This window comes from Paenibacillus sp. SAFN-054, from assembly GCF_051966755.1.
Taxonomy (GTDB): Bacteria; Bacillota; Bacilli; order Paenibacillales; family Paenibacillaceae; genus Paenibacillus_AQ.
Map to the genome: position 1 here is coordinate 2,245,979 of NZ_JBQCKS010000001.1, position 57,671 is coordinate 2,303,649.

Consider the following 57,671-nt stretch of genomic DNA (forward strand, 5'->3'; position numbering starts at 1 on the left):
TTGAACCGGCTTCCATGGCCTCCCTGTATTCCTGCGCCGTGCTTTTGCCGGAGAGGAAGAGCTTAGCAGCCTTGGAGAACCTGTCCCATCTGGACTGAAGCAAGCTGTCCACGGCGTCACCCTCCATGGGCTTCAGCAGCTGGGTAAGGCGGACAGGAGTCCGAAGCAGCGGGTACTGCTCTTCTTCATATATCGTTCGAAGTACAGGCAAGTATCCGGTTGCTTCCGTCCACTGCTTCTGAGATCTCCCTGAGGTCATGTAGGCGATCCATTCCGCCGCCTTCTCAGGAAATTGCGACTGGGCGGATACGGCATAGGATCTCCCCCGGAGCAGGAAGGGATTATCGCCGTAGAGCTGTTCAGGCATCCGAAGTTCCAGCAAACTGTTGTTTTGTTTTTCCTTTACGGCCTCCGACGCGGACACAGCCATGAGGATCAGTTCTCCATTCTTCAGGCTGGTCCAGGCTTCCTTCGTCTTGCCGGGTTCGATGAACTGTATTCCCGGACGAAGTTTGCTTATAGACTCCAGCTCCTCATTCGTGGGATGCACAAGACTCTCTCCCATTCCTCCCATGAACGCCGCAAAAGCATACCCGTCACCCGCCGGAAGGGCCAGCAGCTTTTTATCCTTTCGGGTTTCCTGCTTCACTAGCAGGTCTTTCCACCCTTTCCCTGCATCTTGGGGAATATCGGCAATGCCGAAGGTCTGCAGGGCATGCGCCTGCCAGACAAGCACATAAGGATCCATATCCAGCGGAATCCCCCATTGGTAACCGTTCCATTCGAGCATTTGCAGGATCGGGCTGATCGTATCGCCGCCTGTCGAGCTGTTTTGATACGATTCTGCAGGCAGAATATACCCGCTTGCCGCCATCGACCGGATCCATGGACTGTTTACAAGCATAACATCCGGTCCGTCGCCTACTTCCAACGAGGCCGTCAGCTGGCGATAAGCATCCGTATCCGGTATATTCCTGATTTCGACCTGGATGCCCGTCTCGCTCATAAAGCCTTGATTCATATCGAGCAGTTCCTTGTAATCGGATTCATTTAAATGTGTCACGACCCGGATCGCTTGGTCGTCTGTGTCCTGCGTTGAGGAGGGCTGCGGATTCCATGACATTGTTTTTCGCTCTTCTCCGCTGCTTCTGTCCGGAGTCAGATTCTGGCCCTGGGACAAGCTCGTTAACGAGAGCAGCAGGATCGCGAACAAAAACCAATAATTTTTCCGCTTCAAGTCTTTTAACCTCCTCCGGCGAGTCTTCATACTTACTATTTTAACAAATGGATAGGGCGCTTGTCCTACTTTTTATTGGAAATGTTTGACTTGCCTCCGAACTCACATGGACAAGAGTCCCGGTTCATTCGCTCAGGCTGAGCAGAAATATCCAGGACCCCGATCCGTTCCTCCATCTACAGCAAATCAGCCGCCAGCTGCGCGAGCTTGGAGCGTTCCCCTTTCTCCAGGGTAATATGCCCGCTGATGGCTTCCTGCTTGAATTTCTCCACGATATACGTCAGCCCGTTGCTCGAAGCATCCAGATACGGATGATCGATCTGCTCCGGATCGCCCATCAAAATGATCTTGCTGCCTTCTCCCACGCGGGAGACGATCGTCTTTACCTCATGGCGTGACAGGTTCTGCGCTTCGTCGATGATGATAAACTGGCCCGGAATCGACCTTCCGCGAATGTAAGTCAACGCTTCAACCTGAATGCTACCAAGCCCCATGAGAATTTTATCGATATCACCGGATTTTTTCGTGTCGAACAGAAACTCCAGGTTATCGTATATCGGCTGCATCCACGGTCTTAGCTTCTCTTCCTTTTCCCCCGGCAAATACCCGATGTCCTTGCCCATCGGCACCACGGGCCTCGCGATCAGCAGCTTCTTATACTTATGCTCATCCTCGACCTTCAGCAGCCCGGCCGCCAGCGCCAGCAGCGTTTTGCCTGTGCCGGCCTTGCCGGTGATCGTGACAAGAGGAATGTCATCGTTCAACAATAGCTCGAGTGCCATCCGCTGCTGGGCGTTACGCGCACATATGCCCCAAATGGCGTCATTGCTGAGGTACAGAGGCTCCAGCTTGCTGCCTTCCGCATTCACCTTCAGCAGCGCCGATTTGGTGCTTCCCATCTCATCCTTCAGAATAACGAATTCATGAGGATGCAGAGGATAAGACAGCTGCAGCGGCTTCACCGGCAGAAACCGGTAAGAATAAAACTCATCGATAATGGCTGGATGAACCTTGAGCTTCAAATTCCCCGTATATTGATCTTCCGGGCCTGCCGTGCGGTCAGACAAATAATCCTGCGTGTTCAGACCGAGCACATCGGATTTAATCCGCACGAGCACATCCTTGCTGACCAGCACGACTTGGGCTGAATCCTCTTTGTCCGCTTCCTCCATATGATAATTCAAGGCGACGGCAAGTATGCGGTTGTCATTGGAAATCTCACCGAACATCTCCTGGACCTTGAGAAAACTTCTATGATTCAGCTCCACCTTCAGGCTCCCGCCGTTATAAAGCGCCACCCCGCTGTGAAGGTGCCCTTGTTCCCTTAGCTGATCCAGCAAACGCGACACGGTGCGGGCGTTGCGCCCGATTTCATCGGCATTGCGTTTTTTCGAATCTATCTCCTCGAGAACCACGGCAGGTATAACGACCTCATGCTCCTCAAAAGCGTATATCGCTCCCGGATCATGAAGAAGCACGTTGGTATCCAGTACAAAAATTTTTCTCATACCTTCTCCCTCCACTAACTCATAATGAACACATAAATTGTTCCGTCATGGACATCCTAAGTTACAATTCTCCATTAGAATCTATGACCTGGAAAGGACGATCACATATGAGAATGCTTATGCTTGTCGTGCTGGCACTGGCTGTCATCAGCGGCTGCAACAAGGCTCAGGACAAAAATGCATCACCCTCTCCTCAAAGTCAACAGGGACCGGCGCAATCTTTAAGCGAACGTGGCCGGGTGTCGCTTCAATCGGCAGGCAATTCTGCTGCCGGCGCGGTAGAAGATACCACCGATATGGCCATCAAAGACCATCTCGAAGCTTTGGCGGAAAGGGTTGCCGGCGTTAAAAAAGCGCATGCAGTCGTATTCGGCAATACAGCCGTCGTCGGCATTGATGTGGACGGGAAGCTGACCCGCTCCCGCGTCGGCAATATCAAATATTCCGTTGCCGAGGCCCTTCGCAAAGATCCGCGGGGTAAAAACGCCCTTGTCACCGCCGATATGGATTTAAATACACGAATCGCCGAAATCGGGCAGCATATCCAAAAAGGCGAGCCGGTATCCGGATTCGCGTCGGAGCTTGCCGACATTGTCGGACGCATTATCCCGCAGCTTCCGAAAGATGTGAAGACCAAAACGCAGGCACCTCCGGCTGCGCCGACTTCCAAACATTGAGCACGGACGCCAAAACTCAACATTTTCTGCATGAAATGAACAAAAAGCCTAGTGAGAAACTCACTAGGCTTTTTGTCATACGGCATCCGGACACAAGTCGATGTGTCCTGTGCAGGAGCAGGCTGGCTAACAGCTGCAGCATTGAATTGGATCCATAATGGCTGAGTGCATGGTGCAACTGCTTCGGACATCTTCCCGACCTCCTGTACAGGTTCCAGTGTACTCTATTATATTAGGGTTGCTGGCAAATATTGCACCCAAGTTTAAGGATTTGTTTGTTCTGCGCCATCCGTTGTTGTCGCAGACAGGCCCTTGCCAGCAAGTTCGTCCTTCAGCGCCTGTTTGGCCTTATCCAGCTCGGCTTCATCCACATAGACGTAAGGGCTCTTCCATGTGCCGGTCACCGGCATGAATTTGACATTTTCCTTCTTAACCTTCCAGTACGTTGCAATCATGTTCTTCAGCTGATCGTTTTCGAAGTCCGTTTCCATGTTTTTATCCATGGCATCCAGAACACCGCCTAGGCTTGTCACGCCTTTGAACGATTGCATCTTGTCGATCAGGGCATGCAGAACTTCATTTTGTCTGCGGTTCCGGTCAAAGTCATCCGAAGCCTTGGTCTTCGGACGGCAGTTGGATTTGCGGTAACGCACATAATCCAAAGCGTCCTTGCCCTCAAGCTTCTGCTCTCCCTTTTTCAGGTTGATATCCGTTCCATCCGCCTTGTCCCTGTAGCACATATCCATGTCCACGTTAATGTCCACGCCGCCAAGGGCGTCAACCGCGTCCCGGAATCCCTGAAAGTTCAGAACCGTTGCATAGTCAATCGGAATGTCCATATACTTGCTGAGCATGGTCTTCATCTCATCCTCAGCCTTAATGCCGCTCTTTTTCTCTTCCGAAAGGAAGATCGGGTAATAAGCATTCGCCTTATTCTCCCTGTAGCCTTTCAGCTCGATCTTCGTATCGCGAGGAAGCGAAACGACCGTTACGGTTTTCGTGTCCGGGTTAAATGCCGTTACCATGATGACATCAGATAAATGCGTGCCGGTTTCAGGTCTGTAATCCGTCCCCAGCAAAAGCATTGTCAGCGGCTTTACCTTGGCTGATTTCTCCGCCGGAACCGGAGTGTTAACTCCCGTGTCCAGAACACCCTTGTCTGCCTTGTAGTACAGATAACCGATGTATCCCGCTACGGCGAGCACAGCCAATATGATAATGACAAGCACGAATTTCATGAACGATTTAAATCCGCTCTTCTTTTTTTTCTTTTTTGGCGGCTGTTTGCTCTGCTTGCTGCCACTTTGAGATCGTGGAGGTAGATTGGTATTGCTGGAACTCATCTCAAACACCTTTTTCATTTATTTTGAGTCATTCTCTCTATAAACGATGCCAATCGTCAAAAAGTTGCCGAAGAGCCGGGTTCAAGCGGCTGATTAACCTCGTTTAGCTGCTGCCTCTGCTTTTTTCTTCTGGCGGGCTTCCACAAAATAGCGGACCCGCACCAGAAGCATTAAAGCGACCGCGACGAGCAGGCACTGGATGATCGGAAGCTTGTCGTGCTGAAACACAAGCAGCATGCCTGAACCGAGGGCCATCAAAATATACAGCAGAATTTCTTTCAATAAAGGAAGCTTCTGTTTGACTCGAAATACCTTGTTATAGACATACGTAATCAGCACAAAAATGATAATGTAAGACACAAGCGGATGCGATGCAAACCAGGCTTGCACGTGCGGTACACTCCTTTCGGTGACAGGTCAATATGCCTGTACGGTTACGTGTTACAGATTGGACTCCGCCATTTTGCGATGTTTCTCTGCGCGTTCACGTTCACTCTTGTTCAGGATCTTCTTGCGAAGACGAATGGACTTCGGCGTAATTTCGCAAAGCTCGTCGTCATTCAAATATTCAAGCGCCTGTTCCATCGAGAAGATGATCGGTGTTTTCATTCTCACCGTTTCTTCCTTGTTCGCAGAGCGGATGTTGTTAACGGCTTTTTCTTTACAGATGTTCACGACGATATCATTGTCGCGCGTATGCTCGCCGACGATCATACCTTCGTAAATTTCAGTTCCCGGTTCCATGAACAGGGTACCGCGGTCTTCAATGCCCATCATACCATAAGTTGTGCTGGTTCCGCCTTCGCTTGCCACAAGCACGCCCTGGTGACGTCCACCGACTTGGCCGCCGATGAGCGGTCCATAGCTGTCGAACGCATGGTTCATGACGCCGTATCCGCGGGTCAGGGTCAGGAAGTACGTACGGTATCCGATCAATCCGCGAGCCGGAATCAGGAACTCAAGACGAACTTGTCCGTTGCCGGAATTCACCATGTTGACCATTTCGGCTTTGCGGGTTCCGAGGCTTTCCATGACAGGTCCCATGCTCTCTTCAGGAATGTCGATCAGAAGGCGTTCAATCGGCTCCATTTTCTTGCCGTCGATTTCGCGCACGATAACCTCAGGCTTCGATACCTGCAGCTCATATCCTTCACGGCGCATGTTCTCGATCAGAATGCCCAAGTGAAGCTCGCCGCGACCGGAAACGATAAATGCATCCGGGCTGTCGGTTTCATCAACACGCAAGCTCACGTCCGTTTCCAGCTCTTTCAGCAAACGCTCGCGCAGCTTGCGGGAAGTCACCCATTTGCCTTCGCGGCCTGCGAAAGGACTGTTGTTGACAAGGAACGTCATTTGGAGCGTCGGCTCATCAATCTTAAGAACAGGCAGTGCTTCAGGATTTTGCGGATCAGCGATGGTTTCACCGATGTTGATGTCCTTGATGCCCGCGATTGCGACGATGTCGCCTGCGCCGGCTTCTTCCATCTCGATGCGCTTCAGGCCTTGGAAACCGAACAGCTTCTCGATGCGTGCCGTCTTGCTCTTGCCGTCGCGCATGATGACCGTTACCGATTGGCCTTGCTTGATCACGCCGCGGTTCACGCGTCCGATCGCAATACGTCCGAGATATTCGTTATAGTCCATCAAAGTAACGAGGAACTGCAGAGGTTGTTCTACATTTTCAGTAGGATGTGGAATATGCTCGGTAATCGTTTCATACAATGCGAGCATGTTGTCATCTTGCTTCTCAGGATCCAGGCTTGATGTTCCGTTCAGTGCAGATGCATATACGACAGGGAAGTTCAGCTGATCGTCATTGGCTTCCAGCTCAATGAACAGATCCAGCACTTCGTCAATGACTTCGGCCGGACGTGCAGCCGGACGGTCGATTTTGTTCACAACGACGATCGGAGTCAAATTTTGCTCGAGGGCTTTGCGGAGTACGAACTTGGTTTGCGGCATGCAGCCTTCATATGCGTCAACGACGAGCAGTACGCCGTCAACCATTTTCATGATCCGTTCCACTTCGCCGCCAAAGTCGGCGTGTCCTGGAGTATCCAAAATGTTGATCAGATAGTCTTTATACGTAATGGCCGTGTTTTTGGCCAAAATGGTAATTCCGCGTTCACGTTCCAGGTCGTTGGAGTCCATCGCCCGCTCCTGCAAATGCTCGTGTTTCCCGAAAATACCTGATTGCTGGAGAAGCTGATCCACCAGTGTTGTTTTGCCGTGGTCTACGTGGGCAATAATCGCAATATTGCGAATTTTATCTCTTGAATGCATGACTTTTATCCATATCCTTTCCCTTTCAAATCAATGCGAATATCTTTCACCAAAAGAAGCGCCGGGCGGTAATGCCGACGACGCTTCAACATATCCCTTATATTATAGTGAATTTTCAGAAAAAAACAAGCATTTTTACAGAAAATAGAATACACGTGTCGAAGTCCCTACCAACCGCCGTATCCTCTTCCCCGCCCGGATCTTCCTCTTCCTGAAATAAACCAAATCCCGACGCCAATCAGCAGAACGGCGAGCACATAAACAGCCCCCGTATGCAGTAAGGTAAAGAAAAGCAGCACAAGGGATACAAGCCCAATAATCCATGCGACGGGCAGCGCTCCGCCCGGCTTCGGAGACTCGAACATATAGTATTCGTAAGCTCCAACCGCGATGCCAAGCAGCAGTATCGGCCACAGAACCGACATCAGGTTCCAGCCCCACAAATTGCATATTTCGAACAGCAAGCCGTATACGACAAGAACGCCTCCGGGGATCAGAACCGCTGCCCGCGCCCGGCCGCTGAAATACAGCAGATGCAGCAGCAGGCCGACGACCACGATGGCAAGCGGCCATAGCGTGCGTCCCAAAAATCCGAATACGCCCAGTTTTCCAAGCAGAATGACAATACCGGCCACGACGATGAACAGTCCCAGCCTTACATCGTTCTTGGAGGACATTTTTCCCCACCCTCTTTTCCTATATACCTTGCACGTCCGCTTCCCGCAGGATATGACATGGTTTCCCCTTTAGTGTATCTGAAACAGAGCGAAAAAACCATATTCGCCCCTTAAAATTTTTGCAGTCTCAAAACGCCAAAAAGCCGGTTCTTCACCGGCACTTCAGACAAGTTTATATACGGCGCAGCGACAGCTTTCTAGCCCCTCCGGCTACCATGACCAGAACCGTTAGCAAAGCGGGAACCAACCCGTGCAGCCCAGGCAAAATGGACGAGAGCATCACGCCCGTGCGGGAATCCTGCAGCAGCATCTCCCCTGCCGTATATCCGAGGATGCCGGCTCCTAAGTAGACGAGAACCGGGTACCGGTGCAGCAGGCCGACAATCAGGTTGCTGCCGAACACGACAATCGGTATGCTGATCGCAATCCCGATGACGATAAGGGCAAGATCTCCATTGGCAATTCCGGCCAAGGCGAGCACATTGTCAAGGCTCATAATGAAGTCCGCCGCCAGTATGCTGCGCACCGCTTTCCAGATGGATGCCGATTCGCCCATCCGCACATCGTCCTTATCGTCCGCGAGCAGCTTGTAGGCAATCCAGAACAGCAAGAGGCCCCCCGCCGCCTGCACAAACGGTATTTTCAACAGCAAAACCGCCGCGAATGTCAATATGCACCGAAGAACCACCGCGCCAAGCGCCCCCCACCAGACAGCCTGCTGACGCTGCTTCGGCGGCAGGTCTTTGCTGGCCAGCGCGATAACCACGGCGTTGTCCCCGCTAAGAACCAGGTTGATCATCAGGATCTGTACAAGCAGCCATATCGATTCCAACAGTCAACACCCCCACTACTACTCCTATGCGCCTGTTGGCCAGGCTATGCTTGACTCTCATTGAAAAATTATCCTATAATGAATCCGATTTGCTATGTGATTGGGATCGATCTAGTCGCGATGTTATTCTAGGCTTTTCTGGGGATGATAATCGGGACGATGTGACGTTCATTCAATCGCTTGTGCTCCGTTTACAGTCATGATGAGGAGTGACCTGATGTGGAAACATCAATACTTGGTTTTTTGGCTAAACTGCTTAATATCGTGTTTCTTGATCTTATCTTAGCTGGCGATAACGCCATCGTCATTGGCCTTGCTGCGAGGAATCTGCCATCCTCGACTCAGAAAAAGGCCATTTTTTATGGGACGGGCGGTGCCGTTCTGCTGAGGATCGCGGCCACCATTGTCGTGGTCTGGCTGCTGAAGATTCCTTGGCTGCTGCTTGTTGGAGGCATTCTGCTCGTGGGGATTGCCTACAAGCTGCTTGCCGACGATGACGATCATACGGACGTAAAGGCCGGCAAGACGCTGTGGGGGGCTGTCCGGACGATTATCATCGCCGATGCCGCCATGGGTCTGGATAACGTGATTGCCGTTGCCGGCGCAGCCCAGCAAAATATTATTTTGGTCGTTTTGGGACTCTTGATCAGTGTTCCCATTGTCGTCTGGGGCAGTACGCTGTTCATCAAGCTCATCGACCGTTTTCCCTGGATTATCTATCTGGGCTCTGCCGTTCTCGGATATACCGCATCGAACATGATTACAGAAGAGAAAAAGCTCCATCCATTCTTTGAGGATCATCCTGTCATTCGCATCCTTTTCATCGCTGTCGTTATTGTGGCCATTTTGGCCGCCGGTTTCCTGAAAAAACGCTCGGCAGCGCGGAAGAGAGGGAACCAGGGCTCCTACAGTCACACCAAATGAATAGAGCAGAAATGGTACTTTCCGAAGATAATAAAAAGGACCTCCAACGCTGATGTTGGGGGTCCTTTTTATTATGAATTCAGCTTAAGCTTAAAACCAATTTTCGTCGATACCGTCTTCCCGGTCCGCTTCAATGACGGAATTTGGTGTAAGCACCACAGTTTCCGTCTTGTCCACCGCCTCGGTAAGCAGGTTAGGCAGATTGGCGAGGGACGACTCGATTCTCTCCACGATACGGAGGTTCGGATTGGTAGCCGGCGATTTCGGGACGAATAAGGTACAGCAGTCTTCATACGGCAGGATGGACAGCTCGTATGTTCCGATCTGCTTGGAAATATCAATGATTTCACTTTTATCCATCATAATGAGGGGGCGCAGCAGCGGCAGCTCCGTGGCTCTCCCGATGACGTTCATGCTCGGCAGCGTCTGGCTCGCCACCTGACCCAGGCTGTCGCCCGTCACGATGGCCAGGGCACCCTCCCGCTCCGCCAGCATCGCGGCGATACGCAGCATCGATCGGCGCATCAAGGTAATAATCAGGTTGTCCTGACCAAGACCCGTAAAGGAGGTTTGAATCTCCGTAAAGGGTACCAGGTGCAGCTTGACTTCCCCGGCGTAACCGGACAGCACCTTGGCAAGCTCCATCACCTTCTCCTTCGCTTTTCGGCTCGTGAACGGGTAGCTGTAAAAGTGGACGCATTCCACTTCCAGTCCCCGACGCATGCTGGTGAAGCCTGCAACGGGGCTGTCGATGCCTCCGGAGAGCAAAAGCATAGCCTTGCCATTGCTCCCGCGCGGGAAGCCTCCGACCGCAGGAATGACCTCACAATAGATGTAGGTGCCCTGCTCCCGGATTTCAACGCGCAGCTGCAGTTCGGGGTCCTTCATGCTCACTTTCAGCAAGGCAAACTTTTTGAGCAGCGGAGACCCGACGAGATGGTTCATTTCCTGGGAGGGATGCGGAAATGCTTTCCACACCCTTCTTGCGGTAACCTTAAAGGTCGTCTCCTTGTACAGCTCCATCTGGTCCAGAAACGCTGCGCTTGTCTCAACAATTTTATCCAGCTGCGATGGGCACACGACGACCGGACTGATCGAGACGATACCGAATATTTTTTTGAGATCGTCCGTCAAACTGCTGGCATCTTCGCCATTCAGGGCGATATATAGTCTGCCATATTCCTTTTGGATCTCTGCAGCCGGGTATGAGGCAAGCACGGACCGGACATGCGTCAACACGGATTTTTCAAAACGGTTGCGGTTTTTCCCTTTTAACGTAAACTCTCCGAAGCGGAGAAGCAGCATATCATATTTCAAGCTCATTTCATTCCTTCCTGTCTAAGCGGCTGCAGCCGGTTTACGGCAGCTTCCAGCGCCTGCTGCAGCTTGTTTACATCCTGTGCCGTGTTGGTCAGGCCCATGCTGATTCGGATCGCGCTGGATGCGGCATCTTCGCTCCGCCCCATCGCGAGCAGTACCCGGCTTGGCTCGGCTGTCTTGGAAGAGCATGCAGACTTCGTGGAGACGAGCATGCCATGCTCCTCCAGCGTATGCAGCAGGACCTCCGCCTTCATGCCGGGAAACGACACGTTAACGATATGCGGTGCGCCTTCCTCGAAGCTGTTCAGCTCGAGGCTTGGCATGCTGCGAATCCAGTCAATCAAAGACGCTTTTAACGCGCCCACTTCTTTCATGAAAGCTTCAGTTTGTTCGCCAGCCATGCGCATGGCCTTCGACATCGCCACAAAGCCGGGAATATTCTCCGTTCCCGCGCGCAGTCCCGATTCCTGTTTCCCGCCGGACAGCAGCGGATGAAGCGTGATGCCTTCCCGTCTGTAGAGCACCCCGGTCCCTTTCGGGCCGCGGATTTTATGCGCCGACAAGGTATACAGGTCCGCTTGCCAGGCTTCAAGATCCACGGGCAGCTTCCCGAAGCCCTGCACACCGTCAATATGGAATGCCGTCAACGGGTTGGCCGTTTTCACGGCATGCCCAATGTCCGCAAGCGGCTGCACCGCTCCCGTCTCATTGTTGACATGCATGACGCTGACCAGAATGGTGTCCTTCCGCATGGCGGATGTAACCGCGGCAGGGTCAATCATGCCTTTTCCGTCCACAGGCAACAAGGTGATATCATATCCCTGCTTCTTCAGTTCCAGGCAGCTGTCATACACGGACGGATGCTCGATCTGTGTCGTAATGATGTGCTTTCCCCGGCTGCTGTACTGCATGGCGATGCCTTTGATGGCCATGTTGTTGCCTTCCGTCGCACCGGAAGTCAGAATGATCTCAGAGGGCTTGACCCGCAAGGAAGCAGCACATACCTCCCTAGCCTTGCTGATCAATCGGGCGGCGTCCTCGCCCATTCTGTGAATGGACGATGGGTTGCCGTAATGCTTCCTCATCACTTCGGCCATCGTTTGAATGACTTCATCATATGGCGGCGTGCTCGCCGCGTGATCCCAATATATCATGGTATCCAACCTTTCAAATTATCATTTCCGGGCAATATAAAGAGATCAAACAAGGAGGTCTTTACCTGTCAAGCTTTCCTTCATCCGTCGCATTCTCCCCGTTTGATCCCATATACGATTGTTTATATCCGCCTTGTTTCAGGCTTCATATTTAGAGCGTGCTTCCGCAATTTTGCCGATGTACTTTCTCGTCTCCTGCGGCAGCATGGCCAGCTTGTCCATCAGCTGCGCGTCAGTGGATACCCCAAGCTTGGCGAGACGGTTCGGTCCAGCATTATATGCGGCTAACGCCATATTCTCCTGGCCGTTAAAACGTTTGATCTGGTAGGACAAATAACGTGTCCCGGCATCGATGTTCTGCACAGGATCAAACGGGTCGCTAACGCCCAGTCCCGCTGCCGTTCCATCCATCAACTGCATCAGCCCCTTGGCCCCGGCCGAAGAAACGGAATTCGGGTTGAAGGAGGACTCGGTATCAATGACGGCCTTGATCAAAGCTTCGTCGATTCCGTACTTCCGGCTCGCCTGCTGAATGAGATCGTCATAAGCAGTCGGTCCGGACTTGTCCGTGGAGCGGTGGCTGCTGCTGACAAATTGAAGCTCGGCCTCTTCGGCTTCTGCCGCCGCACCAAGCTGCTGCCATAACAAGCCATCGTTGTACGAGACGCCGGGAACAGTAGGCTCTGCACCCGGGGAATCAGCGGAGGACGTGCTCACAAGCTGCTGAAGAATGACGCCAAAGTCAGAGCTGCTTCCATTCGTTAGAATGTCCTGCAGCAGCTCGTCTCTATTTTGAATACGGCTGTTGTCCTGAAGAGTAGCCCATTGCTTCGCGGTTGCCGAATCGATTTGCATGCTGAAAACCTCTTTTTCTTCTAGATGATAAGTTCCATTTCAGTCATTTTACCACGGCATTGTTCGTTCGCGCCATATATCCGTGAAATATCTTATACAATATTCGAATGATGGACCTATCAAAAAGCGTCCGCGTTCGCTCATGCTGCAGCGAACGGGACGCTTTATGTTTCCTTGAATGGAGTTTTATCGGGCAAAAGGAATAAGAACGAAATAACTGATTGTAGCTAGAATCCCCAGACCCATTCCCCAGGCTCCCCAGACCCTGCTGCCTTGACTGTAGGCATAGTAGCCGGTAACCGCTGCGATCGGGCCCAAGACGATGGACCACATGAACAGGGAAGCGATACCGAAGGCCAGGCCGACATAGCCGGCAGTTCTGCCGTTCGATTTTGTCGTCTCCCTCTCCTCATCTTCTTCCTGATTGATTTCGTACCGGCCGGCTCTTGGAGGAGCTACCTCGGCAGCATATTCCTCTTCATGGTTGTCCCGGCGCGGATAATCCCGGCGGATGCGTCTTGGGGCATGCTGTCTTTCTTTTTCGGGCTGCTCGCGCTCATCATGTTCTTGAAAATCGTCCATCAGAAAACCTCCCTTGAGTGGATGGTTTGCAAAAAATCTTGATTACACTAAGAAGACTTGGGCTTGAACGTCAGGCAGCAGGTGGCAGAGGATGTGCTTGCAACATCTTTGTGCTCGGCAAAATGCTCGCTCCCGAATTCTTCGCTGTATTTGGCGGAAGCATGCTTGTCGATCTCAATCAGGATCTGCTCGGCTTTGCACACGTTTTGCTCTCCCCAATAGCTGCAATTGCTGACGCTGCATTTGACAATGGTTCTTGGATCATTCATTTTAAGATCACCTCAGATACCATTGTCTCCTTGCCCGCGTGCCGCTATACAGCCAGCCGTTGTCAGTTGCTGGCCGATGTTCATAATCCAAGAAAAGGCACTGCAACCCGCCAAATAAGGAAATACACCGCAATAAAAAAGACGCCCGGAATAGGCGTCTTCATAGTTTCGTTTCCCGAATCTATATTTAGGCGTGAGTGCGTTGGTTTTGCATTCTACGCTCTGTCAGGTAGTCGCTTTCGTAATACGTCAGATCATCCCGAAGGTCTTCAAATACTTTCGTAATGTCCAGGATAATGTCCCGCACCGGGCGCACAGGTTTCGCTCTGAAACGGATTGCATCTTGTCCGGTATAAGCGTAACGGCCATCCTCGGAATAGCTTTCGCTTTTTGGATAGAAAAAGTTATTCACGCAGTGGTGATATACATTATAGAGAGCCTTCTCAGCAAATTCGGTATCGAAATTGGCACGGCGCAGCGCGATTCCAAGCTTCTCCGAAGACACTTCGCTAAACACGAGCAGATGGCGCAGATCGGAAAGAAACCCTTTGTAAAAATGCAGTGTTTCTTCATTTGATTCCGGCGCAAGCTGCTGGAGCGAATGCTCGTTCAGAAATCCTTCCAGCTTATCGATCGCATACTTCAGCTTCTCTTTCGTGGTCTCACACAATTTTTGAACATTACCTGCTGACATCGCTAATTTGCTCCCCCTTAATGGTTGCTTCAGTCCATTTGCTGGCATTATACAATAAAACCGCTTTAAAGCATCATTTTTCCATGTATTATCCTAACACAAAACCAAGTGAAGCGGTATCCCTTTCTGCAATACCACAGGACAAATCCTGGGAGCGGCAACGAAGGCGATGATTCAGGGTATAAAATAGCCCTTCTCTCCTCACGATATAGGTAATTTCATTCTCAGGAGGTTTAAGTTATGTCCCGTCGCACATGGGCAGGCCTTGGCATCGCGGCAGCTGCCGCTGCGCTGATCTTCGTGATGCAGGTGCCTCATTCCAACGATACCCATACCCGCAAGCAGGCTTCCGAGCCGGTCATACCGAATCCGAAGCAAGAACACATTTCCAAGCAAAGTATGATGGCACAGGATATCGCCTCTACCGATCATTTGACGCGTCTTGACGCGAAGCAGCATTTGACTTCCATGCTCGATAAGCTTGCTCAAGCCGGACCGGCTCAGATCTCGGATTACGTGCGGAATCTTCAAAAATCACATGACCATTTTACCATGATCATATGGCAGGATGCCAAAAAGGGAAAACGCCAGGAGTATGCCATCTCCAAAAACAACTGGAATGAAAGCGACCGTACAACGTTAAAGGGATACATGCGCAAAGCCGAACAAAGTATTTCCCAGCATCGTTCTTACGAATCCCCTTCCTTCAAATTGGACGGCAAGCAGTACTTCGTAATGGCCGAGCCCGCGAAAACCAGGCCGAAACAAGGCGTCATCGCACTCATGAACCAGAGAATCCTTACGGAAGTGGCCAATCATCAGAAAAAGAACCTGCGCCTCATTCCTTATCCCAAAGAAGGCAAGTATAAAGTGGAATCCGTTCATGCCGATACCTTGCGGGACATTACCGTTCGAACGGGCCATGACAATGAAAAAGCCAGCCATTTTTACGAGAACGAAATTGTCGTCCGTTTCCGGCAGGATCCTACGCGTGAGGACATGAACCGGATCGTGTCGGAGCTCAGGGCGGAATCGTCACGCAAGCTTGGATATGCCTATGTGTTCCATGCGAGCGGAATGGATTACAGCCAGTTGAAATCGTATTTCTTAAAAAAATGGAACCCATTGTACGTCGAGCCCCATTATTTATATATGACCAACGATAAAGTAAAAGAATCCACGAGCAGCTTGCCGAACGTTCCCAATGACCTGCTGTTTGCCAAATATCAGTGGAATTTGCCCGCTATTGAGACGAACCAAGCCTGGGATATTTCCCGCGGCAGCAGCGACGTCATCGTCGGGATCGTGGATACGGGGGTCGATTTGCAGCATCCGGATCTGCAGGGACAGCTGCTGACAGGCTACAATGTCATCAATCCCGATTCGGACCCGCAGGATGATGTCGGGCATGGCACGCATGTGTCCGGCATCATCGGAGCCCTCGTCAACAACAACGAAGGCGTGGCGGGAATCAGCTGGTATAACAAAATGCTTCCCGTCAAAGCGCTTGATAAATCCGGCTCCGGTACGACCTACTCCGTTGCCGAAGGCATCATCTGGGCGGCCGAAAATGGCGCCAAGGTCATTAACATGAGCCTCGGCAACTATGCCGATTCCGAGTTTCTCCATGATGCCGTAAAGTACGCTTACGACAGGGACATCGTCCTTGTGGCCGCTTCCGGGAATGACAATACGGAGCGCCCGGGTTATCCAGCCGCCTATCCGGAAGTGCTCGCGGTTGCTGCAACGGATTCCAATATGAAGCGGGCTTCGTATTCCAACTACGGTGATTACATTGACGTGTCAGCGCCCGGAACGAGCATTGCCAGCACGTATCCCGGAAACCAGTATGCCGCATTGTCCGGCACTTCGATGGCAAGCCCTCATGTAGCCGCTATGGCAGCGCTGATCCGTTCGCGCAATCCGGACCTGACTAATAAACAGGTCATGGATATTATGCGAAGCAGCACGGTGGATCTGGGCCCCAAAGGACGGGACAAGTATTACGGCTACGGACAAATCGATATCTTAAAAGCCCTGGAGGCCGCCGGAAATTCTGAAGCCCCTCTGCAATTTTGGCCGCAGCATGTACAGAAGAAAATGGACTCCGTGATCCAGACAAATCACTAAGCATGCCTATCGCATTGCGTTATTCTCAACCATTTCGCGCAGCTTAACAAAAAACAATCCCGCCGCAAAGGCAGGATTGTTTTTTATCACCGGAAAGGAACAATTAACGTTTGCAGCGTTTCATACTGGTTGATACGGGGGCCGCATATTCATCTTTCACGACATAGTTGCAGATGTGCTTAGGCACAGGAACGCAGTGATGTCTCTTTACAATTTGAACCGTGTGAACCACAGGGACGATTTGTGGATAATAATAATCCTGAACAACAACCGTTGGATCTGTATAAACCGGGTCAGCTGGCGGACAATGGAAACAATGTGGACGATGCATTTGCAAGCAGCTCCTTTCGTCTATTTAATACATTTTATTAGGTTTTAGTCTTATCTGTTTGTACGAATGTCCATGTTTTTCAGGTACTAGACCAAATCAGGCTCGTACCGTCCAGCGCGGGAAAGCAGCAGCACAAAAAGACGGCATCTGCCGGCCGAGACCGGGATGCCGCCTTGAGGATTTCTTATGCAAAAAGGTTGCAGTTTGGAAAGTTTTACGTAAGCCGGGTTCTGTGCTCGTCGCGGTACAGCCGGGAACTACCCTCCCGCGGATAAGCGACAATCATCTATCTAGGCCAATCATTGCTAATTGGCTCAAGCGACCAACCCGAACGCGCCTCGGGCTAAGGCTGCTTCTCAGGGAAGCTGCGTTCCATTAGGTCTTGCTCCAGGTGGGGTTTACCAGGAACGAAGTCACCAGCGTTCCTCGGGGTCTCTTACACCTCGGTTCCATCCTTGCCTGATCCGCTGAAACAGCGGCCATCGGCGGTCCATTTCTGTGGCACTATCCTTCAACTCGCGCTGACTGGACGTTATCCAGCACCCTGCCCTGTGGAGCCCGGACTTTCCTCTCGCGGCGCCCTTACGCGCCGCCAGCGATTGTCTGTCAAACTTTCCGGACAACATTGTATAGTATACACTGAAAGGCTTCAGGTTTCAATCCTCTTCGTCTTCCAACGTTAACGGTATTTACCTTTACATAAACCGGAAAGGCTCCGTATTGATCAGGGAAGCCACGACTTGGGTATCGTAACGATTTTTAGCCAGCATGTCGCTCATCCATTCGGCTACTTTCACCTTCATGATTTTTTCGGCGTTATGTCCCGGATCGATTAGCGTCATGCCAGCCGCCAGCGCATCCTGCGCCGTATGGTAGTCCACGTCGCCCGTGACGAGCACATCCGCTCCGCGGAAGCGGGCGGCTGAATACCAGCGGCTGCCTGAGCCGCCAATAACGGCAGCCTTCTTCAAGATACGGTCCGGATCCCCCACGACGCGTACATACGGGACATCCAGCTTTTCCTTGACGAGCTCAGCGAAGGCCGCCAAAGTTTGTTCCTTTTCAAGCTTTCCGACTCTTCCCAGTCCGTAAACCTTTCCTTGGAGCTCCAAAGGATACAGATCATAGGCGACTTCCTCGTATGGATGGGCCTTCTGCATCGCCTGAATGACGCGGCGCTGAACGCCTTGCGGCACGATGGTTTCGATGCGAACCTCTTTTGCATTTTCGATTTTCCCATGTGTTCCCAGGAATGGCTGGCTTCCTTCTTGAGGCAGGAAGGTTCCGGTCCCTTCGATATTAAAGCTGCAGTGACTGTAGTTTCCGATCGCCCCTGCACCGGCTCCCATCATGGCACTGCGAACCTGATCGGCATGCGTTTCGGGAACGAACACAACCAGCTTGAACAGTTGCTCCCGCTGGGTCTCATCAATCGGAACCGTACCCTGAATGCCGAGCGCCTCTGCCATCCAGTCATTCATGCCGCCTTCGGCGATATCCAGATTCGTATGCGCGATATATACGGCAATGTCGTTTTTGATCAATTTCTCATAGACCTTTCCTGCTGGCGTATCGGTATTGATCTGGCGCAGAGCCCTGAAAATAATGGCATGATGGGCGATGATCAGGTCGGCTCCGATCCGGATCGCTTCATCAGCCACTTCTTCATTGACGTCCAGCGCAACAAGGACGGTTCGAATTTCCTTCTGCAGGCTTCCCAGCTGGAGGCCGATGCGCTCCTTGTCATCCGGTTCGGCCAAATGCTTCGGAGCCAGCTGCTCCATATATTGAATTACGGTCTGTCCTTTTGCATACATGCGAGTACCTCCTTAATCTGATCCATCTCGCGTTTCAGATGCAGCGACTTGGTTTCCGCGGATTCGAGCTTCGAAGCCGACAGTGATTCCAGAATGCCCTGAAGCTTCTCAAGCTCGCCGTTCCATTTATCGATCAGCACCGGCGACGGCTCCTTCAGAAGCCATGGTCCCATCCGTAACAGCAGCTCTGACGTAACCGTAAACGTGCCTTCCCCGCTGCTGCTCGGCCATTCCTGGTCCTGATAAAGCAAACGGCTGCTAATCCGCTCATCTTCCTTTTCCGGTACGGCTGTCAGAACTTCGTAGATTTTTCCGTCTTCCTCCAGAATGGTCTCATACGTCAGCAGCCAGCCGTGCTCCATGAGCCATCTACGGAGAATATCTTCCCCAACGTTGGGCTGCAGAATAAGAAGCTGCACATCAACCAGCTTGTCCTGCCCACTGTCCAAAATGCTTGCAATCAAGCCGCCGCCCATACCGGCAATCGTAATCACATCGACTTCGCCTGCCTCGATGACGGCGAGCCCATCCCCTCGTCTAACCGAGATCCGCTCCTGCAATCCTGCCTCGGCAACCTGCTTGGCAGCGGCCTTGAACGGTCCTGGATTCACCTCGCCTGCGACTGCATGCAGAACCCTTCCTGATTCCACGGCTGCCACAGGCAGCATGGCATGATCCGAACCGATGTCTGCCAGACGGCTTTGGCCCGGAATCCGCTCCATAATCGTCTCTAGCCTTTTCGATAATTTCATGAACGCACCCACATCTTCCGATTATTTTTCCATTTTTTATAGCGTAACAAATCAGGGGCCCACTCCGCAAATAAACCCGAATTCCCCCGTCCTGCCACGGTCCAAGCTTTCAGCTATGTGCAATAATAATTTGCATTGGCCTCTGAAAAGAGCTAAAATAAAAACAAATAAAGGAAATAGTTCTAAAAGAAAGAAATCAATCCTGTTCATTTTTTTCAGCCCTTCGTTCCTCTGAAAAAAAAGACCTTGCTGCGAAAAAGCCTGCAGAAGGTCAGTTCCATAGTACTATTCAAGAAAATCTTTCAGGCGTTTACTGCGGCTTGGATGGCGCAGCTTGCGAAGTGCCTTGGCTTCAATTTGACGAATACGCTCACGGGTAACGCCAAATACTTTGCCCACCTCTTCGAGTGTTCTCGTCCGTCCGTCATCCAGACCAAAGCGGAGACGAAGAACGTTCTCCTCGCGTTCGGTCAGCGTATCCAGCACGTCTTCCAGCTGTTCCTTCAGAAGCTCGTAAGCCGCTGCGTCAGCTGGTGCCAACGCTTCCTGATCCTCAATAAAATCGCCCAGATGCGAGTCATCCTCTTCACCAATCGGAGTTTCCAGCGATACCGGCTCTTGGGCAATCTTCATAATCTCCCGAACCTTTTCCACGCTAAGCTCCATTTCGGCAGCGATTTCTTCCGGCGTCGGTTCGCGCCCCAATTCTTGAAGCAGCTGACGGGATACCCGGATCAGCTTATTTATCGTCTCAACCATGTGAACCGGAATCCGAATCGTTCTAGCCTGGTCCGCAATGGCGCGCGTGATAGCTTGACGAATCCACCAGGTTGCATAGGTACTGAACTTGTATCCTTTTTTGTGGTCAAACTTCTCGACGGCCTTAATAAGACCCATGTTGCCCTCCTGGATCAAATCCAGGAACAGCATGCCGCGGCCTACATACCGCTTGGCAATACTCACGACCAGACGAAGGTTCGCTTCGGCCAAACGACGCTTCGCTTCCTCATCACCATTCTCGATCCGCTTTGCAAGCTCGACTTCATCATCGGCAGACAAGAGGGGCACCCGGCCGATTTCCTTCAGATACATCCGTACCGGATCATTGATCTTAATGCCCGGTGGAAGGGACAAGTCGTCGTCAAAGCTGAAATCATCGCTGTCATTGTTCTCATGGTCGTCGGATTGACGGTGCATGCCGTTGTCATCCTCGTCGTTCTCGTTCACCACGTCAATGCCAAGATCGCTCAGATGCTCATAAAACTCATCCATCTGTTCAGGGTCTTGATCAAACGGCGACAATTTCTCCATAATTTCTTTGTAATTTAAAGAAGATCTCTTTTTACCCTGTTCAATCAGCTGGTCTTTTACCTGATCAAGTGTAAATTCTGTCTCTAGTTCAGTATGCTGATCATTCGCCATAACTCGACTCCCTCCTCCCTAGAAACATTCAAGCCTTTTCTTTACTGTCTCTCTAGGGCTATAATCTCACTTGCAATTTGTGCAGCACGCAAAAAGTCCCCTGACCGCTCGGCAATGATCATTTCTTCTTTCTTCTGATCAATCTGCCGCTTCTGCGGAACCTTCTGTACTTCCCGGATACAATCATCCAGCTCCTGTATGTTCCACTCCGGCGGAGTGTCCATCATGGAGATGGAGCTTACGGTCTTCTCCAGACGGTCATCGTGCAGAGATGACATAAACCGGCTAATATCCGGGGGTTTGCCCTGTGCGTAGTAGGCATATAGATAAGCAGCAATCGCTGCATGATCATCGATGTTGAATGCGTCACCGAGCCGTTTTTCCACATAGCTTGCGGCTTCGGCATCCTGCAGCATCATGGCCAAAAGGCGCCGTTCTCCGGTATGGTATGCCGGCAGCAATGTAGGAGCAGAAACCTGCCCTTTTTTATGCCTACCATTATTCCACCTTTTGTCGTTATTATCCCCATCCGGCATGTTTTTTTGCATGGACTGTCGGATCTCATTGCAATCCTGCTTGAGGCTTTCAAAAGAAAGCTGAAGTTCGGAGGCAAGCTCCCTCAAATAAACTTCCCTCTCGGTCGATGAAGGCAGGGCCGCGATGATCGGAAGCACTTCCTTCGTATACGCGATCTTCCCGTCTTCTTCTAGCAGTATATGGTTTTTTTTCAGATATATAAGCTTAAATTTCGTGGTGGACACCGCACCGTCAATGATCTGGCGGTTAAAGCGATCGGCACCGTATTTCCGGATGAACTCATCCGGGTCCAATCCCTCGGTCAAAATTGAAATTCTGACGCTTAAGCCAACACCCTCGAGCAGCGGAATGGACTTCATGGCTGCGGCTTGTCCGGCACGATCGCCGTCATAGCAGATCACGATTTCGTCCGCCATGGTTTTCATCAGTGCCGCATGACTTTCCGTGAGTGAAGTGCCCATCGTGGCTACGCCGTTTTGCACACCGGCCTCCCAGGCCGAGATCACGTCCCCATATCCCTCGAATAAAACGATTTGCCGCAATTTGCGGATGGACGGTTTGGCCTGATGCAGATTGTACAGAATCCGGCTTTTATTGAACAGCTTGCTTTCGGGCGAATTTAAATATTTCGGCTGACCGTCTCCCAGAATTCTTCCGGCAAAGGCGATGATTCTACCGTTACGGTCATGGATGGGAAACATGATGCGGCCGCGAAAGCGATCGAGGTAATCGTCACTCTCATGGCGCCTAGACAACAGTCCGCCCTTTTCCATCTCGTTCAGGTCGAATTCTCTTTTGGTCAAAAACTGAACCAGCGTAGTCCAGGTATCCGGCGCAAAGCCGATTTGAAATTGGTCGATCACCTTGTCGTTAAAGCCGCGTCCACGAAGATAGTCGATCGCCGCTTTGCCGTGCTCGGTATTCTTGAGCAAATAGTGATAAAATTTGGCCGTCCATTCGTAGGCCTGAAGCAGTCGGTCTCTCTCCGGATTCGGAGGTATCACCACGGCCCCTTGTCCTTCCGGAAGCGCAATGTGACTTTCCTCTGCCATGGTCTTGACGGCCTCGGGGAAGGATAACCCTTCGATTTCCATCCTGAATTTGATGGCATTTCCGCCTTTGCCGCAGCCATAGCAATAGAAAATCTGCCGATCCGGTGTCACCGTAAAAGAGGGGGTTTTCTCCGAATGAAACGGGCAGAGGCCTTTCATGTACTTCCCCTGCTTGGTCAGATGAACGTACCTGCTTACCGTATCGACGATATTATGCTGCTCGAGCACCGCATCGATCACTTTTTCCGGAATGTTACCCTGTCCGGCATTCATCTAAACCACCTTCATCTCTTTTTGGCACGTAAAATATAATTCGCTACCGTTAAACATTCTCCTGCAATCCTTGCAAAAGTTTTGTCAGTTTCTGTTGAAAAATTCTTTTGTCCTCCGGGGTAATCGGTTTGGGGCCCTTGCCGTAGCTGCCTTGACGCCTCGCTTTGGCCTGATGATGCCGCCGGTCCAGCATGAACTCGATATTCTCACCGGTATAGCTTTGTCCCCGGAACGAAATGACGTGGCATCCCTTCGAAAGCGCGAGCGCAGCCAGTCCGTAATCCTGAGTTGCGACGACGTCCCCGCGTTTAATATGGTTGGCGATATAAAGGTCGGCGCTTTGGTCGCTTCGGTCTACCTGTATGGTCTGCACGCCTTCTTCTCCCTTTATAAAATGGTCATAAGAAGAAACCATCAGCACAGGAATGCGGAAGGCTCTGGCAGCTTCGCCAATTTCATGCTTCACGGGACAAGCGTCCCCGTCAACGACAATGTGTATCGTATGCATATCAGCCAGAAGATCACCCTGTTATCATGGTTTACCGTACTATTATATACGAGGAAAGGAACCTAAAATCCTTTTTCTGCCGGATAACAACTTTTGACAGCTTCCGAAAACATACGGGAGCAGGAGAAACCTGCAAAGTTTCTTCCCGCTCCGTATGTTTATACCCTAAATCCATCGTTTTCTACCAAACAAGCTTATTGAAATCGGCGAACTGCTTCAGTCCCTGATCGATCTGCGCCAGCAGCCCAAGCCGGTTATTACGCACCTTTTCGTCCTCGGCCATAACCATGACCGAATCGAAGAAGTTCGTAATGGAGGCTTTCATTTGAGCGAGAAGCTCGAGCGCCTTCGTTCCGTCTTTGTCTTCCAGAGCGGTTACGTAAGGCTTCTGAACTTCGAGCCAAGCCGCGTGAAGTTCTTTCTCGGCTTCTTCCTGAAGCAGGCTTTCGCTGACCGCGGCCTTCGAAGCTTTGGCTGCCAAGTTGCTTACCCGGTTGAAGGATTCAACGGTTGTCTTGAACTCCTCGCCGCTGTTCACCGCCTTCATCAAGGCGTCGCCGCGGGATACAACGGACATCACGTCATCAAACCCGGCTGCAATGACGGCATCCACAACGTCATAGCGCAAGTTCTCGGACAGAAGCTTCTTCACGCGAAGACCGAAGAACTCCTCCAGGTCTTTACGTATTTCGCTGCCTTGACGTTTCATTTCACGCAGCTGCGCATGCACGTCGATCGCGATGTTGAACACCTGCGACAGGGTGAGCGGCATTTGCTTGGACAGCAGCATCTGCACGATGCCCTGCGACTGGCGGCGAAGCGCGTATGGATCCTGGGAGCCCGTAGGGATGATGCCGATGGAGAAGCATCCGACGATCGTATCGATTTTGTCGGCGATGCTTACGATGGAGCCAACCAGCGAAGCAGGCAGATCATCGGAAGCGGAACGCGGCTGGTAATGCTCGAATACCGCCTTGGCAACCGCTTCGTTCTCGCCGGCTTTGCGGGCGTAATCCTCGCCCATGACGCCTTGAAGCTCAGGGAATTCATATACCATCTGGGTAACCAGATCGAATTTGCAAATATCCGCAGCTCGGCTTACGAATTCCTGATCCGTTCCCGAAATTTGAAGCGCCTCGCCCAGCTGATCCGCTATTCTGCGGATGCGGCGGACTTTATCGCCGACCGTTCCGAGTTCTTCATGGAATACGATGCTCTCCAGCTTGGACAGCGCGTCCTTGATCTCCATCTTCTGGTCTTCGTCATAGAAGAACTTCGCATCGGAAAGGCGCGCACGCAGCACTTTCTCGTTCCCCTTCGCGATCACGTCCAGAGACGTGCTGTCACCGTTGCGAACCGTAACGAAGAACGGAAGCAGCTTGCCCTGCTCATCCAGTACGGGGAAATAGCGCTGGTGCTCTCTCATCGACGTGATCAGCACTTCCTGCGGAATGTTCAGGAAGGACGGATCGAAGGTGCCGAACAGCACCGTCGGTGTCTCGACGAGGAAAAGCACCTCTTCAAGCAGATCTTCCTTGATGGCGATCTTCCAATTCTTTTCCGCGGCCAGACCATTGATCTGTTTCAAAATCATGCTTTCACGCTCTTGAACGTCCACGATGACGTGCTGTGAACGGAGGACATCCGGATAAGCAGCCGCTTCCGTTACGACCGCATCCGTCCCAAGGAAACGATGACCACGCGTTACGTTGCCTGATTTGACGCCTGTCACTTCAACATCAACGATTTCGGAACCGAACAGCGCAACGATCCAGCGGATCGGACGGACGAATTTGTAATCGTAGCTGCCCCAGCGCATGTTTTTCGGGAAGGTCATCGAAGATAAGATGCCCAGCAGGCCCTCTGCCAGAATCGAAGCGGTTTCGACGCCCGTGCTGCTTTTGGTGACATAGATATATTCAACGCCGTTTAATTCTTTGAACGTGAACTGTTCCGGATCCACGCCTTGTCCGCGCGCGAACCCGAGGGCCGCTTTGCTCCAGTTTCCGTTCTCATCCTGGGCAATTTTGCGGGATGGCCCCTTAACTTCCTCTTCCACGTCTTCCTGTTTCTCGGCTACCGCTTTGATCAGCACGGCGAGACGGCGAGGGGTGGCATAAGCCTCGACTTCACCGAAGGTCAGGCGGGACTGCTCCAGCCACTGTACGGTTTTGTCTTTGAGCTGGTCCATAGCCGCCCGCAGAAAACGTGCAGGAACTTCTTCCAGACCGATTTCAAACAGCAGATCCTTAGACATGCAGATCCTCTCCTTTCTTCAGCAGCGGGAAGCCCAGCTTCTCGCGTTCCTCCACATATGTTGCTGCCACTTGGCGGGCCAGATTGCGAACCCGGGTAATGTAACCCGTACGTTCGGTTACGCTGATTGCGCCCCGGGCGTCCAGAAGGTTGAATGTGTGGGAACACTTCAATACGTAATCGTAAGCCGGGAAGACGAGGTTCTGATCCATAGCTTTTTTCGCTTCCTGCTCATACATATTGAAGAGCGTGAACAGCATTTTGACATCCGACACTTCAAACGTGTATTTGGAATGCTCGACCTCCGGTTGATGAAAAACGTCGCCGTATAGAATGCCGTCGACCCACTCCAGATCGAACACGTTCTCTTTTTCCTGGATGTAGGAAGCAAGGCGCTCCATACCGTATGTGATTTCCACCGCCACCGGATGCGTTTCGATTCCGCCAACCTGCTGGAAGTACGTGAACTGGGTAATCTCCATCCCGTCAAGCCATACTTCCCAACCAAGTCCTGCGCAGCCAAGGGAAGGATTCTCCCAGTTGTCTTCGACAAACCGGATGTCGTGATTTAGCGCATCCACGCCGAGCGCCTTCAAGCTCTCCAGGTAAAGCTCCTGAATGTTGTCCGGAGAAGGCTTGATGATCACCTGAAACTGGTGATGCTGATACAAACGGTTCGGGTTCTCGCCGTAACGTCCGTCGGAAGGACGGCGCGAAGGCTCCACGTAAGCTACCTTCCAAGGCTCCGGTCCAAGCGACCGCAAGAAGGTCATCGGATTCATCGTGCCTGCTCCCTTTTCCGTGTCATAGGGATTCACGATGATGCAGTTCTGCGCTGCCCAAAATTGCTGCAGGGTCAAAATCATCTGCTGAAAATTCATTTGCGCCTCTCCTTTGCTTTTTCATGAGCGTTGGTTTCGCTCCTACACAGCTTTAAACAAGAGTCTGTCACAGCAGGCCGTTTTGAGGACAAGCAAAAAGCTCTCGCCCATGCCTGTTGTACAGACATAGGGACGAGAGCTGTTATTCCCGCGGTTCCACCCTACTTGATTGCAGGCTCCGCAACTGACGGAAGCCGCAATCCTCTTTTAGCCGATTTCATATCATGCTCCCGGCTGCCTTTCATGAATTTCGTTCCACCGGGCTTGCACCTTCCCCGGCTCGCTGCTGGAATGAGAAATCCACTACTTTTTCCGTTCAACGCATGTCAGACAATTTAAAAAGAAACTTAATCTATACTACTGGATATCTGAACATAAGTCAAATGTATTTTAGAGCCCGTATTTTTCCATCTGATCGAGAAAGCTTTGCGACTTTAAGTTCAGTCCGAGCTGCATATCCATAAAGGCGCGCATAACGGCCTTCAGCTCGGCCTTGGTCTCGTCCTTCACGTCGACGTGTCCCAGCCTTCGCAGATCAAGCCGGGAGAACACCCGAAGCAGCTTCAGCGCTTTGGGTGACAGTGTCATCGCAGGCGGATCCAAATGCTTGCAGGAGCGGCACAGCACACCGCCAAGTCTTGGACTGACAGCTGCGCTGTCTTCGCCGGACATATCCCGCCCGCAAGAAATGCAGGATAGGAGCTCAGGTCCATATCCTGCGGTTTGAAGTATCTTCATCTCGTACAAGTTCATGACGATTCCGGGGTCCTTGCCCTCCTCCAGCGCGTCCAGACAGGCCTTCAGCTGGTGGTACCAGAAGCTTCCGGTTTCTTCGTCCTGTAGTACTCTATCCAGCAGCTCACAGGCATAGGATGCATATGCCGCCAGCACCAGATCCTGACGAAGCACGTGATGCGAGCTGGTAATTTCCCCGGAATTCAGCGTGCCGAGACCGGTCCCGTTTCTAAAAAACACATATTCTGCTGTCGTAAACAGCTGCGTTAGGGCAGCATGGCGGCTTTTGACTTTTTTTGCCCCTCGGACAAGAACTCCTACTTTGCCCGCGTTTTCGGTGCAAATCGTAATGATTTTGTTCCCCTCGCCGTAGTCCATGCTGCGGATGACGATCCCTTCCACCCTGTATAGCATGCTTCATCCCCCAGCCATTCCCGGAGCAGCCAAAGATCATTCGTTTTCTTCATGATAATCCGTCTCTTCCGCTGCCGCTATTTCCGGTGCAGCAGCCGTTTCGGCCGTTGTTATGCCGCCATGTTCCTTATAGAGCATATAAGCATCCACATCTCCAGTCATCGCAAAATACTTCCACGAAAAATCTCGCATTCGTATTCATCCTTTCTCTTGGAAATGACGTCTGCATCTTCACAAAAAATAGGATGTGGCGAATGCACCGGATGTATGTGAAGCAAATACTGCCAGCTTTATGGATGCATGGTTTAGGCGTCGCGGTGGAAGCCGAGGTCACGAAGCACGCGGTCCTGGTTGCGCCAGTCTTTTTTAACTTTTACCCATAATTCCAGGAAAATCTTCGAGCCGAGCAGGTTTTGAATGTCCTGGCGGGCCTGCTTGCCCACTTCCTTCAAAAGAGCCCCCTGCTTGCCGATGATGATGCCCTTTTGGGAATCCCTCTCCACAAAAATGACAGCGGAGATGTGAACAACACCGTTCTCCTGGACGCGCATATCCTCAATGATAACCGCGATCGAATGCGGAACCTCCTCGCGCGTCATGTGCAGGATTTTCTCGCGGATCAGCTCTGCGCAGACGAACTGCTCCGGATGGTCCGTGATTTGATCTGCGGGATAATACTGAGGGCCTTCAGGCAGGTATTTCTCCACCTGTTCGAGCAGGCGGGTTACATTGTTGCCGTTCAAGGCCGAGATCGGCACGATCTCCGCAAAATCATGGAGCTTGCTGTACTGCTCGATGATCGGCAGCAGCGCTTCCGGCTCGATCTTGTCAATTTTGTTCAGCACAAGGATGACAGGCGTTTTCACGCCTTTCAGCTGCTCGATGATAAACCGGTCACCGCCGCCGAATCCTTCGGACGTATCAGCAAGAAACAGTACAGCCTCCACCTCTTTAAGCGTATTCAGCGCGGTGTTGTTCATGAAATCGCCAAGCTTGGATTGCCTTTTGTGAATACCCGGCGTATCCAGGAATACGATCTGCATTTCGTCCGTCGTATACACGCCGTGGATCTTATTGCGCGTCGTCTGCGGCTTGTCCGACATGATGGCGATCTTTTGACCGATCACCTGGTTCATCAGCGTGGACTTGCCTACATTCGGTCTGCCGACAATGGCAACAAAACCGGATTTATATGACGCTTTCGCCATAATTTATCTTGACCTCCTCAAGGTTATCTTCCTGCCTCAGGAAGACCGCCCGGGGCCCTGAATCCGGCGGTGGCACAAAGATGCCGGCCGCGGAGACGGGCCCCAGGTTAAATGTTGTATGATATGGATAGGATGCTTACTTATCGGCGCCTGCAAGGTCGGAAGGGCTGAATGCGCCCGGCAGCAAATCGCGGACCGTTGTTTCAGCCATATCGCCTTTCATATTGCCCATAATGATTTTCATATCGGGATCGCACAGCTCAAGCAGCACTTGGCGGCAAACTCCGCATGGCGTAATCGGTCCATCCGTGTTGCCTACCACGGCCATGGCTTTGAAGCTGCCTGCTTTATGCCCATCGGCAATCGCCCGGAACAGTGCCGTACGCTCCGCACAATTCGTCGGACCATAAGCGGCATTCTCTACGTTACAGCCATGATGCACATGACCATCTTTATCAAGCAGTGCGGCTCCTACGCCGAAATGAGAATAGGGGGTATAGGCATTAGCCCGTGCTTTAATCGCTTCTTGCAGCAATAGTGATGAATCCATAAGTAAAAACCTCCTCAAATTCCGTACAGACAATAATATACTAACCGCCCGAGCCAAGCAAATCCATCAGCGGCCGATAGAATACTACAGCGCCTGCAGCCACGGCAAAGATCGCAGCAACCAACACGGCACCGGCAGCGGTATCCTTGGCCGCCTTCGCCAGCGGGTGAACGTCCGGTGAAGCCAGATCCACCACGCACTCCACCGCCGTGTTCATCAGCTCCATTACCATGACCAGCGTTATGGCGAGGAGCAGGACTACCCATCTGGCCCAGGACAAATGCAGCAGCGCTGCCGCCGTGATGACGACGACCGCTGCTGCTGCATGGATTCTCATATTGCGCTGCGTACGCAGCGCGTACCGCACTCCTTCAGCCGCATAAGCAAACGATTCAAGGAGGGATCCGCTGCGCATTACCTTGTAAGCCCCACTTCGGCCAGAACCGCTTCTTGTTTCCCCATCATTTCAGCTTCGCTTTCCGGGTCCTGGTGATCATATCCAAGAAGATGCAGGAACCCATGAACGAATAGAAAGCCGATTTCGCGTTCCAGGGAATGCCCGTATTCTTCGCTTTGCGCCTGTGCGCGATTCACCGAAATGATAATATCGCCAAGCATATCCGGCATGTCCTGGAATTCCTCGCCTTCCTCCAATTCATAGACGATATCAGGTTCCTCGTCCGTGAACTCATTCATGGCAAAGGAGAGAACATCAGTCGGCCGGTCGATATCGCGATATTCCTTGTTCAACTCGTGAATCTGCTTATCGTCGACGAACGTAAGGGCTACTTCGCCGTCCTCTACTCCTTCAGATTCCCCTGCCTTGTGGAGGAGAAGTTCAAGCGTCGCTACCAGCTCCTCGCTGATGACGATCTCCTCCTGCTCATTATTCCATGCCAGCTGCAGTCCCATGACTAACCGCTCCTTCTTGTGTCTTCGTTCGTTTTATTCTTCTTGATTTCCTCTGGATATTCGATCCGCGAATGGAAGATCCCCATGACGCTTTCCTTCAGCGTCTTCGCGACGATATCCAGCTCCTTCATGGTCAGATCGCAGTCATTAAACTGGTGATCGTCCAATCGGCTTTTGATGATTTTTTCGATCATGGTCTCCACCTGATCCACGGTAGGGTTACGCAAGGATCGCACCGCAGCTTCCACGCTGTCCGCGATGCCGATCACCGCCGATTCCTTCGACTGGGCTTTCGGTCCCGGATAACGGAAATCCTCCTCGGTAAAATCGGGCTCCTTCCCCTGCTCCTCCGCCTGGCGCAGCGCCTTGTGGTAGAAGAAGTGCAGGAAGGTTGTTCCATGATGCTGTTCCGCAATATCCCGGATCGGCTTCGGAATTTTGTACTCTTTGAGCATTTCCACGCCGTCTCTCGCATGCGCGATAATGATCGATTTGCTCATCTTCGGATCAATCGAGTCATGCGGATTTTCCATGTTGTTCTGGTTTTCGATAAAATAGCTCGGCCGTTTCGTCTTGCCGATATCGTGATAATAGGAGCCGACGCGGCACAGCAGTCCGTCTGCCCCGATCGCCTCGGCAGCCGCTTCGGACAAATTCCCGACCATGACGCTGTGGTGATACGTACCGGGTGTCTCGGTGAGCAGCTTTCTGAGCAGCGGATGATTCGGATTGGACAGCTCCACCAGCTTCAGCGCGGACAGTATGCCAAACGTCACTTCGAAAAACGGCATCAGGCCGATCGCCAGAATCGCGGTCAGGAGGCCGCCGGCAAAAGCAAAGCCGATGCCGTACAGCGTCTGTGTCTGATTCCACTGGCCGCTGCTGATCAAGGCCATCATAAACACGGACAGGGAGCCGAACAGGCATACCATGATTCCGCCCTTCAGCAGGGTCGAACGCTGGCTGGCACGGTGGATCGTGAAGATCGCCACCGCGGAGACGATCAAAGCGAAGAATCCGAAGCTGAAGTCAAACATCTGGCCCTGGTGAACATTCAAAATAACGCTTGCCAGAATGCTGAATACCATGGCGCTGAAATAGGCAAGCGACATGTCCAGCAGCAGGGTTACCAGCGTAGCGCCGATCGCGACCGGAGCCAAGTAACCGATATACGGTCTTTCATTGCTTTGGAGGAAGCCCGCCAAGTGCATGGTAATGACCGTAAGGATAAAAATAAGTACAAGCATGAGCAGCTGCGCATTGTTATATCTGAACTTACCGGGCTCGGACTGACGTATGAACAAGAACAAGCCCCATGCCATCAGAAGCGACAGCAGGAGAAGGCCAAGCTGAGGCCAATAGTTCACCTCATTCTTCAGCAGTCCGTTATCGTCCAGCAGATTATACAGATCCTCGGTGATGAGCTGGCCTTTGGCTACCAGGACATCCCCCTGCTTGATATAGACGGTCTGCGTATTCTCCCTGGCCTGGACCTTGGCTTCCTTCGTCGCGTCCTCGTCGTAGAATTTGTTTGCCGTAATCGCAAGCTTCGAGAGCTCCTGCACGACTTCGCGTGCCGTCCGCTGGTTCAGGGAGCTTGCGCTGACCAGTTCGGCCACTTTGGCCCGGGCAGCCTGCGCCTCGACAACCTGATCGTTCGTCAGGCGGGACACGATTTCACGGGCAACCGGCTTCATTTCGGCGATATCCTGTGGCGTCAGCCTCGGTATCTTAATAAACGTCTCTTCCGGTATTTTGTAAGTCTGCTGGTTGGTGATTTTCAGCATTTCATCGAGCAGCTTGTCCGAATAATTGGCCGATGAACGGTTCGCATTGACAAAGTTTTGTATGAAGTCCTTGGAGCGCTGCGGAATTTCCAGACGGTATATGGAAATTTTATCTTCCCGCGATACCTGGTCATCCTGATTCAGCCGGTCGATCCGATCCAAAATGGAAACGACGAGATTCTCGTTCGGCACCGTGACGATCGTGTAGATGGGCTGGACGCGTTCCGCTTCCTGTTCCTGGGCTTTCAGCGTCGCCTTGTTGTTCGGTATTTGCATCGGTGCCCTGATTTCCTTCTCGCTGCGCGTTCCTACCTGAATATTGTACCGTTCGGGCAGCAGGTCAGGAGCCAGGCTGACATAGAACAGCACAGCCAGACATAAAAAGAGAACATAGCGTGTTCCTGCGCTATGTTTCCAGCCTACATTTTTAATTGAGAAAGATTTGCCTGATGACGATTCTTTCGAAGTCATAAAGATAATCCCCTCTTAATCTTGATTTTCTGCTGCTTTGTCGTATGCAACGATGATTTTTTGAACGAGAGAGTGGCGGACGACATCCTCTTCGGCAAAATATACGAAGCCGATTTCCTCAATACCGCTCAGAATTCTTTTAGCCTCGATTAAGCCTGACTTTTTGCCCTTTGGCAGGTCGATCTGGGTTACGTCGCCGGTGATGACCATTTTGGAGCCGAAGCCAAGTCGCGTTAGAAACATTTTCATTTGCTCAGGGGTCGTATTTTGCGCTTCATCCAGTATGATAAAAGAATCATCCAGCGTACGACCGCGCATATACGCCAGTGGCGCGATTTCAATAAGTCCTCTTTCAAGCGCCTTCGCCGTTTGCTCAGGCCCCATGACATCATAGAGGGCATCGTACAGCGGGCGTAAGTAAGGATCCACCTTCTCCTGCAGATCGCCCGGCAGAAAACCAAGGCTTTCACCAGCTTCAACAGCCGGACGCGTAAGAACGATCCGCTTTACGGATCCGTCCTTCAAGGCGGCGACGGCCAATACGACCGCAAGATACGTTTTGCCGGTACCGGCCGGGCCAATACCAAACACGATATCCCGCTTGCGGATCGTCGTGACGTAATGCTTTTGACCGATCGTTTTTACGCGAATCGGCTTACCGCGGAAGGTTGTCGTTATTTCTCCCTTGAACAGGTCAAGCAGCTGATCCGCCCGAAAATCCTTGGCCAGATCAATGGCATACGCGACATCCCGTTCCGTAAGAATATATCCGTTGCGGACGAGCTCCAGGAGGACTTCGAACAGCTGCTCCACGACCTGAACGTCGTGCTGGCTGCCTCGTATCGTAATTTCAGCTTCCCGCGAATCAATCTGTGCCGGGATTTCAGCTTCGATCATTTTCAAAAAAGTATCCTGAGGTCCGAAAATGGACAGTCCTTCACCTGCACTTTGCAATGATATTTGCACGCTGTGATTTTTCTCTGACAAATAGCCTCATTCTCCTTGACTATGAACTAGCGGAAGCTCTTCTGCGATCTTCTCCTCCACCTCGAAAAGCACTTTCATATAAACTTTACCATTCTCTCTCTTTTCATGCAAAATTTTTTGGCTCACGATTTGCGAATCGCTTCCGTATTTCGCCAAAATATCCCGTACAGCGCCTAGAATTCCCAGTTTTTTGGCTTCTTCCGGCTGCAGGGTCTCCTGCTCTTCCGTAACCTCCATCACCTTCTCTGTCATCCAGCCGATCGGAAGCGCAATGGAACGCCAAGTAACAGGATCATGCTCCGTCAGCGTTTCCGACTTTTCGTACAGCTCCCTGCCGTATCCCCATAATTGAATTGCCCTGTTCCCAAGTACGAGATAACTTTTGTCTTTGCGTTCGCCTGTGTACACTTTTCGCTTTTGGACGAGCGGTACCTGCAATTGATATTCATGCCATACGAGACCTTTAACCTCGCCTTTGGCCACGACTTCCTGCGAATTCGCTGCACCGTCGCCCAGTATGCCGGAAATGAGCACTTGTCCTTTTTTGACGCGCGTGTTTTTTTCTACCAGAGGCCGCCCCTGTTCGGCATAAACGCTCGTCACCACCGCATCCGTCCGGCTGACCAGATGACGCGGACTAACAAGCGGCTTCTTTTCGGGTTCTGCCGCTTCGACGATTTGGATCGAGATGGTCGTTCCTTTTCTCTCAACGCCTACCCATGAAACCCCCGGAAGCTTGATGCTGAGCTCACGTGACAGCTTGTCCGGCTCGCCCAGGCGAAAAATCCATTGATATGGCTTGATTCCAGACTGCCTCGCGACCTTCAGTATATCCTCCGTCGCCAGTTTCTCGTTCCCCGTGACGTTCACGTTCCATACCATCTGGGAGAGCAAAAACAGCATGATTAAGAAAGCGATCATGCCAGCCGCAAAAAATTTGCGTTTATAAAGCCTGACGATGCGGAAAGGCAGCCCGATTCGGCGTGTGACATGCATCCGGCAGCCTGTCCGCTTCAGGAGAGGGCGAAGAGCATAAAAATCCCTCAGAAGCAGCTTCATCTCTGCGGTATGCTCGCCGGTTGGGCGGATATCCCATACGGGAATGCCCGCTTCCGCAAAAGCATTGATCAGGTGATTCACACGTTCCCCTCTGACAGTGATCAACACGCAGCCGCGTATGCCGGACAATGTTGGTATTTTCATGAGCTCTCCCCCACCCCTGTATATTTTATATTGTGGATGATTCCTTCGATCAGGACTTCCTCTGGCAGGATGGCCCGGATCATCAGCCCTGAGCCCTCAACCTCCAGCGACCCCTGACTCAGCGAAAGAACCATTTTATTCTCTGAAAAATGACGCACGCCGCGATGGTTTTCAATGGAAAGCTCCTTGTTTCCCACCACGGTAATCCGCGGCAGATCCAGCAGAACATCCTGCGGCAAATCAAGCATTTCGTTCGTCCATTTGCGCAGCCTGCGGCTGATGTGGGCCATACGAAGGTCTTCCCCCTTCCTGTACTTTAAAACTTATGCCCGCTCCTCATGTTTTATGAGAGCTTTCAGGGACTGTGTACATTTTTGAAGGGAACCGAAGCGAATGGACGCCAAAAAGCCCTTTCCACATGTCGCTTCCTTAGGAAGCATCCATGCAGAAAAGGCTTATTTTTCGGGTTATGCAATGGCTGCCGTCAGAACATTATTTACGCCCGTCAAAAGGTCGCTTCGAACGCGGGGGCCCCAGAATTTCAGCCCAAATCAGACCGTTTCTTGCCTGCTTCGCAAGCGGGGACACCGGCTCAGGATAAGTCGTGCGCGCTGCGGAAGGGGCCGCAGAATCATTTGCCGCTTTTTCAATTCTGTCCAGCGAGGCGTTCACCCGGTTCAAATGCTTTTCCATTTCTCTCTTGTAATCTTCAAGCGTTTCAGGCTTCTCTTCCTCCCACATGCCGGAGACGCCTTCGCCGGTATCGTAATCGGGTCCGGCACCCTGATATTCATAGGTTCTCTCCTCCGGATCCCAGGCCTCAGGGCCTGGCATAGGTTCCTCCTGACGGGTTCGGGGAGCCTCCTGGCGCACAGGCTGCTGCCTGCGTTCCTGGCTTCCGGCGCCGCCGAACGTAGGCATTCCCCGCGGATTTTGTTTTTGTTTCGATTTACCGCTTTTGCTCAGGGCGGAGAGGATCGCAAATCCCACAATCAGGATCCAATAGAAGTTTTCCAAGATCCACATGCAGCATCATTCCCTACTTGTTATTTTGAGGGCCGTTTTGGTCTCCCTCACCCATTTTGCCCAGGGAGCCTCTCATTTGGGTATCTGCTTCGATATTTTTCAGGTTCATATAATCCATGACGCCGATCTTGCCGGAACGAAGCGCCTCTGCCATCGCAAGCGGAACCTCGGATTCGGATTCCACGACGCGCGCTCTCATCTCGATAACGCGAGCCTTCATTTCCTGCTCCTGGGCTACCGCCATGGCACGGCGTTCTTCCGCCTTCGCCTGAGCGATTCGTTTGTCGGCTTCCGCCTGTTCCGTTTGCAGATAAGCCCCGATGTTCTTGCCTACATCCACGTCCGCGATATCGATCGACAGAATTTCAAATGCGGTGCCTGCATCCAGTCCTTTAGACAGTACCGTGCGCGAAATCCGGTCCGGATTCTCCAGCACGTCCTTATGCGAATCACTGGAACCAACCGTGGTAACAATGCCTTCGCCGACACGGGCGATGATGGTCTCTTCACCCGCACCCCCGACGAGACGGTCGATGTTCGCTCTTACCGTGACTCTTGCCTTTACTTTGACTTCGATACCATTCTTGGCAACGGCTGCAACGACAGGCGTCTCAATAACGCGTGGATTAACGCTCATTTGGACGGCCTGGAGCACGTCGCGGCCGGCCAGGTCAATCGCAGCTGCACGGGTGAACTCCAGCGGAATGTTAGCCCGCTGTGCCGCGATCAGGGCATTGACGACGCGGTCCACGTTACCGCCTGCCAAGTAGTGACTCTCAAGCTGGTTGATGTTCAGGCCAAGCCCGGCTTTGGTCGCTTTGATCAGCGGATTAACAATCCGGCTTGGCGTAACCCGGCGGAGCCTCATGGCTACCAGGGTGATGATGCTGATGCGGACGCCCGCAGCCAGCGCGGAAATCCAGAGCGTGAGCGGGAAGAAGCTGAAAAACACGCTCAGCACGATAATAACCACGACGGCAATGAGCAAAATCGAGATCAATGAACTCGTCATAAATGCAATCCTCCAATGTTTTGTTTTATCCAAGGCACATACGTGATGTCTATGTTTAACATGTTACCGTATTCCTTTGAAAAGAACAGGTTTTATTTGGGTTTGACGACAACCCTCGCACCTTCGACATGAACGACGATAACCGCCGTATCCGCCTCGATGAATTCGCCGTCGGTCACAACGTCAATCCGCTCCTGATTGATGACTGCCGTCCCGGCAGGGCGCAGGGGTGTTACGCTGATTCCTTCCCTTCCAAGCAGCTCTTCTTTGGATGCCGTAGGCACGTAACCCTGCTCCTTCGTAAGGGATTCGCTAAGGATAAACCGGTTCCAGATGCCGCGCTCCTTGAAAATGACTGCTACGATCACGATCACGACCACCGCGGCCGCAAACGCGATGCCCAATGAAAGCATGGCATGGCTCGTATCATAGGCAGCACGCACGACGCCTGCCACCAAGCTGATCGCGCCCAATATCCCCAGAATGCCGAAGCTTGGAACGAACATTTCCAGAATCATAAGCACGAGGCCGACGATAAAGAGCAGCCAAGTTTCATTGCCCGCAAATCCGGCTACGTAATTGCCGAAGAAGTACAGGACGAAAGCGGCAACCCCTACGATGCCCGGTACGCCAAAACCGGGAACAATCAACTCGATCACAATACCCGCGATGCCCAAAAACAGCAATATCGTCATCACGACCGGATGGGTCAAGAACGAAGCGACCTTCTCCGCGCCGGTGTGCTGCACATAGAATATGTCATCGCTGGAGTAACCCATCCAAGAAGTAACTTCCTCGGGCGAAGATGCAAGCTTATCGGCATATCCGACCTTAAGCGCCTGTTCGCTCGACAACGCGATGATTTCACCTTTTTCTTTCTTTTGACCGATCTCCGGCATGTCGACGACTGCATTGATATCAGCCATTCCTGCCGCTATTTTACCGTTTCTTCCGCTCGATTCCGCTGCTGCGGCCATCTCGGATTTCCATGCCGCAACGAGCTTCGGGTCCTCAATCCGCTTGCCAGAGCTGTCCACCATCGCTGCTGCTCCGATCATGCTGCCCGGCGACATCGCGATTTTATCCGCATTCAGCGCGATATAGCTGCCGGCAGAGGCGGCATTGCCCCGTATGTACGCAATCGTTGTAATATTGCTTTCCCGAATCATTTTTCCGATATCCTGAGCCGTATTCACCAAACCGCCAGGCGTGTTGATTTCGAGTATAATTAATCCTGCGTTCATTTTTTCCGCTTCCTCAAAACCGCGCTTCATGAACTTTTCAAGTCCTGTTTCGATGGTCTGCTCCACCGGTATGACGTAAACCGGTTTGATCTTCATCTCTTCCGCATGGACCTTCACGGGTAGTGACGATGACGTCCAGCCGAATATCAGCAAAAGCACGAAACCCATCGCCAGCCATTTGAAGTACCTGGATATATTCAAGCCTGTTCCCTCCTTTCCTTATGATTATATTATACTGTCCGGCATATGCTAGTTATTACGCAGGAAAAGGCTTTCCGTTTCAGATAAATGAAAAAACACCCCTTAAAAAGGGGTGCTTCACATTATGTTTTATTGCAGAAATTGTTGAACCACTTGGTTCACAAGTTTTCCGTCAGAGCGACCTTTGACTTTCGGCATCAGCGCGCTCATCACTTTACCCATGTCGGCTTTCGAAGAAGCACCGGTTTCCTGGATGGTCTGCTGTACAATAACTTTTATTTCTTCTTCGGAAAGCTGTTCGGGAAGATACTGACCGATAATCTCAATTTCTGCTTCGACATTTGCCGCAAGATCGTCGCGACCTGCTTTTTTAAATTCTTGGAGGGCATCTTTGCGCTGTTTAATTTCACGACTGAGGATATCAAGCACTTCGTTGTCATCCAAAGTTCTTTTCAAATCTATTTCAAGATTCTTGATCGTTGAACGAACCATTCGAATTGTGGAGAGCTTGAATTTCTCCTTGCTCTTCATCGCTTGTATCATATCTTCGTTCAATCGTTCGCTAAGATTCATGATAGTTCAGTTCCTCCTAAAACTTTCTCTTACGAGCAGCCTCGGACTTTTTCTTGCGCTTCACGCTTGGCTTCTCATAATGCTTGCGTTTCTTCACCTCAGCCAATACACCATCCTTTGCGATGGAGCGCTTAAAGCGGCGAAGTGCAGCATCAATAGACTCGTTTTTGCGAACTTTAGTTTCAGACACCAGTTTTCCCTCCCTCCGACCAGACCGTCCAAGAGCAATAACACGGTTCATCAAATTTAATTATAGGTGAAAGAGAAATAGGGTGTCAACCTTGGCGCCCATTTTTTCAAAAACCACCTAAAAATATTGGATAATTGTGCTAGGCGTGTGAATCCGAAATGCCTGTCAGGGCGCCTAATTTCGCGCCTCCGATAAGATGATAATGGATATGGTGCACGGCTTGCCCGCTGTCCGGTCCGCAATTGTTGATAAGGCGATAGCCGGATTCAGCCACACCAAGATCCTTCGCCACCTGCTGGGCGACCTGGTGCATCTCCGCGATGAGAGGCAGATCCTGCTCCTCCACATCGTTCATGGACCCGATATGTTTCTTCGGAATGATCAGCACATGCACGGGCGCCGCCGGCTGGATATCTTTGAAAACCAGAATTCTTTCATTCTCGAACACCTTTTGGGAAGGAATGCTGCCTTCCGTGATTTTGCAAAAGAGACAGTCCATCTTTTGTCGCCTCCGATATGTAATTTGTCGTTCCCTAACACCTATCATACCGGATTTCGGGGGAGCCCGTCCAATGCCCAAGCGAAAAAAAAAGACTTCCGGTAAGGAAGTCCCTTTTGTGTATCATGATGTATGGTGCTGCTGTCAGATCTCTTAATAGAAAGGCAGGAGCGAAAGCGCGGTCAGGCCCGCGAGCGGCAGAATCAGCCGGTTAAAGCGGCGTCTGTACGGGAATCCGTAATAAGGATAGCCGAACCCGTAGCCGTAGCCGTATCCAGGAAAAGGGAAGAATGCCCGTGCATCCTGCTCCGGATACCGGTAGCAAGGATCCCAGCACCCGCCGTGATGGTATGGGCTGACTTGACCCGGATGAAACGGCTTATTTTCGCCATGATGGTATGGCATGGTTTCCTGAGCATGATGGTATGGCATGGTTTCCTGAGCATGATGGTATGGCATGTTCTCATGACCGATCGGGATTGCCAGATAAACCTGATCATCATCCACATGCTCCACAAAGCCGTCATGTGCACTTCCGTCCGCCATGGTGGCTCTGACATAGCGGTACATATGTTTTTTGCAAACCTCTTTAGCCTCGAACTTCTCCATTCCTTGAATCCTCCCCAGTGACTATTTACATCGTCATCATATTCAGTACTGGGCGAACGGCTACTCGAACCAAAGAAAAAAAGAGGTAAAAAGCCAAAAAAAAGAAGCACCCGTTAAGCTGAGCAAGCTCAGCTGGCGCACGGACGTATGTTAGGGAAACCCTCCCTGCCATACGTCCGCCGGGGTGCTTCATGAAAGATGTCGGCTTGACTGTATTATAACAGCGGCTTGGAGCTGTAACTGTGAATTATATCACGCTACATTTGCTCCACGGCGATTTTCGAGCCTCCGCCTGCCTGCTCGGCAGGGATGACCACCAGCTTGCGCGGCAGACGTGCCCGAAGCTCCGGAACGTGGCTGATGATGCCGACCGACAAATGATCGTTGTGCAGCTTTTCCAAAGAGGAGATAACCGTATCCAGCAGGTCGGGATCCAGCGTCCCGAAGCCTTCGTCCAGGAAAAAGAACTGCAGGGGATACTGCCCGCGGAGCTGAATCTGGGCGGACAGCGCCAGCGCCAGCGAAAGCGAGGTCAGGAAGGTCTCTCCCCCCGAAAGGGTCGATACCGGCCGTCTGACGCCCCCGTTCGCATCGTCCCTGATCAGGAAACCTCCACCCGAATCCACCTCCAGCGCATAGCGCTGCTTCGTCAGGAAGCGAAGCCGCTGGGAAGCGGACTGGCTGACCTGCATGAGCTGTTCCTCCGCAATGTACTCTACGAAAGCATTGCCGCGCAAACAGGACTGCAGCTTGGACAGCTTCTCTGCCTCATGCTGGCGCTGAAGCCGAATCTTCTCCAGCTCCGTCCAGCGGATGTGCCGGTTCTTGATATCCTCCAAATCGCGTTCCGCACGCGCTTTGGCCTGGAGCGCTTCCTCATCGGCTTGCCTCGTCTCGGACAGCTCCCTTGTCACCTGCAGCCATTCCTCTTCTGTCAGAGAGGCGTCAAGAAGCTGCTCCTCGATATGCTTGATTGCCGACAGCAGATCCCGCTCCCTGTCGCGGTGAACCCGCACCTGTTCCGCCAGCCTGTCCGCTTCCTGTGGCGGAATATGCGCCTCCTCGACTTCCTGTTCATTCGTAAACGGCGAATCGGACAGCAGCTTCTCCCAGCGCTTGCCTGCGGCTTCATGATGAGCCGCTGACGAGTCTGCAGCCTGGGAAGCCATGGCATAGGCCCTGGCGCTTTCATGCTTGGCCTGCTCCGCGGACTGCCGAAGCTGCTTCTCCCTGGCGGCTGCTTCGCGCAAGGCTTTCAGTTCTCCCGCGCAGGTTTGCAGCAGCGCTTCTGCCCGCTTATCGCCGATCCATGCCTTCAGACGGTCCTGCTTTTCGTTCAGAAGCTCCTTCTTCCCTTGAAGCTGGGCCCCCAGCTGAACCGATTGCTTTTCCGCTTCCAGCAAGGTGCGTTCCATCGTTTGGACCGCATGTTTTTTCTCTTCAAGGAAGGGTACGCTGCGGCGCAAACGCTCTTTGACTTCCTCGGCTTCATGGTCCTTCCGCTGCATTTCGGACCAACGCTTCTCGACCTCGCCAAATGGAAGCTCTTCCAGTTCCTCTGCCCATTTGTCCTTCAGCTGCTGGACTTCATCCGAAAGCTGTTCCAGCCGCTGCGTAAGCTGTTCCAATACAGCGCTGCCCGCTTCGGTTTCAGCTGCCTGTCTAAGGGCCAGCCGCTGCAGCTCTTCGCGCTGTCCCCCGAGTCTCAGGGCGTCCCCTTTCAAGCTTTCAAGCTCACCTGAAAGCTGCTCTCCAGCCGATTCGAGAGTCCCGATCTGCTCTTCCCACACCGCGGCCGGGAACAATCCTGAAGCCGCTGCGGCTTCCATCTGCTCGATCCCTGCAGCAGCTTGATCCAGCACGCTGTTTCCCGGTTCGGGCCCTGCAAGGCCCGAACACTCATGCACCAGCTGACGTTGCGCATATTTGAATTCCTGGAGCCGCACCTTAAACCCTTGTAGCTGCCGCAGCATTTCTTCCTGTCGGTCAGCCTCTCCGGCTTCCGGATGAGCCGGCTCCGGATGCTCCAGGGAACCGCACACAGGGCACGGCTGCCCGTCATGGAGTTCTGCTGCAAGCGCGAGCGACAAGCTGCGGAGCTGGTGCTGCTTCAGCTCACCGCGCAGATGCTGCTCCGCCGCCTCCAAACGGAGAAGGGATTTTTCCGCCAGCCTCCCCTGATCCTCAGCCTGTGCGAGAATGAGCGAAGCGCGCACGGCAAGCTGCTTCTCCTGCTCCTGAAGCCTGCGATGCTCATGGCTGTTCCGCTCATGCGCACCCTGAGCCGCTTGGAGCTTCTCCCTCTGCTGTTCAAGCTCCCTTTGGGCCTTGAGCTTCCGCTCTTCTCCCGAAAGGATCATTTGGCTCCATTGCATCGCCTTTTGCAGCATGCCGCGTTCTTTGGACGTCATCTCCAGCCCGTTCAGCTTCTCCTGCAGCTCGGTCTGCTTCTGTGTGCCCCTGTTCAAAAGCTCCTGTTCCTTGGTTAGCGATTGCCGGAGTTCTTCTTGTTGGCGTGCTGCCTCCGAATATTGAGCACTCAACTGTACATACAGAGCTTCCAGCCCGTCCCGTTCCTTTTCAAGCAACACGGCCTGCTCCAGCTGTTCCAAACGCTGCAGCAGCTTGGGCTCTCCTGCGGACAAAGCCTCCTGCGCAGCCTCGTCGGCGGCAGCAGCCTTTGCAGCAGCAGCTTCAGCCTGTGCTGCGGCCGTCTGCAGCAGGGCCTTCTCAGACTCTTTACGCTTCCATTCCTGTCCGCTTTCTCTCCATAAGACAAGCGAAGGCAAAATCGCCGACGATGCAGACGACTTCTCGAGCAGCTGCTCGAAGCGCCGCATTTCTTCTTCCCGAATCCGCAGCTCGTCCAGCTGGACATTCTTGCTGTTCCGTTCAAGCTGACGCTCGCGGATTTTACCCTTCTCTTCGGCTTCACGGGTGAGCGCATTCAGCTTGATGCGGATGGATTCAGCATGAAGGGACGTGCTTTCGAGATGCAGTTCCGCAGCCTTGAGCGCCTCCTCCCCCGCTTCGCCCAGCCCCTGCTGTTCGGCCTCCACAGCTTTCAGCGCACCGTCGTTTTCTTTGACCCTGCGGCTAAGCTTGATTCCAAGCTGGTCTCCGTATTGTTCAAGATGGAACAGGCGCTGCAGCATTTGCCTGCGTTCGCTGCCCTTCAGGGACAGGAATTCGGCAAACTTACCCTGGGGCAGGACCACGGCCCGGGTAAAATCATCCATCTTCAGTCCGATCTTGTCCTCTACGCAGCGGGTGACTTCCGCCAATTTATCGGCGATGACGTTCTCGCCTTCCTCCGTAACCTCGATAAAACGGCTGACCGTATTGCTGACAGACAGCTCGCTTGTACGCTTGAACCGCCGCTCCACGCGGTAACGATGCTTTCCCTCAGCCGACGACAGTTCAAAGCAGAAGGAGACGAACAGACTGTCCTCCGAATGGTTCATAATGCCCTGTGTTCCGTTCACGGCCCGTTCGACCTTTCCGTACAAGGCAAGCGTCATCGCGTCCAGCAGGGTGGATTTGCCGCTTCCGGTCGGTCCGAAAATACCGAACAGCCCCATGTCGCATAGATCCTCGAAATCGATCTGCTGCATTTCCCTGTAGCTCTGCAGCCCGGATAGCTTCAGCGTGATCGGCTTCATTCCGCATCCCCCTCCTTAGCCTGCTCCTCTTCCTCCACCAGCTCAAGGAACAGCTGCGTCAGCTCGTCTTCCGGTTCGGCTCCCCCGCTCTGGCGCTGATAGAACTTCCGGAACAGCTCCGATACCGGAAGCCCCGAACGTTCATACTGCAGCTCCGCCTGCTCCATCTCCGGATAAACCGGACGGATATGTACGAAACCGTCCCGGCTTTTGCGCAGCCGCTGGATTTCGCCAATCGACATCGATTCCGTAAGGGATACCTCTAGATCGATAAAGGCATCCGCATCTCTTCCTTCATCCAGCCAGCGGTACACTTCCTCGAGGCCGCCTTTCGCCTTCCAGCGCACCAATGGACGGCCGCATGACAAATGCACCTCTTCCACGACCGGCAAGCCGCCGGGAGCCATGTCCAGCATCATGACCGACTTGGCCTGGCCGGCTTCCGAAAAGCTGTAGGCAAGCGGTGATCCGCTGTAACGGATCAGCCCCTCCCCCTTTACAGCCTGCGGACGATGCAGATGCCCCAGCGCCGTATACTGGGCACCTACGGACAATGCCGATGGATCTACCGTGTACGCGCCGCCGACCTGTATCGGGCGCTCAGAATCGCATTCAAGGCCCCCCAAAACATAGATATGACTCATCGCCAAATTGATCGTTTGCGGCGAGAACTCCCGGGCCAGCTTCCCCATCAGCATGCCTACGCGGGCGCTGTACGCTCTGCGCAGCTCCTCCTCCTTGCCTTCCGCGGACAAAAGCTCGTTAAGACGCGACTCGGAGGGATAGGGAAGCGCAGCGATTTTGGCTATCTCTCCCGTACGGGCAGCTCCCACAGTAATCGTATCGGCTAACGGAAGCCCGATCAGCGTAATTCCCTGCCTTGCAACCAGCGGTGAAACGGATGAGACGCGTTCCGGCTGGTCGTGGTTGCCGGAGATGACGACCAGCGGCCGTCCATTCTCCGTCAATCTGGCGCACGCCTCGTAAAAGAGCTGCTCCGCAGCCGCCGGAGGATTCACCGAGTCATACACATCCCCTGCCATCATAATCAAATCGGCCTGCTGCTCGTTTGCGATCCGGACAAGCTCATCAACGAAATCCTCCTGTTCGCTCAGCCTGCTGCGGCCTTCAAGCGTTTTTCCAAAATGCCAATCTCCGGTGTGCAGTATCCGCATGCCGCCATCTCCTTTCCCACATGTCAAATTAATAAATGAAATTGCCAATGTCTCGCCCGATCGGTTCTACAAGCGTACAGCATGGCCACCATCAAAGAAATACAGCCAACACTCGCTGATGTCCTCATGCAAAATATCCTTCAGCGCCTTCGCGTACAGGTCAAGCTGGAATCGGTATTGCTCCGCAAGAACAGGAATCCCCCCGCGGTTCATCAATACCCTGTCCGTTTTGTAATCGACCAGGACAAGCCTGCCCTCCAGCCGGAACAGGCAATCGACAACGCCTTGAACCAGCACGGTTTCCCCTTCTAGTACAGACAATTCGAACAAATCGGGATTCTCGTCCGACATGTACATGCGGCTGCTGAACAAGCCACGATGCGCTTCTTCAGCCGACAATCCATAACTAAATGGCATTTCCCGGGCCGTCCATTCAGCCGCCTGCAGCTTCTCGCCCACCTCGCTGCGAAAGAACAGGGCCGCTTCCTCCGGCCGGATGATTTCAGCCTGCTCTCGGGTCAGCAGCTCACGCTCCACAAGGCGGTGAACGGTATCCTCGATCACCGATTGATCGATCTTTCCCTGCCCCAGAGGGATATGCTGCATCAGGGTGTGGTACACGGTACCTCGCTCCGTAGGTGTCAGTGCGTTCTGCTCCATGAACTTGGGACGCTGCAGCGGCAAGGTCATCGACACCGAATTCCGGGTTCGATCGGTGATTTCACGCCGCAGCAGCTCCTCCTCCACCAGGTTCTCCGATGGCTGGTCCTGCAGCGCAAGCAGCTTCTTCATCTCCGATACGGAGGTTTTGGCCGCCAGCCTTGTCGTGGTGTCAAAGGGATATTGCCATTTCAGCCGAGCTCCGATACTGGCCCCATCGATAGGAATTGTATCCGGCTCCGCCGCAACGGACTGCCGTTTCGTTAAGGCTTGAAGACGGATTTTCCTTTCAGGCGTCGATTCTTCCTCTTCCTCCCAGCCGCCTAGAGAAGCCAGGGAGAGTTCGTCCGTATGCAGCACGGACACGTTCCATACCGAAGGGTCTGCGGAAAGGACAGGCGATACAGATGAGCCGAGATCCATCATTTCCCGCAGTTTGGAAGCTCCAGGATGGCGAATCAAAGCAGGCCCGACCCAATCGATATAGCTCCGCCCCCTGGCAAGCAGGTAGTCGGGGAGCATATATGCGGGCTCTTCGAGCGCTTGGGCCCAGGCCGATACCTTCTTGTTCAGGTCTTTCACCGTTCCAATCAGGTACAGCTTCTCTTTGGGGCGCGTCAGTCCCACATAAAGAACCCTCATCTCTTCGGCAAGCAGTTCAAGCTGCGACCTGCGCCGAATCGCCAGGTTCGGAAGCGTAGGGAAGCTTACCCGCTTCTCCTCATCCACGAATTTGGGACCGAACCCCAGCTCCTTGTGCATAAGGAATGAAGCATTCAAATCCTGCTGGTTAAAGGTTTTGGACATGCCTGCAATGAACACGACCGGAAATTCAAGCCCTTTGCTTTTGTGAATCGTCATGATCCGCACGGCATTGTCTCTTTGTTCCGAGCCGCTTCCCCCGCCAAGATCTCCCCCGCGGTCTCGCAGCCGGGAGATGAACGTCAGGAAGCGGAACAGGCCCCTGGAGGCCGTCGTTTGCTCAAATTGGACCGCTCTGTCGTACAGCGCCTTTAGATTGCTCTGCCGGTCGGCTCCGCCAGGCAATCCCCCTACCCAGTCCAGATACCCCGTCTCTCTGTAAACGCGCCAGATCAGGTCTCCCAGGCTTTGCTGACGGGATGCATCACGCCAGCTGTGCAGCTGCTTAATGAAATCAGAAATTTTAAGCTTCAGCTTCAGAGGGATTTCAGGGCCCGCAGCCATTGGCGGTAAGGCATCCCTTACCGGGAGGCTCCCCGAAACATCCGCCTGTTCCCGGGTCGTGAAATCGATCACGGCCGCCGCGGCTTCGGCTTCAGCCGCCTTCAATTCCTTCAGCGCGTCATGGTCCGCAGCGGTCCCGTTCTGACATGACGCCATCAGCGCGTCGTAGAACGAGCCATTTTGGACTAACCGGATTTGTGCGAGCTCCTCTTCGGTCAACCCAACGATCGGGGAGCGCAGAACGCCTGCGAGCGGGATGTCCTGCTGGGGGTTATCTATGATCTGCAGAAGCGACAGCATAATCTCCACTTCAGTCGCTTGAAAATAGCCCCGGTTTTGCTCACCATCGGCAGGAATGCCGAGCTGCTTCAGCTCCTCCATGATCAGAGGTCCCCATATATAAGCAGAGCGCAGAAGGATGACCATGTCTCCGTATCGAACCGGCCGCATTTCTTTTGAGTCCTTATCGAAAACGAGCAGCGGTCTGGAAGAGGTGTCCCCCATCATGCTCCGGATCTTCTTGGCGATTGCGCGGGCCTCGAGCTGCGCCGTCTCCATCTCCTGGATCTCGCTCTCCTGCAAAAGGCCGTCACCGTCGGCAGAGTCCGAATCGTCATCTGCCGCGGAGACATTCCCCGCGCGGTCGATCAGCACAAGCTCCGGCGTATAAGGATTAGGGGAACCTTCTCCCGGTTGCTCTGCATCCGGAAACGAAGCCCCATACACCAGCTCGGCGCGTTCATCGTAGCTGATTTCAGCCACCGTTTCGTTCATGATCTGCCGGAAAATGACATTGACCGCGTTCACCACTTCCATCCGGCTGCGGAAATTACGCGCCAGGTCGATGCGTATCCCGCTGCCGGCTCCTTCTTCATATCTCCGGTACTTCTCCAGGAAAAGTCCAGGCTCCGCGAGACGGAAACGGTAGATACTCTGCTTGACGTCACCTACCATGAACCGATTTCCGGGCAAATTCCTGGAAATCAAGTTGACGATCGTTTCCTGGACGCTGTTGGTATCCTGGTACTCATCAAGGAGAACCTCGTCAAACTGCTCCTGATACTCCATAGCCGCATCCGAAGGCATCGGATGATCCGGCTTCGAATCCGCGTGAAGAAGAATTCGCAGGCAGTAATGCTCCAAATCGCTGAAATCAACGGTCCCCCTCTTGCGTTTCTCCAGCTCATACCGTTCGCCGAACTGAATCACAAGTTCAGCCAGCTCCTTCATAAGCGGGGCCGCCTCATTCAGTTCCTTCAGGAATGTTTCAGCCGTGCGTCCGAATAGAGCTCCGCGCAGATCGGAAGCCGTTTTTTTGACCGCTTCGCGCAGTTCCTTGACGCGTTCCTGCAGCTGCGGGTCCGTCTCGTCCTTGCGCACGCTTTTCAATTTGCTGAAGGAAATGCCCTGAAACGCGTCATAAAGCTCATCCCAGGAGCGGTGTTCCATGGCATCGCGAAGCCCGCGGATCATCTCGAGGTCCGCATTCAAATTGTCCACGTATGCGCCGGGACCGCCCGGAGCCATCGCGAGGCCATGAGCCTGCTTAAGAAGCCCCTCTGCTCCCGCAAGGGCCAGGCGGGCATCCTGCACAATGCTCTGCACCCAGGCGGTTTGGCCAAGACTCTCCGTATCCTGCACAGCGAAGGCTCCCGCCGTGCTTCTCAACCAATCGTCAGGCCAGGCATGGCTGCGCGAAAAGTCATACAGCTTTTGCACCAGTACATGCATGGCGTCATCCGTGCGTTCTCCGCTGAACCAGTCGACCAGCCGGATAAAATCGCTCCCTTCGCTCTCCTCTCCGTATTTCTCCTCGAACAGCTCCTCCAGGATTTCCTGCCGCAGCAGCTCCGCTTCGTTTTCGTTAATAATCCGGAAATTCGGATCGAGCGGAATCATTTGGTAATAACGCCGTATGACCTCCAAACAAAAGGAATGGAGCGTCGTAATCGAAGCCCGTCCAAGGAGCGAGAGCTGGCGGCGCAGGTGGTCATTCTCAGGATCCTTTTCCAGTTCACGGTCCAGCGCCTCCCGGATCCGGTCCCGCATTTCCGCGGCGGCAGCCTTGGTGAAGGTGGCCACCAGCAGCCGGTCCACGCTGAAGCCTTGCTCGGCATCAATGATTTTACGAATGATCCGCTCCACCAGAACAGCCGTCTTGCCCGAGCCGGCAGCGGCGGCAACCAGAATGTGATCCCCCGTTACGGAAATCGCCTTCCACTGGTCATCGCTCCATTTGCTGCCTTCTGGTTTCGGTATTAGGCTCAAGATGTTTCTCCTCCTTTGCTCTTGGACAGCAGTTCCCACACCTGGGATTTATCCGGTTTGACGAGCGCGTTATAGTGATTGCCTTCGACGTTCTCGTCGAACTGGCACACCGCCTTGAACGGACAGAACGTGCAGGCGGTCTCCTGCTGGATCCGGTACGGCTCGATCCGCACATCCCCTTCGGTAATTCTTGTTCCGATCGTTTCAATGCTGCTTCTAACGGAGTGCAGCAGGTGATCCCACTGCTCGGGACTTGCCACCGAGGCGCTGCTGTAGAAGCTGCCGTCCGATTTAACCGCCACAGGCAGAATGGAAGAATGCCCTTTGTCCAGCGATGCATCCATTTTGGAAACCACCTCGCGGTCGGCCATCAGCAGCCCCTTCATCTTGAAGCGTTTCAGCAGCTCCTCCGCCGCCTGATCCATCGTCATGCCGTTCGCGGACTGCAGAATCGGGTCATGCACATGAAAATACAGCGTTCCGGCCGGCAGCGCCCTGCTCCCGAGCCACTCTTCCGAATAGGTGAGCAGCACGTCCAAATACGTCAGCATCTGCAGGGCCAGTCCGTAATACACTTCATGCAGCCTCAGATCCTTATGCCCTGATTTGTAATCGATAACCCGCAGCAGAAGGCCTTCTTCTCCCTGTGCCATATCCACCCGGTCGATCCGGCCGACGATTTCCATCACCGAACCGTTTTCCAGCTCAAAGGTCAGCGGCGGCAGCGGTTTGCCCGGCCCGAAATCCAGCTCCAGCCCAACAGGCTCGAAGCTTCCGCGTCGTGCATGTTCTCCAAGGATGACGGATGCTCTTCCGACGATATTTTTAAGCTTGCGAGAAATGTAACCGTACCGCTTGGAGCTGAGCAGAATTTCCCCCTGCAGCATCGGTGCCAGGCGTTCGACCGTCATCTCGGCCTCCCGGCGGCACTCCTCCGCGGACAGGCTTCCCCAGCTGCGCTTCTGTTCCTTCAGCCTGAGCGCCATTTCGCTAAGCGCTGCATGGAATAGCTGTCCGATATCCGGCGCCTTCAGCCGGTATAGCTGACGTTCCTTGAGCTTCAAGCCGTGAGAGGCAAAATGCGAGAAGGGGCATGCGACGAATCGCTCCATTCTCGATACGCTGGTACGCACCTTGCTCCCGTACAGCCGCCGGCTCGTGTCTGCCTGGAGAGCCATCGTCTCATTGCGGTAAAACAAAGAGCGAAGCAGCATATCCAGCGGACCGCGCCACTGCGGATCCTGCAGGTACCAGTTATACACATGCCACCAAAGCTCGGGAATCTTCCCCCCTTGTCTCCAGCGTCTCAACTGCACGATCAGGTGGCTGAGCGTTTGGCGGGGATGTTCGATGAATATTTCATGCGCGCTCGCATCCTGGTCTGTTCCAGGCAACGCGGACAGCGGCTTAACTCTTAGTTCCGGGAACATTCGGGTCAAATGACGCACCACCTCGGAAGGCAGGAGCTCCTTGCCCTCATCGTCAGCGGACGGGTAACTGACCCAGACATGCCGGCTGGCGGAAGTCAGGGCATTATAGATCAGGAACCGCTCATCCAACAGCTTGCGCGAAATGCCCGGAGCCAGCTCCATGCCTGAATCCGCCAGCACCGTACGCTCCTGCTCGGTTATAATGCCGTCCTCCTGATATACCGCCGGGATAACCCCGTCATTGACCCCAAGTAAGAAGGCATGCTTGATCCCGGTCGTACGCGTCCGGTCCATCGTGCCGACAAGCACCTGATCGAGCGAAGGCGGAACCAGACCCAGCTTCATTTCGCTGAGGCCGGTTTCCAGGATCCCTGCAAACAATTCGAACGTCATTCTCTCCTGTCCCATCATTTCGACGATCTGATCCAGCAGATTCAGAACCTCTCCCCACAGCTGCCTGTGTTCTCTTGCCGCTTCCGGATGGCCGCTCTCCAGCGCCTCCCGGTTCCACGAGTCCAGCTTCTGCGGTATCCCTGCATCTTCAAGGAGCCCAAATACCGCGGTGCTCATGTCACGGGCAGTCTTGGCTCGTTTGATGCGTTTTTCAAATGCCGACAGCGGGCCGACGACGGCATCCCGGCAGCGCTCCATCAGCTCGAGCAGCGCTGCCGCCGTATCCCGCTGCGGAGTGCCGCCTTCCTCCAAAGAAAGGCTCGGGATGCCTTTCCAGGGACGTCCATCCGTCCAGCGGTAACCTTGTATGCCGCTTGCAAGCGCATAGTTTTCAAGCCGGTCCATATCCTCCCGCATCAATGATCCGTCCAGCGGGAGCAGGAGATCGCTTTTCACACAGCGGAACACGTCCTCATGTCTCCAGTAGCGCCGCACAACATCCAACGCGGCCCTCATAAATTCGACGAGCGGATGATGAAGCTCGCTTCGTTTCTCATCCAGAAACAACGGTACGCCATAATCCTGAAACAGCGGCACCACCAGGTGTTCGTAGTCGGCGAGGTTGCGGGTGAAAACGGCCATTTCCCGAAACCGGATGCCTTCTTCCCGGGCTAGACGTATCATTTCCCGCAGCGCCCCCTCCACCTCGGCCCGGCGGCTCGAGGCGGCGTGAATCGAAATGCCGTCTTCATTCTCTCCCCCGGCAGGACGATAACGAAGCCTCCGGTCATATCCCCGTTCCAGATGCGCAAGCGCAGGACTTTCCTCAAAACGCGGCAGCACAGGCGGAGACAGGATCGTATGGTCTATCTCTAGATTCAGCTCTTCCGCCATGCCTCTCAGCTTGACATACGTCGTCGCGGTCGGATGGAACAGATCCAGTTCATGAGGCATCCGGGACCCGTCATAGGGCTTGTCCAGCGTCAGTGAAATCGTCACGGAGGCAGCGTGAACCATCAGCTGCCCGACCACCATAAGCTCCTGGGGGGTGAAGCCGTGAAATCCATCAATCCAGATATCCGCCCCCTCAAGATAGGAAGAATCCTTCACCGCTTCGGTCAAGCGGATCAGGTTGTCTTCCTCATCGATATACAGCGGGGACATTTCGTTCTCGAAATCCTTGTAAACCGTCAACAAATCTTCAAGTTTGCTGCGCAGTATCGGCGTAGCCGCGGAGGCTGCCTTCAACTGTTCCAGCACGAGTCCAATCGCCGATGAATCGATGCAGTATCTCTTCATCTCTGTGTATACGTCGCCCAGACGGCCGACAAAGCCCAACTGCTCGCCTGACGCTCCAAACAGCTTCAGTTCGTCCTTGCGCCGCTGAATAATTTTGTACAGAAGCATCTTCTTGCCTTCGTCGCTGATGGCCACGCGGGAAGCTCCCCCCGTTTCCTGCATGACCCGGTAAGCCAGGCGGCGGAAGCTGAGCACCTGTGCCCGAACGCTCCCTTTGATCCCTCCCGTCGTAACCAGCGCATGCTCCGCTTGAAAGGAGCCCTGCTCTGGTACGAGCAGAATCATCGCTTTTCCCTGTGGGGCAGACTTCAGTCTTGCCGTTACTTCCTCAAGAATGCTCGTCGTTTTGCCGCTCCCCGAGCGCCCAATCACAAAATGAACCGGCATGCTGCTCCTCCTTCGATCCATATCATCTATGAAAATCAATGATTGCTTCGTTCGTATAAAAAAAGCTAAAACATATGATCCTAATTATATCATACCGATCAAAGAATAGAACATATGTTTGATCGCGGCAAGCTTCCTCCGATGCGTATACATCCTACTATTCTAGCACTATTAATTTGGTCCGCGGCTAGGGAATCATTGGCTGCATGCAAAAAGAAGGCATGGAATGATATATTCCATGCCCCTGCTGCATTTATTTAAAAGTTGCGGCTTCTCACTTCGAAGATGGCGAATTTCAGGTAATGCCCTTCATCGACGCCAAGAATTTGCGGATGATCCTTGCCTGCGGCCCGCCATTCGACTAAACGCAGTATTTTGCCGGCGTCCGCGGCCGCTTCCTGGATGGTCTCCAGAAACAGATCCGGACGCATATGATATGAGCAGCTTGCCGTTACCAGGTATCCGCCCTCGTTAACGAGCTTCATGCCGTGAAGGTTAATATCCTTGTATCCCCGGCAGGCTCCCTTTACAGCGCTTTTGGTTTTGGCGAAGGCTGGCGGATCCAAAATGACCACGTCCCATGTTCTGCCGCCGCCGGCGGTCATTTTCTGCGAAGTGTCCACCTTGTCCGTACTGCTGACGGCACGCTTCTGTCTTTCCTCCAAGCCCTTCACCTGCGACCGCAAATACTGGAAAGCGTCATCCACCACGAACTCCACCCGGTCTCCAAAGCCATTCAGTTCAACGTTCTCCCTTGCACTGTCGATCGCATGCTGCGATATGTCGAGGCAGGTTACCTTCTTGGCGCCGTATTTGCATGCATGAAGGGTGAAACTTCCTGTATGGGAAAAGCACTCCAGCACCGTCGCGCCGTCCCAGTATGGGAACGTGACAACCTTCCCGCTTTTGTTGACGGGACGCTCTGCAGTCTGCCCTTCCTCTTCGACTTCCTGCAATCGGATGCCACTCCGTTCCCCCCAGCCCGTCATCAGCGGTTCGATGGAAGCCCGATTTTCCCTTTGGTCGAAGAAGTATCCCGTCTTCTGTCCTTCCTCAATGTCCACGCGGACCAGGAGGCCATTCTCCGTCACCGTGACGTACCTCGGGCATTCCCCGTACACCGGTCCTTTGATCTGTTCCAGTCCTTCCAGCTCGCGGACCGAAACATCGCTTCGTTCATAGATGCCTTTCGGGTTCACTACCTCGACAAGCGCGTCCACAATTTCCTTGCGGCGCACATCCATGCCCAGCGTCAGCAGCTGGATGACCAGTACGTCGCCAAACCGGTCCACGATGAGCCCCGGCAGGAAATCCGCTTCGCCGTAGACGAGACGGTAGGCATCCCCTTCCTTGAGGAAACGCTCCCGGTGCTTCAGGCAGCCAAGGAAGCGTTCTGCGAAAAATGCCTTGTCCATCGTTTCGATTTCGCGGTAGGAGACCGCTCGCACCGTAATCTGTGAGGCCGGATTGTAGTATCCCGTTGCCAAATAGCGTCCTTGGTGGTTCAGGACCTGCACAAGGCTTCCCGGTTCGGGATTGCCTTCAACCTTTTCAATTTCATTTTTATAAATCCAGGGATGACCCTGTTCCAGCCGCTTTCTGCGGCCTTTCTGAAGAACGACAGATGTCAACATGTCCACTCCTACTCTTTGCGGTTTCTTTTACTTCAAAATCTATTTCAAACGTGATGGACAATTTTCCAGTTCTTCTATCGTTGTTGCCCTGCCCGCGTCTCCGCAGTCATGGTTGTCCTGTCAGCGACATATACGTAATTCATGGACAAGAATTCTTCAAAGGAGATCCGTGCTCATGTTCAACACGATTATTTTCCCCGTCATTTATGGACTCGTTATATTTCTGGCCGGCATGAAGGTCATGGAGGCGGCTCTTGGCAGCTGGGCGGGTCCACTTCTTTCTGCTTTCCTGAAAAAAGCAACCTCTTCGCCGCTCAAGGGGCTGCTGTTCAGCACGGGCATTACGGCGGTGCTGCAGAGCAGTACGGCCGTAACCGTCCTGACGATGGGGCTCGTCAATGCAGGTCTGCTCACCTATGAACGTACGCTGGGCATCATCCTCGGCAGCAATATCGGCACCTGCATCACGACCGAACTCATTGGACTCCAGATCGGGCAGATTGCATTGCCCCTGCTTGGGATGTCCATTCTGGTCTGGATCATTGCGGTCATAGCCGACGAATACAAGCTCTTGGCCAACCGGACAGGTTCCCGTCCGTTTCGGTCCGTTCAGCTCATGGCTCTGGCCGCAGCCGGCTTTGCCATGGTCATGCTTGGCATCCGGGTGATGCAGATGATCAGCCCGGCTCTTGAGGATGCAGGCATATTCGGCTGGTTCATCGAGCAAGCCACCCATAATGTATGGTGGGGCGTTGCTGCAGGAGCAGCCTTAACCGCCCTGATGCACAGCAGCGCTGCCGTCATCGGCCTTGCCATCGCGCTTGCCGCAGCAGGTACGCTTCCCGTCGGCATCGGCATCGGTATCGTGCTTGGCGCCAATGTAGGCACCTGCGTGACCGCGCTGATCGCCGCCATTGGCAGCACTTCATCCGGTAAGTTCGTTGCCTGGACGCATGTAGCGTTAAATGTCGGCGGCGCCCTCTTGTTCTTGCCGTTCATTCCGCAGCTGCAATGGATGGCCGCGGCCATATCCCCGGACAGCGGAGCCCAAATTGCTCACGCCCAGACCCTGTTCAACATCATCTGCTCCGTCATCGCGCTCCCGCTTTGCTACCTGCCGATATGGAAGAAGCTTCGAATCGGGTAATGCCTGTCAAGCATGTTATACAAGTATACCCAGTTGGGACAGGGCCTTGCGGACAATGACGTCATTATTGTCATATCCGCCCTGCTCCTGTTTCAGCCAGGCATCCATCGGATCATACCAGGACACTCCGCTGATTTCCTCGATTTGCGGCCGCAGCGTGCCGCCCCGGGCTTCCACCAGGAAATAGTGAACCTCTTTATGGACTTCCCCATGGACCGGATTCATATATTTGTACTTGATCACGTCCACCGGAGCCACGATTTTCCCGACGATTCCGGTCTCTTCTTCGATCTCGCGAAGCGCTGTTTCTTCCACCGTTTCACCTGGTTCCATCTTACCTTTGGCAAGTGATATTTTCCCGTACCGGTCCTGTATGAGCTGCACTTCAAGCCGGTCGCCTGCGGCTCGGTACACGACGCCTCCTGCGGATATCTCTTTTCTGGTCATGATGATTCCTCCTTGTGACTCCAAGTAGCAACAAGGATTCCACCTCCTTGTTTGCATGGAAATGAAATCCTTGTTTGTTCAATGCTGCTGTCCCCGGCAGAGCCGGCTGAACGGAGCATCTCTATAAGTTATTTACCCATTCTCCCAGGCATCTTCTTGGAAAAACGGCTGCTTCTATGGTTTAAACCGCGGCACCCTTCGCTTCGTCCAGAACGCGTACAAGCTGCCCTTCGCATTCATGAACGCCTGCCTTGGTTACTTTCACGCGGCACAGCTTGCCTTGAAGGTCTTCAGAACCGTCGAAAATAAGCTGCAGATAGTTGTCGCTGAAGCCATGCATTTTGCCTGGGCCATGCGTTCCCTTCGACGTCCCTTCCGGAATGACGTCCAGCACCTGGCCGACAAATTTCTCGGCATAGGCCAGCTGCATCTGCTCGGACAGGCTGATCAGCTCGCGCACGCGCGCATGCTTGATCTCCTCGTCGATCTGATCCTGCATCCGCGAAGCCGGCGTGCCGTTCCGCTGCGAATAAGGGAACACGTGCATTTCGGAGAAATTGATCGCCTTCATCAGCTCATAGCCGTTCCGGAACATTTCATCGGTTTCCCCTGGGAAGCCGACAATGACGTCCGTCGTAATGCCCACATCGGGCATGGCCTGGCGAATCAGCTGCATTTTTCCGTAAAATTCCTCGGTTGTATACTTACGGCGCATCCGCTTCAGTACGGTGTCATCTCCCGCCTGCAGCGGAATATGCAGATGGCGGCACATTTTGGAAGAACGGTTCAGCACGTCCAGCATCTTCTCATCGATCTGGCTGGCTTCGATGGAGCTGATCCGGATGCGTTCGAGCCCGTCCACCTTGTCCAAATCCCAGAGGAGATCCGATAAACGGTAGTTCTCGAGGTCGTCCCCGTACCCTCCGGTATGGATACCCGTCAGCACGATTTCTTTATATCCGGCTTCAACCAGCTGATGAGCCTGTGTCACGATGCTTTTCTGATCCCGGCTGCGGGACAGTCCGCGGGACCAAGGAATGATGCAGAAGGTGCAGAAATTGTTGCATCCGTCCTGAATTTTCAGGAATGCACGTGTGCGGTCCGCAAAGTCCGGTACATCCATTTCCTCAAAAACGCGGTTTTTCATGATGTTCCGTACGGCGTTGATCGGCTCGCGTTTCTCGCGGATTTCATTCACGAAAGGCAGAATCTTGTCGCGGTCCTGGTTACCGATCACCAGATCCACCCCGGGAATGTCCATAATCTCCGCCGGAGAGGTCTGCGCATAGCAGCCTGTCACGGCGATGATCGCTTCCGGGTTGCGGCGAACGGCACGGCGGATGATCTGCCGGCTCTTCTTGTCCCCTGTATTCGTAACCGTACATGTATTAATCAGATACACATCTGCGGTCTGTTCAAAATCCACCTGCTCATAACCTTCTTTTTTGAACAGCTGCCAGATGGCTTCGGTATCGTAAAAATTGACTTTACAGCCTAACGTATAAAATGCAACGGATGGCATTTTCAAACTCCCCCCATTTCTCCGGATTCATAAAGTATGCAAGCAAGGGCAACCATTCCCGCTGTCTCGCAGCGCAGAATCCGCCTGCCGAGCCCGACGCTCGCGGCTCCAGCTTCCTCTGCCTGCCGGCATTCTTCATCACTGAATCCGCCTTCGGGACCCACGAGGAGCAGAACGCTCGGCGCATGGTCTGTCGGCAAAGCTTGCATGAATGGCCGCAGCGCATCGCGCAGCTGCAGTCCTTCTTCTTTTTCGTAGCAAAAATAAACGGCATCATAGCTTTTGACCGTAGCCATGAGCTGCTTCCAGGTGAGCGGAGACGCAACTTCCGGAACGATATTCCGGTGGCTTTGCTCTGCCGCTTCTTTGGATATTTTGTTCCAGCGTTCCAGCCGTTTGCTTTCCTTCTTGGCATCATACTGAACAATGGTCCGCTCGGACATAAAAGGCACGAAAGAAACCGCGCCGATTTCGGTGCATTTCTGGATCACGGTTTCCATTTTGTC

The 57,671-nt window shown here is 53.2% G+C and carries 49 protein-coding genes, 1 other RNA gene and 1 other annotated feature (2 of these 51 running past the window's edge); of the genes, 4 read left to right on the forward strand and 46 right to left on the reverse strand.

Annotation, left to right across the window (positions count from 1 at the left end; all coding sequences use genetic code 11):
- Positions 1 to 1,237, reverse strand: partial view of an extracellular solute-binding protein gene (locus tag ACTHPM_RS10270; RefSeq protein ID WP_440395064.1) — the 5' portion only. The gene continues 23 nt to the left of window position 1, outside the view; the window shows 1,237 of its 1,260 coding nt (coding positions 1-1,237); its start codon is at positions 1,235 to 1,237; its stop codon lies off the left edge, out of view.
- Positions 1,238 to 1,413: 176 nt separating this feature from the next.
- A complete protein-coding gene (locus ACTHPM_RS10275) occupies positions 1,414 to 2,745 on the reverse strand; it encodes a PhoH family protein (protein ID WP_440395065.1) in 1,332 nt (443 codons plus the stop codon).
- 107 nt (positions 2,746 to 2,852) lie between these two features.
- Here ACTHPM_RS10275 and ACTHPM_RS10280 point away from each other — a divergent pair, with 107 nt between their 5' ends.
- The gene (locus ACTHPM_RS10280) at positions 2,853 to 3,422 is read left to right on the forward strand and encodes a YhcN/YlaJ family sporulation lipoprotein (RefSeq protein WP_440395067.1); all 570 of its coding nucleotides are present in this window, start codon (positions 2,853 to 2,855) and stop codon (positions 3,420 to 3,422) included.
- 263 nt (positions 3,423 to 3,685) lie between these two features.
- Here ACTHPM_RS10280 and ACTHPM_RS10285 read toward each other — a convergent pair whose 3' ends face one another.
- The 5 genes from ACTHPM_RS10285 to ACTHPM_RS10305 form a co-directional block, all read right to left on the reverse strand.
- On the reverse strand, positions 3,686 to 4,765 hold the full coding sequence (locus ACTHPM_RS10285) for an LCP family protein (RefSeq protein WP_440395068.1): 1,080 nt from the start codon (positions 4,763 to 4,765) through the stop codon (positions 3,686 to 3,688).
- Positions 4,766 to 4,858: 93 nt separating this feature from the next.
- The gene (locus ACTHPM_RS10290; RefSeq protein WP_440395069.1) at positions 4,859 to 5,155 is read right to left on the reverse strand and encodes a YlaH-like family protein; all 297 of its coding nucleotides are present in this window, start codon (positions 5,153 to 5,155) and stop codon (positions 4,859 to 4,861) included.
- 51 nt (positions 5,156 to 5,206) lie between these two features.
- The gene (gene typA / locus ACTHPM_RS10295) at positions 5,207 to 7,048 is read right to left on the reverse strand and encodes a translational GTPase TypA (RefSeq protein WP_440395070.1); all 1,842 of its coding nucleotides are present in this window, start codon (positions 7,046 to 7,048) and stop codon (positions 5,207 to 5,209) included.
- A 167-nt stretch (positions 7,049 to 7,215) separates the two neighbouring features.
- Entirely contained in the window at positions 7,216 to 7,725 is a 510-nt protein-coding gene (locus ACTHPM_RS10300) for a hypothetical protein (protein WP_440395071.1), read from the reverse strand.
- A 172-nt stretch (positions 7,726 to 7,897) separates the two neighbouring features.
- Positions 7,898 to 8,557 carry a TerC family protein gene (locus tag ACTHPM_RS10305; RefSeq protein ID WP_440395072.1) on the reverse strand — a complete coding sequence of 220 codons (660 nt, stop codon included), beginning with the start codon at positions 8,555 to 8,557 and terminating at the stop codon, positions 7,898 to 7,900.
- A 219-nt stretch (positions 8,558 to 8,776) separates the two neighbouring features.
- On the opposite strand from ACTHPM_RS10305, the gene ACTHPM_RS10310 reads away from it, so the two are divergent.
- Positions 8,777 to 9,481, forward strand: coding sequence for a TerC family protein (locus ACTHPM_RS10310; RefSeq protein WP_440395073.1), 705 nt, complete (start codon positions 8,777 to 8,779; stop codon positions 9,479 to 9,481).
- 90 nt (positions 9,482 to 9,571) lie between these two features.
- Here ACTHPM_RS10310 and thiI read toward each other — a convergent pair whose 3' ends face one another.
- From thiI to ACTHPM_RS10340, 6 genes are all read right to left on the reverse strand, one after another.
- Positions 9,572 to 10,798 (reverse strand): tRNA uracil 4-sulfurtransferase ThiI, encoded by a 1,227-nt coding sequence (gene thiI, locus ACTHPM_RS10315; protein WP_440395406.1) that lies wholly within the window; start codon positions 10,796 to 10,798, stop codon positions 9,572 to 9,574.
- 2 nt (positions 10,799 to 10,800) lie between these two features.
- Positions 10,801 to 11,955 carry a cysteine desulfurase family protein gene (locus ACTHPM_RS10320; RefSeq protein ID WP_440395074.1) on the reverse strand — a complete coding sequence of 385 codons (1,155 nt, stop codon included), beginning with the start codon at positions 11,953 to 11,955 and terminating at the stop codon, positions 10,801 to 10,803.
- Between the two features lie 138 nt (positions 11,956 to 12,093).
- Positions 12,094 to 12,810 (reverse strand): lytic transglycosylase domain-containing protein, encoded by a 717-nt coding sequence (locus tag ACTHPM_RS10325; RefSeq protein WP_440395075.1) that lies wholly within the window; start codon positions 12,808 to 12,810, stop codon positions 12,094 to 12,096.
- 186 nt (positions 12,811 to 12,996) lie between these two features.
- A complete protein-coding gene (locus tag ACTHPM_RS10330; protein ID WP_440395076.1) occupies positions 12,997 to 13,392 on the reverse strand; it encodes a hypothetical protein in 396 nt (131 codons plus the stop codon).
- A gap of 47 nt (positions 13,393 to 13,439) precedes the next feature.
- On the reverse strand, positions 13,440 to 13,661 hold the full coding sequence (locus tag ACTHPM_RS10335) for a DUF1540 domain-containing protein (RefSeq protein ID WP_440395077.1): 222 nt from the start codon (positions 13,659 to 13,661) through the stop codon (positions 13,440 to 13,442).
- Between the two features lie 187 nt (positions 13,662 to 13,848).
- Positions 13,849 to 14,355 (reverse strand): YpuI family protein, encoded by a 507-nt coding sequence (locus ACTHPM_RS10340; protein ID WP_440395078.1) that lies wholly within the window; start codon positions 14,353 to 14,355, stop codon positions 13,849 to 13,851.
- A 240-nt stretch (positions 14,356 to 14,595) separates the two neighbouring features.
- Here ACTHPM_RS10340 and ACTHPM_RS10345 point away from each other — a divergent pair, with 240 nt between their 5' ends.
- On the forward strand, positions 14,596 to 16,485 hold the full coding sequence (locus ACTHPM_RS10345; protein ID WP_440395079.1) for a S8 family peptidase: 1,890 nt from the start codon (positions 14,596 to 14,598) through the stop codon (positions 16,483 to 16,485).
- A 535-nt stretch (positions 16,486 to 17,020) separates the two neighbouring features.
- Here ACTHPM_RS10345 and rnpB read toward each other — a convergent pair.
- From rnpB to ACTHPM_RS10495, 30 genes are all read right to left on the reverse strand, one after another.
- An RNA gene (gene rnpB, locus ACTHPM_RS10350) (RNase P RNA component class A) lies at positions 17,021 to 17,431 on the reverse strand.
- Positions 17,432 to 17,511: 80 nt separating this feature from the next.
- Positions 17,512 to 18,633 (reverse strand): Nif3-like dinuclear metal center hexameric protein, encoded by a 1,122-nt coding sequence (locus ACTHPM_RS10355; protein WP_440395080.1) that lies wholly within the window; start codon positions 18,631 to 18,633, stop codon positions 17,512 to 17,514.
- Positions 18,609 to 19,385, reverse strand: coding sequence for a tRNA (adenine(22)-N(1))-methyltransferase (locus ACTHPM_RS10360; RefSeq protein WP_440395081.1), 777 nt, complete (start codon positions 19,383 to 19,385; stop codon positions 18,609 to 18,611). Before ACTHPM_RS10360 ends, ACTHPM_RS10355 begins: the two co-directional genes overlap by 25 nt.
- 285 nt (positions 19,386 to 19,670) lie before the next feature.
- Complete coding sequence (gene rpoD / locus ACTHPM_RS10365) at positions 19,671 to 20,807, reverse strand: RNA polymerase sigma factor RpoD (RefSeq protein ID WP_440395082.1); 1,137 nt, start codon at positions 20,805 to 20,807, stop codon at positions 19,671 to 19,673.
- A gap of 41 nt (positions 20,808 to 20,848) precedes the next feature.
- On the reverse strand, positions 20,849 to 22,669 hold the full coding sequence (gene dnaG / locus ACTHPM_RS10370) for a DNA primase (protein ID WP_440421526.1): 1,821 nt from the start codon (positions 22,667 to 22,669) through the stop codon (positions 20,849 to 20,851).
- 49 nt (positions 22,670 to 22,718) lie between these two features.
- Entirely contained in the window at positions 22,719 to 23,177 is a 459-nt protein-coding gene (locus ACTHPM_RS10375) for a YaiI/YqxD family protein (RefSeq protein WP_440395084.1), read from the reverse strand.
- A 181-nt stretch (positions 23,178 to 23,358) separates the two neighbouring features.
- Entirely contained in the window at positions 23,359 to 25,434 is a 2,076-nt protein-coding gene (gene glyS / locus ACTHPM_RS10380; RefSeq protein ID WP_440395085.1) for a glycine--tRNA ligase subunit beta, read from the reverse strand.
- Entirely contained in the window at positions 25,427 to 26,314 is an 888-nt protein-coding gene (glyQ, locus tag ACTHPM_RS10385; protein ID WP_440395086.1) for a glycine--tRNA ligase subunit alpha, read from the reverse strand. Before glyQ ends, glyS begins: the two co-directional genes overlap by 8 nt.
- A 125-nt stretch (positions 26,315 to 26,439) precedes the next feature.
- Positions 26,440 to 26,643: a binding site (T-box leader), on the reverse strand.
- 61 nt (positions 26,644 to 26,704) lie between these two features.
- Positions 26,705 to 27,463, reverse strand: a complete 759-nt coding sequence (gene recO / locus ACTHPM_RS10390) for a DNA repair protein RecO (RefSeq protein WP_440395087.1) — start codon at positions 27,461 to 27,463, stop codon at positions 26,705 to 26,707.
- Between the two features lie 36 nt (positions 27,464 to 27,499).
- Entirely contained in the window at positions 27,500 to 27,655 is a 156-nt protein-coding gene (locus ACTHPM_RS10395; RefSeq protein ID WP_440395088.1) for a YqzL family protein, read from the reverse strand.
- 113 nt (positions 27,656 to 27,768) lie between these two features.
- Positions 27,769 to 28,671: a GTPase Era gene (era, locus tag ACTHPM_RS10400; protein WP_440395089.1), complete on the reverse strand. Its 903-nt coding sequence runs from the start codon at positions 28,669 to 28,671 to the stop codon at positions 27,769 to 27,771.
- Between the two features lie 136 nt (positions 28,672 to 28,807).
- Positions 28,808 to 29,221 (reverse strand): cytidine deaminase, encoded by a 414-nt coding sequence (cdd, locus tag ACTHPM_RS10405; RefSeq protein WP_440395090.1) that lies wholly within the window; start codon positions 29,219 to 29,221, stop codon positions 28,808 to 28,810.
- 40 nt (positions 29,222 to 29,261) lie between these two features.
- Positions 29,262 to 29,636, reverse strand: a complete 375-nt coding sequence (locus tag ACTHPM_RS10410) for a diacylglycerol kinase family protein (protein WP_440395091.1) — start codon at positions 29,634 to 29,636, stop codon at positions 29,262 to 29,264.
- A complete protein-coding gene (ybeY, locus tag ACTHPM_RS10415; RefSeq protein WP_440395092.1) occupies positions 29,636 to 30,133 on the reverse strand; it encodes an rRNA maturation RNase YbeY in 498 nt (165 codons plus the stop codon). The genes ACTHPM_RS10410 and ybeY overlap by 1 nt, the downstream gene beginning before the upstream one ends.
- Positions 30,134 to 30,135: 2 nt before the next feature.
- On the reverse strand, positions 30,136 to 32,391 hold the full coding sequence (locus ACTHPM_RS10420) for an HD family phosphohydrolase (protein ID WP_440395093.1): 2,256 nt from the start codon (positions 32,389 to 32,391) through the stop codon (positions 30,136 to 30,138).
- A gap of 15 nt (positions 32,392 to 32,406) precedes the next feature.
- Positions 32,407 to 33,378, reverse strand: a complete 972-nt coding sequence (locus ACTHPM_RS10425; RefSeq protein ID WP_440395094.1) for a PhoH family protein — start codon at positions 33,376 to 33,378, stop codon at positions 32,407 to 32,409.
- Between the two features lie 6 nt (positions 33,379 to 33,384).
- Positions 33,385 to 34,581 (reverse strand): sporulation protein YqfD, encoded by a 1,197-nt coding sequence (gene yqfD, locus ACTHPM_RS10430; protein ID WP_440395095.1) that lies wholly within the window; start codon positions 34,579 to 34,581, stop codon positions 33,385 to 33,387.
- Positions 34,578 to 34,871, reverse strand: coding sequence for a sporulation protein YqfC (gene yqfC, locus ACTHPM_RS10435; protein WP_440395096.1), 294 nt, complete (start codon positions 34,869 to 34,871; stop codon positions 34,578 to 34,580). The genes yqfD and yqfC overlap by 4 nt, the downstream gene beginning before the upstream one ends.
- Positions 34,872 to 35,073: 202 nt before the next feature.
- Positions 35,074 to 35,607, reverse strand: a complete 534-nt coding sequence (locus ACTHPM_RS10440) for a hypothetical protein (protein ID WP_440395097.1) — start codon at positions 35,605 to 35,607, stop codon at positions 35,074 to 35,076.
- 13 nt (positions 35,608 to 35,620) lie between these two features.
- The gene (gene floA / locus ACTHPM_RS10445; RefSeq protein ID WP_440395098.1) at positions 35,621 to 36,619 is read right to left on the reverse strand and encodes a flotillin-like protein FloA; all 999 of its coding nucleotides are present in this window, start codon (positions 36,617 to 36,619) and stop codon (positions 35,621 to 35,623) included.
- A 92-nt stretch (positions 36,620 to 36,711) separates the two neighbouring features.
- The gene (locus tag ACTHPM_RS10450) at positions 36,712 to 38,031 is read right to left on the reverse strand and encodes an NfeD family protein (protein WP_440395407.1); all 1,320 of its coding nucleotides are present in this window, start codon (positions 38,029 to 38,031) and stop codon (positions 36,712 to 36,714) included.
- A 162-nt stretch (positions 38,032 to 38,193) separates the two neighbouring features.
- Positions 38,194 to 38,637, reverse strand: coding sequence for a GatB/YqeY domain-containing protein (locus ACTHPM_RS10455; RefSeq protein WP_440395099.1), 444 nt, complete (start codon positions 38,635 to 38,637; stop codon positions 38,194 to 38,196).
- 16 nt (positions 38,638 to 38,653) lie between these two features.
- Positions 38,654 to 38,827 carry a 30S ribosomal protein S21 gene (rpsU, locus tag ACTHPM_RS10460; RefSeq protein WP_036712328.1) on the reverse strand — a complete coding sequence of 58 codons (174 nt, stop codon included), beginning with the start codon at positions 38,825 to 38,827 and terminating at the stop codon, positions 38,654 to 38,656.
- A gap of 139 nt (positions 38,828 to 38,966) precedes the next feature.
- Positions 38,967 to 39,326 (reverse strand): histidine triad nucleotide-binding protein, encoded by a 360-nt coding sequence (locus ACTHPM_RS10465; protein ID WP_440395100.1) that lies wholly within the window; start codon positions 39,324 to 39,326, stop codon positions 38,967 to 38,969.
- 153 nt (positions 39,327 to 39,479) lie between these two features.
- The gene (locus ACTHPM_RS10470) at positions 39,480 to 39,935 is read right to left on the reverse strand and encodes a hypothetical protein (RefSeq protein WP_440395101.1); all 456 of its coding nucleotides are present in this window, start codon (positions 39,933 to 39,935) and stop codon (positions 39,480 to 39,482) included.
- A gap of 257 nt (positions 39,936 to 40,192) precedes the next feature.
- Positions 40,193 to 43,597, reverse strand: a complete 3,405-nt coding sequence (locus tag ACTHPM_RS10475) for an AAA family ATPase (RefSeq protein WP_440395102.1) — start codon at positions 43,595 to 43,597, stop codon at positions 40,193 to 40,195.
- The gene (locus ACTHPM_RS10480; RefSeq protein WP_440395103.1) at positions 43,594 to 44,772 is read right to left on the reverse strand and encodes an exonuclease SbcCD subunit D; all 1,179 of its coding nucleotides are present in this window, start codon (positions 44,770 to 44,772) and stop codon (positions 43,594 to 43,596) included. The genes ACTHPM_RS10475 and ACTHPM_RS10480 overlap by 4 nt, the downstream gene beginning before the upstream one ends.
- A 66-nt stretch (positions 44,773 to 44,838) precedes the next feature.
- Positions 44,839 to 48,909 (reverse strand): helicase-exonuclease AddAB subunit AddA, encoded by a 4,071-nt coding sequence (addA, locus tag ACTHPM_RS10485; protein WP_440395408.1) that lies wholly within the window; start codon positions 48,907 to 48,909, stop codon positions 44,839 to 44,841.
- Positions 48,903 to 52,415: a helicase-exonuclease AddAB subunit AddB gene (gene addB / locus ACTHPM_RS10490; protein WP_440395104.1), complete on the reverse strand. Its 3,513-nt coding sequence runs from the start codon at positions 52,413 to 52,415 to the stop codon at positions 48,903 to 48,905. The genes addA and addB overlap by 7 nt, the downstream gene beginning before the upstream one ends.
- 257 nt (positions 52,416 to 52,672) lie before the next feature.
- Positions 52,673 to 54,046 carry a class I SAM-dependent rRNA methyltransferase gene (locus ACTHPM_RS10495; protein WP_440395409.1) on the reverse strand — a complete coding sequence of 458 codons (1,374 nt, stop codon included), beginning with the start codon at positions 54,044 to 54,046 and terminating at the stop codon, positions 52,673 to 52,675.
- Positions 54,047 to 54,224: 178 nt separating this feature from the next.
- Between ACTHPM_RS10495 and ACTHPM_RS10500 the strand changes: the two genes are divergently transcribed.
- Positions 54,225 to 55,196, forward strand: a complete 972-nt coding sequence (locus tag ACTHPM_RS10500; RefSeq protein WP_440395106.1) for a Na/Pi cotransporter family protein — start codon at positions 54,225 to 54,227, stop codon at positions 55,194 to 55,196.
- 15 nt (positions 55,197 to 55,211) lie between these two features.
- Here ACTHPM_RS10500 and ACTHPM_RS10505 read toward each other — a convergent pair whose 3' ends face one another.
- The 3 genes from ACTHPM_RS10505 to ACTHPM_RS10515 form a co-directional block, all read right to left on the reverse strand.
- Positions 55,212 to 55,646, reverse strand: coding sequence for an NUDIX hydrolase (locus ACTHPM_RS10505; RefSeq protein ID WP_440395410.1), 435 nt, complete (start codon positions 55,644 to 55,646; stop codon positions 55,212 to 55,214).
- 178 nt (positions 55,647 to 55,824) lie between these two features.
- Positions 55,825 to 57,165 (reverse strand): tRNA (N(6)-L-threonylcarbamoyladenosine(37)-C(2))-methylthiotransferase MtaB, encoded by a 1,341-nt coding sequence (gene mtaB, locus ACTHPM_RS10510; RefSeq protein ID WP_440395107.1) that lies wholly within the window; start codon positions 57,163 to 57,165, stop codon positions 55,825 to 55,827.
- A gap of 2 nt (positions 57,166 to 57,167) precedes the next feature.
- A protein-coding gene (locus ACTHPM_RS10515) for a 16S rRNA (uracil(1498)-N(3))-methyltransferase (RefSeq protein WP_440395109.1) crosses the window boundary here: on the reverse strand, positions 57,168 to 57,671 show its 3' portion. 261 nt of this gene lie beyond the right edge of the window; only the last 504 of its 765 coding nucleotides appear in the window; its start codon lies beyond the right edge, outside the window; its stop codon occupies positions 57,168 to 57,170.

Excerpts from the sequence above, each read along its gene's own strand:
- ACTHPM_RS10275 (WP_440395065.1), bottom strand. The coding sequence starts at position 2,745 with ATGAGAAAAATTTTTGTACTGGATACCAACGTGCTTCTTCATGATCCG.
- ACTHPM_RS10280 (WP_440395067.1), top strand. The coding sequence starts at position 2,853 with ATGAGAATGCTTATGCTTGTCGTGCTGGCACTGGCTGTCATCAGCGGC.
- ACTHPM_RS10285 (WP_440395068.1), bottom strand. The coding sequence starts at position 4,765 with ATGAGTTCCAGCAATACCAATCTACCTCCACGATCTCAAAGTGGCAGC.
- typA (WP_440395070.1), bottom strand. The coding sequence starts at position 7,048 with ATGCATTCAAGAGATAAAATTCGCAATATTGCGATTATTGCCCACGTA.
- ACTHPM_RS10300 (WP_440395071.1), bottom strand. The coding sequence starts at position 7,725 with ATGTCCTCCAAGAACGATGTAAGGCTGGGACTGTTCATCGTCGTGGCC.
- ACTHPM_RS10320 (WP_440395074.1), bottom strand. The coding sequence starts at position 11,955 with ATGATATATTGGGATCACGCGGCGAGCACGCCGCCATATGATGAAGTC.
- ACTHPM_RS10325 (WP_440395075.1), bottom strand. The coding sequence starts at position 12,810 with ATGCAAATCGATTCGGCAACCGCGAAGCAATGGGCTACTCTTCAGGAC.
- ACTHPM_RS10330 (WP_440395076.1), bottom strand. The coding sequence starts at position 13,392 with ATGGACGATTTTCAAGAACATGATGAGCGCGAGCAGCCCGAAAAAGAA.
- ACTHPM_RS10335 (WP_440395077.1), bottom strand. The coding sequence starts at position 13,661 with ATGAATGATCCAAGAACCATTGTCAAATGCAGCGTCAGCAATTGCAGC.
- ACTHPM_RS10340 (WP_440395078.1), bottom strand. The coding sequence starts at position 14,355 with ATGTCAGCAGGTAATGTTCAAAAATTGTGTGAGACCACGAAAGAGAAG.
- ACTHPM_RS10345 (WP_440395079.1), top strand. The coding sequence starts at position 14,596 with ATGTCCCGTCGCACATGGGCAGGCCTTGGCATCGCGGCAGCTGCCGCT.
- ACTHPM_RS10355 (WP_440395080.1), bottom strand. The coding sequence starts at position 18,633 with ATGTATGCAAAAGGACAGACCGTAATTCAATATATGGAGCAGCTGGCT.
- ACTHPM_RS10360 (WP_440395081.1), bottom strand. The coding sequence starts at position 19,385 with ATGAAATTATCGAAAAGGCTAGAGACGATTATGGAGCGGATTCCGGGC.
- rpoD (WP_440395082.1), bottom strand. The coding sequence starts at position 20,807 with ATGGCGAATGATCAGCATACTGAACTAGAGACAGAATTTACACTTGAT.
- dnaG (WP_440421526.1), bottom strand. The coding sequence starts at position 22,669 with ATGAATGCCGGACAGGGTAACATTCCGGAAAAAGTGATCGATGCGGTG.
- ACTHPM_RS10375 (WP_440395084.1), bottom strand. The coding sequence starts at position 23,177 with ATGCATACGATACACATTGTCGTTGACGGGGACGCTTGTCCCGTGAAG.
- glyS (WP_440395085.1), bottom strand. The coding sequence starts at position 25,434 with ATGTCTAAGGATCTGCTGTTTGAAATCGGTCTGGAAGAAGTTCCTGCA.
- glyQ (WP_440395086.1), bottom strand. The coding sequence starts at position 26,314 with ATGAATTTTCAGCAGATGATTTTGACCCTGCAGCAATTTTGGGCAGCG.
- recO (WP_440395087.1), bottom strand. The coding sequence starts at position 27,463 with ATGCTATACAGGGTGGAAGGGATCGTCATCCGCAGCATGGACTACGGC.
- ACTHPM_RS10395 (WP_440395088.1), bottom strand. The coding sequence starts at position 27,655 with ATGCGAGATTTTTCGTGGAAGTATTTTGCGATGACTGGAGATGTGGAT.
- era (WP_440395089.1), bottom strand. The coding sequence starts at position 28,671 with ATGGCGAAAGCGTCATATAAATCCGGTTTTGTTGCCATTGTCGGCAGA.
- cdd (WP_440395090.1), bottom strand. The coding sequence starts at position 29,221 with ATGGATTCATCACTATTGCTGCAAGAAGCGATTAAAGCACGGGCTAAT.
- ACTHPM_RS10410 (WP_440395091.1), bottom strand. The coding sequence starts at position 29,636 with ATGCGCAGCGGATCCCTCCTTGAATCGTTTGCTTATGCGGCTGAAGGA.
- ybeY (WP_440395092.1), bottom strand. The coding sequence starts at position 30,133 with ATGGGACTGCAGCTGGCATGGAATAATGAGCAGGAGGAGATCGTCATC.
- ACTHPM_RS10420 (WP_440395093.1), bottom strand. The coding sequence starts at position 32,391 with ATGACTTCGAAAGAATCGTCATCAGGCAAATCTTTCTCAATTAAAAAT.
- yqfD (WP_440395095.1), bottom strand. The coding sequence starts at position 34,581 with ATGAAAATACCAACATTGTCCGGCATACGCGGCTGCGTGTTGATCACT.
- yqfC (WP_440395096.1), bottom strand. The coding sequence starts at position 34,871 with ATGGCCCACATCAGCCGCAGGCTGCGCAAATGGACGAACGAAATGCTT.
- ACTHPM_RS10440 (WP_440395097.1), bottom strand. The coding sequence starts at position 35,607 with ATGTGGATCTTGGAAAACTTCTATTGGATCCTGATTGTGGGATTTGCG.
- floA (WP_440395098.1), bottom strand. The coding sequence starts at position 36,619 with ATGACGAGTTCATTGATCTCGATTTTGCTCATTGCCGTCGTGGTTATT.
- ACTHPM_RS10450 (WP_440395407.1), bottom strand. The coding sequence starts at position 38,031 with ATGGGTTTCGTGCTTTTGCTGATATTCGGCTGGACGTCATCGTCACTA.
- ACTHPM_RS10455 (WP_440395099.1), bottom strand. The coding sequence starts at position 38,637 with ATGAATCTTAGCGAACGATTGAACGAAGATATGATACAAGCGATGAAG.
- ACTHPM_RS10465 (WP_440395100.1), bottom strand. The coding sequence starts at position 39,326 with ATGGACTGTCTCTTTTGCAAAATCACGGAAGGCAGCATTCCTTCCCAA.
- ACTHPM_RS10470 (WP_440395101.1), bottom strand. The coding sequence starts at position 39,935 with ATGGAGAAGTTCGAGGCTAAAGAGGTTTGCAAAAAACATATGTACCGC.
- ACTHPM_RS10475 (WP_440395102.1), bottom strand. The coding sequence starts at position 43,597 with ATGAAGCCGATCACGCTGAAGCTATCCGGGCTGCAGAGCTACAGGGAA.
- ACTHPM_RS10480 (WP_440395103.1), bottom strand. The coding sequence starts at position 44,772 with ATGCGGATACTGCACACCGGAGATTGGCATTTTGGAAAAACGCTTGAA.
- addB (WP_440395104.1), bottom strand. The coding sequence starts at position 52,415 with ATGCCGGTTCATTTTGTGATTGGGCGCTCGGGGAGCGGCAAAACGACG.
- ACTHPM_RS10500 (WP_440395106.1), top strand. The coding sequence starts at position 54,225 with ATGTTCAACACGATTATTTTCCCCGTCATTTATGGACTCGTTATATTT.
- mtaB (WP_440395107.1), bottom strand. The coding sequence starts at position 57,165 with ATGCCATCCGTTGCATTTTATACGTTAGGCTGTAAAGTCAATTTTTAC.